This window comes from Paenibacillus sp. 32O-W (genome assembly GCF_007679495.1).
Classification (GTDB): domain Bacteria; phylum Bacillota; class Bacilli; order Paenibacillales; family NBRC-103111; genus Paenibacillus_L; species Paenibacillus_L residui.
This window is the reverse complement of sequence record NZ_VEGP01000009.1, coordinates 57,672-105,768: the sequence shown is the minus strand read 5'-3', so window position 1 is coordinate 105,768 and position 48,097 is coordinate 57,672. Positions and strand designations below refer to the sequence as shown.

At 51.0% G+C, this 48,097-nt stretch carries 41 protein-coding genes and 1 other annotated feature (1 of these 42 running past the window's edge); of the genes, 22 read left to right on the top strand and 19 right to left on the bottom strand.

Going from position 1 to position 48,097, the window contains the following annotated elements; translation table 11 throughout:
* From FS806_RS05980 to leuB, 4 genes are all read right to left on the bottom strand, one after another.
* The coding region (locus tag FS806_RS05980) for an anti-sigma factor domain-containing protein (RefSeq protein WP_144933670.1) at positions 1-1,511 on the bottom strand (1,511 nt) is incomplete at its 3' end.
* Positions 1,508-2,308, bottom strand: coding sequence for an RNA polymerase sigma factor SigI (gene sigI, locus FS806_RS05975; RefSeq protein ID WP_144933669.1), 801 nt, complete (start codon positions 2,306-2,308; stop codon positions 1,508-1,510). The genes FS806_RS05980 and sigI, both read right to left, overlap by 4 nt.
* A 428-nt stretch (positions 2,309-2,736) precedes the next feature.
* Positions 2,737-3,156: a hypothetical protein gene (locus tag FS806_RS05970; protein WP_144933668.1), complete on the bottom strand. Its 420-nt coding sequence runs from the start codon at positions 3,154-3,156 to the stop codon at positions 2,737-2,739.
* Positions 3,157-3,441: 285 nt separating this feature from the next.
* Positions 3,442-4,521: a 3-isopropylmalate dehydrogenase gene (gene leuB, locus FS806_RS05965; protein ID WP_144933667.1), complete on the bottom strand. Its 1,080-nt coding sequence runs from the start codon at positions 4,519-4,521 to the stop codon at positions 3,442-3,444.
* A 251-nt stretch (positions 4,522-4,772) separates the two neighbouring features.
* On the opposite strand from leuB, the gene FS806_RS05960 reads away from it, so the two are divergent.
* Complete coding sequence (locus FS806_RS05960; RefSeq protein WP_144933666.1) at positions 4,773-5,972, top strand: aminotransferase-like domain-containing protein; 1,200 nt, start codon at positions 4,773-4,775, stop codon at positions 5,970-5,972.
* Positions 5,973-6,071: 99 nt separating this feature from the next.
* On the opposite strand, the gene ilvC is transcribed toward FS806_RS05960, so the two are convergent.
* The 10 genes from ilvC to FS806_RS26600 form a co-directional block, all read right to left on the bottom strand.
* Positions 6,072-7,064 carry a ketol-acid reductoisomerase gene (ilvC, locus tag FS806_RS05955; protein ID WP_144933665.1) on the bottom strand — a complete coding sequence of 331 codons (993 nt, stop codon included), beginning with the start codon at positions 7,062-7,064 and terminating at the stop codon, positions 6,072-6,074.
* A gap of 148 nt (positions 7,065-7,212) precedes the next feature.
* Entirely contained in the window at positions 7,213-7,704 is a 492-nt protein-coding gene (gene ilvN / locus FS806_RS05950; protein ID WP_144933664.1) for an acetolactate synthase small subunit, read from the bottom strand.
* Positions 7,701-9,446 (bottom strand): biosynthetic-type acetolactate synthase large subunit, encoded by a 1,746-nt coding sequence (gene ilvB, locus FS806_RS05945; protein WP_144933663.1) that lies wholly within the window; start codon positions 9,444-9,446, stop codon positions 7,701-7,703. Before ilvB ends, ilvN begins: the two co-directional genes overlap by 4 nt.
* A 627-nt stretch (positions 9,447-10,073) precedes the next feature.
* Positions 10,074-10,433 carry a 50S ribosomal protein L20 gene (gene rplT, locus FS806_RS05940; RefSeq protein ID WP_144933662.1) on the bottom strand — a complete coding sequence of 120 codons (360 nt, stop codon included), beginning with the start codon at positions 10,431-10,433 and terminating at the stop codon, positions 10,074-10,076.
* A gap of 37 nt (positions 10,434-10,470) precedes the next feature.
* Positions 10,471-10,671: a 50S ribosomal protein L35 gene (rpmI, locus tag FS806_RS05935; protein ID WP_144933661.1), complete on the bottom strand. Its 201-nt coding sequence runs from the start codon at positions 10,669-10,671 to the stop codon at positions 10,471-10,473.
* Between the two features lie 23 nt (positions 10,672-10,694).
* Entirely contained in the window at positions 10,695-11,201 is a 507-nt protein-coding gene (gene infC / locus FS806_RS05930) for a translation initiation factor IF-3 (RefSeq protein WP_144933684.1), read from the bottom strand.
* A 158-nt stretch (positions 11,202-11,359) separates the two neighbouring features.
* Positions 11,360-11,486: a sequence feature (ribosomal protein L20 leader region), on the bottom strand.
* A gap of 72 nt (positions 11,487-11,558) precedes the next feature.
* Complete coding sequence (locus tag FS806_RS05925; protein ID WP_144933660.1) at positions 11,559-12,788, bottom strand: glycosyltransferase family 2 protein; 1,230 nt, start codon at positions 12,786-12,788, stop codon at positions 11,559-11,561.
* A 774-nt stretch (positions 12,789-13,562) separates the two neighbouring features.
* Positions 13,563-14,273, bottom strand: coding sequence for a tRNA (guanosine(46)-N7)-methyltransferase TrmB (gene trmB / locus FS806_RS05920; protein ID WP_144933659.1), 711 nt, complete (start codon positions 14,271-14,273; stop codon positions 13,563-13,565).
* A 304-nt stretch (positions 14,274-14,577) separates the two neighbouring features.
* Positions 14,578-14,766 (bottom strand): hypothetical protein, encoded by a 189-nt coding sequence (locus FS806_RS05915; protein WP_144933658.1) that lies wholly within the window; start codon positions 14,764-14,766, stop codon positions 14,578-14,580.
* Between the two features lie 221 nt (positions 14,767-14,987).
* A complete protein-coding gene (locus FS806_RS26600) occupies positions 14,988-15,464 on the bottom strand; it encodes a WGxxGxxG family protein (protein ID WP_144933657.1) in 477 nt (158 codons plus the stop codon).
* A gap of 264 nt (positions 15,465-15,728) precedes the next feature.
* On the opposite strand from FS806_RS26600, the gene mnmL reads away from it, so the two are divergent.
* The 4 genes from mnmL (at position 15,729) to katA (ending at position 20,748) form a co-directional block, all read left to right on the top strand.
* A complete protein-coding gene (gene mnmL / locus FS806_RS05905) occupies positions 15,729-16,694 on the top strand; it encodes a tRNA modification radical SAM protein MnmL/YtqA (RefSeq protein WP_144933656.1) in 966 nt (321 codons plus the stop codon).
* A 66-nt stretch (positions 16,695-16,760) separates the two neighbouring features.
* Positions 16,761-17,354 (top strand): tRNA 5-(aminomethyl)-2-thiouridylate-methyltransferase MnmM, encoded by a 594-nt coding sequence (gene mnmM / locus FS806_RS05900; RefSeq protein WP_144933655.1) that lies wholly within the window; start codon positions 16,761-16,763, stop codon positions 17,352-17,354.
* Positions 17,355-17,452: 98 nt separating this feature from the next.
* Positions 17,453-18,421 carry a type I phosphomannose isomerase catalytic subunit gene (locus FS806_RS05895; protein ID WP_144933654.1) on the top strand — a complete coding sequence of 323 codons (969 nt, stop codon included), beginning with the start codon at positions 17,453-17,455 and terminating at the stop codon, positions 18,419-18,421.
* 866 nt (positions 18,422-19,287) lie between these two features.
* A complete protein-coding gene (katA, locus tag FS806_RS05890) occupies positions 19,288-20,748 on the top strand; it encodes a catalase KatA (protein ID WP_144933653.1) in 1,461 nt (486 codons plus the stop codon).
* Between the two features lie 222 nt (positions 20,749-20,970).
* On the opposite strand, the gene FS806_RS05885 is transcribed toward katA, so the two are convergent.
* The 4 genes from FS806_RS05885 to FS806_RS05865 all read right to left on the bottom strand — a co-directional run bounded on the left by FS806_RS05885 (position 20,971) and on the right by FS806_RS05865 (position 28,154).
* The gene (locus FS806_RS05885) at positions 20,971-22,785 is read right to left on the bottom strand and encodes a B12-binding domain-containing radical SAM protein (protein ID WP_144933652.1); all 1,815 of its coding nucleotides are present in this window, start codon (positions 22,783-22,785) and stop codon (positions 20,971-20,973) included.
* A gap of 262 nt (positions 22,786-23,047) precedes the next feature.
* Complete coding sequence (locus FS806_RS05880; protein WP_144933651.1) at positions 23,048-24,148, bottom strand: ABC transporter permease; 1,101 nt, start codon at positions 24,146-24,148, stop codon at positions 23,048-23,050.
* Entirely contained in the window at positions 24,145-25,380 is a 1,236-nt protein-coding gene (locus FS806_RS26595; protein ID WP_260981994.1) for an ABC transporter ATP-binding protein, read from the bottom strand. The genes FS806_RS05880 and FS806_RS26595 overlap by 4 nt, the downstream gene beginning before the upstream one ends.
* A gap of 1,481 nt (positions 25,381-26,861) precedes the next feature.
* Entirely contained in the window at positions 26,862-28,154 is a 1,293-nt protein-coding gene (locus tag FS806_RS05865; RefSeq protein WP_144933650.1) for an IS110 family RNA-guided transposase, read from the bottom strand.
* A 648-nt stretch (positions 28,155-28,802) separates the two neighbouring features.
* On the opposite strand from FS806_RS05865, the gene rlmD reads away from it, so the two are divergent.
* From rlmD to FS806_RS05785, 16 genes are all read left to right on the top strand, one after another.
* Positions 28,803-30,194 carry a 23S rRNA (uracil(1939)-C(5))-methyltransferase RlmD gene (gene rlmD, locus FS806_RS05860; protein WP_260981993.1) on the top strand — a complete coding sequence of 464 codons (1,392 nt, stop codon included), beginning with the start codon at positions 28,803-28,805 and terminating at the stop codon, positions 30,192-30,194.
* Between the two features lie 554 nt (positions 30,195-30,748).
* Complete coding sequence (locus FS806_RS05855) at positions 30,749-32,209, top strand: hypothetical protein (RefSeq protein WP_144878505.1); 1,461 nt, start codon at positions 30,749-30,751, stop codon at positions 32,207-32,209.
* 283 nt (positions 32,210-32,492) lie between these two features.
* Positions 32,493-33,320, top strand: a complete 828-nt coding sequence (locus FS806_RS05850) for a ParA family protein (protein WP_054819663.1) — start codon at positions 32,493-32,495, stop codon at positions 33,318-33,320.
* Positions 33,268-34,212: a ParB/RepB/Spo0J family partition protein gene (locus FS806_RS05845; protein WP_455644289.1), complete on the top strand. Its 945-nt coding sequence runs from the start codon at positions 33,268-33,270 to the stop codon at positions 34,210-34,212. The genes FS806_RS05850 and FS806_RS05845 overlap by 53 nt, the downstream gene beginning before the upstream one ends.
* Positions 34,213-34,286: 74 nt before the next feature.
* Positions 34,287-34,499, top strand: coding sequence for a hypothetical protein (locus FS806_RS05840; RefSeq protein WP_144878504.1), 213 nt, complete (start codon positions 34,287-34,289; stop codon positions 34,497-34,499).
* A gap of 202 nt (positions 34,500-34,701) precedes the next feature.
* Entirely contained in the window at positions 34,702-35,061 is a 360-nt protein-coding gene (locus FS806_RS26065; RefSeq protein ID WP_222126593.1) for a hypothetical protein, read from the top strand.
* 80 nt (positions 35,062-35,141) lie between these two features.
* Entirely contained in the window at positions 35,142-36,263 is a 1,122-nt protein-coding gene (locus FS806_RS05830) for an SAF domain-containing protein (protein WP_144878503.1), read from the top strand.
* A gap of 11 nt (positions 36,264-36,274) precedes the next feature.
* A complete protein-coding gene (locus FS806_RS05825; protein WP_144878502.1) occupies positions 36,275-36,982 on the top strand; it encodes a hypothetical protein in 708 nt (235 codons plus the stop codon).
* 34 nt (positions 36,983-37,016) lie between these two features.
* Positions 37,017-37,862 carry a CpaE/TadZ family protein gene (locus tag FS806_RS05820; protein ID WP_144933648.1) on the top strand — a complete coding sequence of 282 codons (846 nt, stop codon included), beginning with the start codon at positions 37,017-37,019 and terminating at the stop codon, positions 37,860-37,862.
* Positions 37,859-39,730: an ATPase, T2SS/T4P/T4SS family gene (locus tag FS806_RS05815; RefSeq protein WP_144933647.1), complete on the top strand. Its 1,872-nt coding sequence runs from the start codon at positions 37,859-37,861 to the stop codon at positions 39,728-39,730. Before FS806_RS05820 ends, FS806_RS05815 begins: the two co-directional genes overlap by 4 nt.
* The gene (locus FS806_RS05810) at positions 39,720-41,789 is read left to right on the top strand and encodes a hypothetical protein (protein WP_144933646.1); all 2,070 of its coding nucleotides are present in this window, start codon (positions 39,720-39,722) and stop codon (positions 41,787-41,789) included. Before FS806_RS05815 ends, FS806_RS05810 begins: the two co-directional genes overlap by 11 nt.
* Before the next feature lie 76 nt (positions 41,790-41,865).
* Positions 41,866-42,345: a hypothetical protein gene (locus FS806_RS05805; protein WP_054819667.1), complete on the top strand. Its 480-nt coding sequence runs from the start codon at positions 41,866-41,868 to the stop codon at positions 42,343-42,345.
* Between the two features lie 82 nt (positions 42,346-42,427).
* Entirely contained in the window at positions 42,428-42,817 is a 390-nt protein-coding gene (locus tag FS806_RS05800) for a hypothetical protein (RefSeq protein ID WP_054819668.1), read from the top strand.
* A 10-nt stretch (positions 42,818-42,827) separates the two neighbouring features.
* A complete protein-coding gene (locus FS806_RS05795; protein WP_054819669.1) occupies positions 42,828-43,376 on the top strand; it encodes a hypothetical protein in 549 nt (182 codons plus the stop codon).
* A complete protein-coding gene (locus tag FS806_RS05790; RefSeq protein ID WP_054819670.1) occupies positions 43,363-44,346 on the top strand; it encodes a hypothetical protein in 984 nt (327 codons plus the stop codon). Before FS806_RS05795 ends, FS806_RS05790 begins: the two co-directional genes overlap by 14 nt.
* Before the next feature lie 114 nt (positions 44,347-44,460).
* Positions 44,461-45,573, top strand: coding sequence for a copper amine oxidase N-terminal domain-containing protein (locus tag FS806_RS05785; protein WP_260842888.1), 1,113 nt, complete (start codon positions 44,461-44,463; stop codon positions 45,571-45,573).
* Here the strand turns inward: FS806_RS05785 and FS806_RS26060 are convergent.
* A complete protein-coding gene (locus FS806_RS26060; RefSeq protein WP_041052838.1) occupies positions 45,543-45,737 on the bottom strand; it encodes a hypothetical protein in 195 nt (64 codons plus the stop codon). The two genes, FS806_RS05785 and FS806_RS26060, sit on opposite strands and share 31 nt — an antisense overlap.
* Before the next feature lie 13 nt (positions 45,738-45,750).
* Between FS806_RS26060 and FS806_RS05780 the strand changes: the two genes are divergently transcribed.
* A protein-coding gene (locus tag FS806_RS05780) for a DUF5704 domain-containing protein (protein ID WP_260981992.1) crosses the window boundary here: on the top strand, positions 45,751-48,097 show its 5' portion. Its footprint extends 1,301 nt past the window's final position; the window shows 2,347 of its 3,648 coding nt (coding positions 1-2,347); the start codon lies at positions 45,751-45,753; its stop codon lies beyond the right edge, outside the window.

Below are 48,097 nucleotides of genomic sequence, written 5' to 3'. Positions count from 1 at the left end.
TCCTTTTCTTTCTCCTTCTCTTGTTCCTGCCGCTGCTTTTCCTGCTCCTTATTCCGTTTCTCCTGTTCCTTTTCTTTCTCCTTCTCTTGTTCCTGCCGCTGCTTTTCCTGCTCCTTATTCCGTTTCTCCTGTTCCTTTTCTTTCCCCTTCTCTTGTTCCTGCCGCTGCTTTTCCTGTTCCTTATTCCGTTTCTCCTGTTCTTTTTCTTTCTCCTTCCCTTGTTCCTGCCGCTGCTTTTCCTGCTCCTTATTCCGTTTCTCCTGTTCTTTTTCTTTCTCCTTCTCTTTCTCATTCTTTTCTTTCTCTAGCTCTTCATTATATTTTTCGCGATCTCTCCTTTCCTGCTCCTGCTTCTTTTTTTGCTCCTTTTCCAGCTCTTTCTTCTCTTTCTCCTGCTCCTTTTCCCACTTCTCTTGTTCCTTCTTTCGCTGCTGCTGCTCCTTATCCTTTGCCTTCTCCTGTTCCTTCTTTTCTTTCTCCTGTTCTTTCCTGATTTGCTCCTGCTCTTTTCTAATTTGCTCCTGTTCCTTATCCAGCGCCTTGTCGGCGTCCTTCTCTTTATTATCCTGCTTCAGGTCATCATCCTTGTCCTCGGCCTTTCCGTTGGAGTCTTCAGATTCGATAACCGCTTTATCGGCTTGATCGGTGAATTCCTTGCTTTGTCGGATAAGCTGGAGCTTCTTATCCAGGCTTCCGTTCTTCTCTTCCTCCCACAACTCTTTGATTTCTTCTTTGGTTAGCGGCTCGGGCCCGATTAATTCATTCAAGCCCCCTGCTTGCTGAGCCACAACATAAATTGATGTTTGTTTCATCTCGTCGATACTGATGGAGTATCCGTTGTTCTTTGCATTCAAGTAAACGGCATACTTGCCCGTCGAAATACCTTCATTCGCCGCTGCTTCCCTTACCGTCTCCGGTGCGGAGAAAGCCGCGACAACATACTGGTCAGCCTGATCCGGATGCATCTTCCGGACATGTTCAGTAATCAGTTCTTTAACTTCAAGGCTCAGGATATCGTCCTTCAGCTTAGTATTGCTTCCGACCACCGTACTCGCCACGATAATATCTGCTGCTCCCCGGCTCAGTACCTGATTTTCCGCCTGACGGAGAAGATCCTCCGTAACGTCGGTCAACGGTCTGCCTGAGAATTGAACCCCTTTGATCAAGAGTTTCCCATCCTGGTTCAGTCCGACCAAGGAGCGCACTTTATGTCCATTATCGATCCCTATCTCAATGCTCGGATTGATATCGATAGAGACATAAGCAACGACTTCCTTAGCTCCCACCCATGAAAAGATGGAAACAAAAACAATTACAAAAGCGATAACCGCTGCCATGGAAGAGAACATAGCAATAGAAGAACCGGCTAAACGGCGACGGGGAGAAGCAAACCAAATTTCTTCCCCGATGTGGCAATCATTAATTTTACGCTGTACTTCCAGAAAAGTGCCTTCCGGGGTCATCACGATGACCGATCCCTGCTTGATTTCCACAACAATTCCTCTGTTCAATTCTCTTCACCCCTTTCCTGCGTGTGGTTGACAGGAAGCAAATATTGCTTCAAGTGGGGATACGGCCCATGATAAATAAGTGCAATCGCAATGATGTATTTGCGATTTCGCTCCAGCGTTTTTCTGGAGATGCTGACTTTGGTCAACAGCTCCTTAATCGGCAGCATGCGCTTCTGAAGCAGCTGCTCCATCAGTTCGGGATCTTCAGACAGAAGCTTCCCGATATAATGTAAATTCTGTCGGGAATCGACGTGCTTGGGGGAAGCCTCTACCAGATCGGAGAAGGAAATATCAAACTTCCCCAGGCTGCCGTTCAGCTCCTCAATTTCATTCCCCCGCTCCTTGGCGTCCTGCTGCATTCCGTAATAGTCCATCGCCTGGCGAATCTCGACAGGATTAATGATATTGTCCTCGTCATCCTCCACTTCGAAAGAGCTATAGGGAATATGCTGCGAAAAACGTTGTTCCTTACGTATATGATCGATCAGTCTCCGGCGAATCACGGTCTCGGCGAAGCCGAGAAATGATTTGCCTGCCGTTTCCGAATATTGATTAATGGCCTCGTTAAAGGCCGCCAACCCGATACTGAATTCGTCATCCTTGGAGGGATCGATATATTTTTTACAGAAACGGCTTGTCACTTTTGCTACAAACGGCTGGTAATCCGTAATAAACTGATTCCTTAGCCGCAAATCGCCCTTCTGGATCCTTTCCACCATGCGTTCAGGCGGAGAGGTGTCCTTCGAACGGTGAGACTGGCTCCTACCTAAAAACCGTTTCAACAGTACCAGTAACAAATAGTCCACCTCACACTATAACGATTCGATGCTGTCATCAATCCTTTGAGGGGTAAGTAAATCAAGCGGCCTATATTATTAGACATCTATTTCATCGTCAAAACTTATAATTCTATTAATATGATTATATGATTATACCATATCCGCGAAGGAACTATACTCACAGCCTGCTTACCTCCGTGCAGCAAGTCGGTTTCGCGGGGCTTGACTTTTTCTGCACAAGCATCGAATCGGACAGGAATATCCGCCTGGTTACTTAAAAAAAGCTCCTAACGAAGCCTCTTCGAAGATGAATAACCCGGTATTAGAGGTGGCTTTTTATGCCAATTAGAAAGTTTGTTCTTTGTTTAATGCTTTAATGAACTTAAACTTTCTAATGTGGTCAAACAAAAAAACGCCTCCGAAGAGACGTTTTCCTTATGATAAAGTTATGTGGTTGTATTTTTCTGAACCAGCTTTCTTCTTCGATGGCTGAGCACCTGCAGTCTTTTCTTTAACTGCCGGGCCCATTCCTCGTCTTGAATCTGTTTGGCAACCGTTAGCAGATCCAGAGCCATATCAATCTGGTTACGTACAATGTCTATAGGTTCTTCATTTTCCGTATTAACGCAGTTTTCAAAAAGCTCCGGCCCGTCTTTCACGTCCGCATATTCAATGAAGTCGACCTCCGATGCTCCGTCTGAGCAAGCGTATTCGGCTAATATTTCATATTCATTCTCCACCATATGATGAACTTCCACCCGATGACATACCGGACAAAACAATATAGGGACGTTATGAATGTGGGTTCTAACATGCTTCAATGTGCCCTTGGTTCCAATCATACTTGCACCACAGCAGAAACTCATTGTACCCCTCCTCAACGCCGTCTTTTATGAAATCGGTTCATCTGCCATCCATGTTTAAACCCTATTCGGCAACACTAAACAGAATTCCTGCGATTTCTCCGGCTAGGAAAAAAAATAATTACTAAACAGTGTACAATAGCTGCCATCCATTTTCTATGAGGAAAGTATGGATTTATTGGAAATGAATATCAACTCTATGGCGGTGTCCGTGTCGGTGCCGGTTCCAGAAACATGAGTACGAAAAAACAAACCCCCCCGGACAATCTCCGGAAGGGCCGATATGAATTATTGACGGATAGCCGCTACGATCAGGTCACCCATCTGCTGAGTGCCGATGGCTGAGGACTTGTCTACCGCGATATCTCCGGTGCGGTGGCCTGCATCGAGCACTTCCTTAACAGCGCGTTCAATCGCCGCTGCAGCGTCATGGTAGCCGAAAGTCAAGCGGAACATTAATGCAACGGACAGAATAGTCGCAATCGGATTAGCTATGCCTTGTCCGGCGATGTCCGGTGCGGATCCGTGCACAGGCTCGTACAGCCCGAAGCTGCCCTCTCCCAGGGAAGCAGACGAAAGCATACCGATGGAACCGGTAAGCATAGCCGCCTCATCGCTCAGAATATCACCGAACATATTCTCGGTAACGATGACGTCGAAGCTTGAAGGCCTGCGCAGAAGCTGCATAGCACAGTTATCTACCAGCACATGCTCCAGCTCGACATCCGGATAGTCCGGAGCAATGCGGTTAACGGTCTCTCTCCACAAGCGGGAGGTCTCCAGTACATTCGCTTTATCAACGGAAGCCAGCTTCTTCCTGCGGGTTCTGGCAATCTCGAACGCCTGACGGACAATCCGCTCCACTTCCTTGACATTATAGACACAGGTATCGACCGCTTCCTCACCGTTCTCTCCCTCGCGTCTCAGCTTCTCACCGAAGTAAATTCCGCCGGTCAGCTCGCGCACCACGATCAAATCGGTTCCTTCAAGCACCTCCGGCTTAAGGGTGGAGGCATCCTTCAAGCAGTCAAAAATGACTGCCGGACGAATATTCGAAAACAATCCGAGTGCCTTGCGAATGCCAAGAAGTCCGGTTTCCGGGCGCAGCTCCTTCGGGTTGTTGTCCCATTTCGGTCCGCCTACGGCGCCAAGCAGAACGGCATCCGAGCGCCGGCACATCTCGAGGGTATCCTCGGGAAGCGGAGTTCCCTTCTCATCGATGGCGATTCCGCCGAACAATCCATGCTCCGTTTCGAAACGGTATCCGAATACTTCCTCCGTTTTCTTCAACACTTTCTCTGCTTCGGCTACAACCTCGGGACCGATTCCATCTCCGGCGATAACCGCAATCTTCTTCACATCTGCCACATAAACCACTCCTTACATCTCGACCTATAATAATGAATGATGTCTTTAGATAAAGACTCCTTATTAAAAGCTATCTTCTTTGTAACACAATTCACGTCATTTTACAAAGATATAAAAGCTATGAATCCGATAGGTATTGGCTATAACAAATCCGTTCCTTCATCTTCTTCTATTTTTGTGAAAATTGCCATTGTCACCCGGTTTGTTGTGCCGTACAATTATATATTAAAGAATATAGAGGAGTCTTGTCCATGGATTATCAATTTTCCGAATCATTGCAGCACTTCAAGTCTAGCGCAGTCAGAGAAATTCTTAAGCTGACGCAAGGCAAGTCCATTATTTCCTTCGCAGGCGGTTTACCGGCGGAGGAGCTGTTTCCCGTCGAAGCGGTGCGGGATGCATATGTAGCCGCTCTGAACAGAGGAAACAGCAGCTTGCAATACGGGCTAACCGAAGGCTATCTGCCTTTGCGTGAAGCACTCGCCGAGAGAATGCGTCAGAAGAATATTACGGTCACCCCCGATGAAATGATCCTGACGACGGGCTCTCAGCAATCGATAGACTTATTAACACGTATCTATATCGATCCGGGTGATGTGATTCTGGTACAACAGCCGACCTATCTCGCAGCACTGCAGGTGTTCCAGGCTCGCGGGGCACGCGTCGTTGCCGTTAAGGGCGATGAATTCGGAATGGATCTGGAGGATGCCGCCGCCAAAATCAAGCAGCACCAGCCAAAGCTGCTGTATGTAACTCCGACCTTCTCCAATCCTACGGGCTATGTCTGGAATCTGGAAAGAAGGCAGGGCATTCTTCAATTATGCCGCCGGCATAATGTTCTTATTCTTGAAGACGACCCTTACGGGGAACTTCAGTACAGTTCCGATCGCTTGTATCCGTCCATCTTCTCTCTGGATACTCATCCGCACGGCTCGGCCGTCGTATACACCAGCACCTTCTCCAAGACCGTAGCCCCCGCTTTGCGTACAGGCTGGGCCATCGGAGACCCGGCAATTATCCGGAATATGGCCAGAGCGAAACAAGCCGCGGATCTTCATTCCAGCTCTATGGATCAGCAGGCCTTATACGAGCTGCTCTGCCGCTTTGATCTGGATGCCCATATTGCCGGAATCCGCAAGGATTACGAACAGAGAATGCTCCTTATGACCGATCTTCTGGAAGGGCTTAATATTCCTGGACTACGCTGGAATCGGCCCGAAGGAGGAATGTTCATCTGGCTGGAGCTGCCGGAAGGCTACAAAGCGGAAGAACTGCTCGTCAAGGCGGTGGAGGAAGGCGTCGCCTTCGTTCCCGGAGCGCCTTTCTACGCAGGTGAACCGCAAGTCAACACATGCCGTTTCAACTTTACTCATAGCGATAGCAAGGAAATGAAGCTCGGCATGGAAAGATTCGCGCGGGCCATGAACAGCTACGTTCCTTCCCCCGTTTAATGGTTGCAGCTTTCTTATATTGTGAAAAATCCCCTCGTGCCCTGGTAAGGGTCGGGGGGATTCCTCATTTATAATTAATATGCCGTTAATAAAGGGCTATTACTTCTGAATCCACTGCATCATTTCACGCAATTGAGCGCCGACTTTTTCGATTGGATGCTCGTTTTCTCTGCGGCGGGTAGCTGTGAAGAAGGCGCGGTTGGATTGGTTCTCCACGATGAAATTGCGCGCGAAGACTCCGGTTTGAATTTCTTCCAGAACTTTCTTCATCTCCTTCTTCGTCTCCTCGGTAACGATGCGAGGTCCTGTTACATAATCGCCATACTCAGCCGTGTCGCTGATGGAATAACGCATGCGCGCCAATCCGCCCTCATACATCAGGTCAACGATCAGCTTCAGCTCATGGAGACATTCGAAATAAGCGATTTCCGGCTGATAACCGGCTTCGATCAATGTTTCGAAACCTGCTTTGACCAGAGCGGATACGCCGCCGCACAGTACAGCTTGCTCACCGAACAGGTCGGTTTCCGTTTCTTCACGGAATGTCGTTTCGATAACTCCCGCACGAGTGGAGCCAATTCCTTTAGCATAAGCCAGACCGATCTCATGCGCTTGTCCGGTTGCGTTCTGTTCTACGGCGATCAGTGCAGGTACGCCGAAGCCTTCGACATAAGTGCGGCGAACCAGATGTCCGGGAGATTTAGGAGCGATCATCAGAACGTCCGTATGCTCGTCCGGAACGATTTGTCCGAAGTGAATATTGAAGCCGTGGGAGAACATCAGAGCGGCTCCCTTCTTCAGGTTCGGCTGGATTTGCTCCTTGAATACTTTGGCTTGCAGTTCATCATTGATAAGCAATTGTACAACGTCCGCGCGACGGGCAGCCTCATCTACTTCATACACTTCGAAGCCGTCATCCTTGGCTGCATCCCAGGACTTCCCTTTGCGAAGACCGATAATGACATTCAATCCGCTGTCGCGAAGGTTTTGGGCCTGAGCGTGGCCTTGGCTTCCATATCCGATAATTGCGATCGTTTTGTTCTGAAGAGCACCCAGATTAGCATCTTGCTCATAATACATTTTAACTGCCATGGAAATAGTTCCTCCTTTAATTTAAAAACCCTTGAGTGGGTGTTGCAACGGAACCCTCTTGCATACATGGACTGAATTTTTCTGTTCGAAGCGATCCGCTCTAACACCCACTCAAGAGTGTATTATCTGAATTACTTAGGCCGCAAACTTAATGGACCGAACCGCGAACCATTGCGGTTACACCCGTGCGGGTCAATTCGCGAATACCGTATGGCTTCAGCAATTCGACCATTGCATCGATTTTGTCACTGTCGCCGACAACCTGAACGATTAGCGTATGGGGGCCGATGTCAACAACGGCTGCCCTGAACGTATCGACGATCCCCAATATTTCGGGACGCATCCCGGGCTCGGCATTGATTTTGATCAGGGCGAGCTCGCGGGCGACCATCGGATGGCTGCTCAGGTTAACCACTTTAATAACGTCAATCAGTTTATAAAGCTGTTTGGTTACCTGATCCAACGTATGTTCGTCGCCGACCGTTACGATGACCATACGGGAGAGGCCCGGCTCCTCGGATTCCCCTACCGTAATGCTCTCGATATTGAACCCGCGGCGGCCGAATAATCCGGCTACCCGCTGAAGCACTCCCGGCTGATTGTTGACCAGAACGGCGATCGTATGTTTTCTCTCGTTCATTCCGAATCCCCCATTATCATCTCATCTATCGTGCATCCTTGAGTGACCATCGGATAGACATTCTCACCCTTCGGCACTACAAAGTCAATCAGCACCGGTCCAGGAGTATCAAGCGCTTCCTGCCAAGCTTTACGCGCTTCTTCCTTCGTCGTCGCGCGCAGCCCTTTGACACCGTAGGCTTCCGCCAGCTTCACGAAATCAGGGCTTCCCGCAAGATCGATATGGCTGTAGCGGTTATCGTAAATAATTTCCTGCCATTGGCGGACCATACCGAGCACCTGATTGTTGATGACGACAATTTTCACCGGAATGTTGTTGATGGCACAGATCGCCAGCTCCTGGGAACACATCTGCATTCCGCCGTCCCCGTTGATCGATACGACCAGCTTGTCGGGATTGCCCATCTGGGCTCCGATAGCCGAAGGGAAACCGAAGCCCATAGTGCCTAATCCTCCGGAGGTGATCCAGGAGCGGGGCCGGTTGAATTTGTAATATTGAGCCACCCACATCTGATGCTGTCCTACATCGGTAGTAATAATGGCATCGCCCCGGGTCGTTTCGTTGATCATCTCGATAACGTATTGAGGCTTCAGCTCCATATCCGAATCTTTATACTTCAGCGGGTACTTCGCTTTCATCTCCTGTACCCTGGCTACCCAAGCATCCGTATTGGCCCGTACGGCTTTAGTATTCGCGTAGCCGAGCACATCCTTGACATTGCCGATGATCGGAATGTCGGTCTTCACGTTCTTGCCGATCTCGGCCGGATCGACATCGATGTGAACAATCTTGGCCTTCGGCGCGAAGCCATCCAGCTTCATCGTCACCCGATCATCGAATCTGGCGCCGATACAAATCAGCAGGTCGCTCTCCTGAATGGCGTGGTTAGCGGTATAAGTCCCATGCATTCCGGGCATCCCCATCCACAGCTCATGACCGCTCGGGAAGCCGCCCAGGCCCAGCAGCGTCGTCGTGATCGGAATGTTGGTCTTGTTGACAAACTCGATCAGCTCGTCGGACGCATCCGCATAGACAACCCCTCCGCCGGCCAGAATGACCGGCCGTTCAGCCTGCTGAATGGCATTCAGCATAGCATCGGTCTGTACCTTGTTCGGATCGGTAGACGGATTGTATCCGCGAATCGTCACCGGATCCAACTGAGGCTGGAACAACGTCTTGTTCGCCGAAACATCCTTCGGAATGTCGATCAGAACCGGTCCCTTGCGCCCGGTATTGGCGATATGGAAAGCTTCATGAATGATACGTCCCAAATCTTCGACCTTGCGGACAAGGTAGCTGTGCTTCGTGATCGGCATCGTAATTCCGGTAATATCGGCTTCCTGGAAGGCATCCGTTCCGATGAAATTCGTCGCGACGTTTCCGGTAATCACGACAAGCGGTACGGAGTCCATATAAGCCGTTGCAATTCCGGTAACGAGGTTGGTCGCTCCCGGACCGGAAGTGGCGATACAGACGCCTACCTTGCCGGTGGAGCGGGCATAGCCGTCAGCCGCGTGGATGGCTCCTTGTTCATGTCGGGTTAATAGATGGTGGAAGTCCGGATTGCCGTGCATGGCGTCGTAAATAAACAGAACCGCGCCTCCCGGGTAACCGAAAACACATTCAACCCCTTCCAGCAGTAGGCTCCGCAGCAAAATCTCCGAACCGGAAATCACTTCCGGCTTCATCAGCTTGGCTTTTAATTCTTCGTGTAAAACTTTGGTTGGATTCTGAACACTCATCCATAACCCCTCCTTTCAATAATAAGCAGCACCGCTTGCATCACACCTTACGGTTTGCGGCAGCAAACCTCAACTTCCCTAACAGCCTTGCGAGTTCGTTCTATATAAGGATAGACCGAAGGATAAGCCGCTCCCCCCTGAAGATGCGCCAGCACAGGAATAAACTAAAAAAACCTCTTCAATCCCATGCCTGTCAAAAAGACATTAAACGGGACGAAAGAGGTTGATCTTCCGTGGTACCACCCTGCTTTGTAGGCGCCTCGCAGCGCATTACCTTAACGGGTATCCTAACCAGTTTCCGCTAGCTAGAAACCATCAGCACGGTAACGTGTGCCATTCCGATTTTCCCTAATAGGCTCTTCGCTTTTCAGGAAAACAGCTCCGAGGTGAGCTCGTTAATAAGGGATTAAGGCCAAGGTTTCAGCAAATCCTTCGCTCTCTGAACATAAGAGCCCTTATACTTCGTCCTCTTCATAGCTGATAAGAAGATGTTCAACTGTAGAATCTAATTAAAGATTATTATATGCACTAGCCGGAAAATAGTCAATACTTTTTCGACAAGAGCTTTCCGGCGGGGATACAAAAACAAAAAAACCGGTCAAGGCCATGACCCTAACCGGATTTTCATTAGGCGTTGATTTTAGCTTTGGCGGCATTGGCCAGATCGGAGAATGCCTTGGCATCGGAAACAGCCAGCTCTGCCAAAATTTTGCGGTTAACGTCTACACCCGCAAGCTTCAAGCCGTGCATAAATTTGCTGTAGCTGAGACCGTTCATGCGGGCAGCCGCATTGATACGGGTAATCCACAGTTTGCGGAAATCACGCTTCTTGTTGCGGCGGTCGCGGTAAGCGTACAGAAGGGATTTCATCACCTGCGCGTTAGCCGTTTTAAACAGTCTGTGCTTGGAACCGAAGTATCCTTTAGCCAGCTTCAAAATCTTTTTATGTCGACGACGGGTTACGAATCCGCCTTTAACTCTTGCCATAATGTTCTACCTCCTATTGTTATGCGTTGGATTCGGATTATTTTACGTACACGAGCAAACTCTTGATGCGTTTCACATCGCCTGCCGCCATAACGACCGATTTACGCAGATGGCGCTTGCGGGAAGGAGACTTGCTCTCCAGGATATGCCGCTTGTACGCGCGGTTCCTTTTGATCTTTCCGGTTCCGGTTTTCGAGAAACGCTTTGCAGCGCCGCGGTGTGTTTTCATTTTTGGCATGGAATGGTCCTCCTTGTGTCGAATTATTTCGGCGATAAAATCATGATCATGCTGCGGCCTTCCAGCTTTGGCTTGCGCTCTACATTGCTGAGGCTTTCCGCCTCCGCCGCAACGCGCTCCAGCACTTTCTGCCCGATTTGCGCATGGGTAATTTCACGCCCGCGGAAGCGGACGGAACATTTCACCTTATCTCCGTCTTTAAGAAATTTCACTACGTTGCGAAGCTTGGTTTGGAAATCATGCTCCTCAATGGAGGCGCTGAATCTGACTTCCTTAATGTCGACCACCTTTTGATTCTTACGGGCTTCCTTCTCTTTCTTCTGCATCTCGTAGCGGTACTTGCCATAATCCATAATGCGGCATACCGGCGGTTTAGCGTTAGGAGCGACGCTGACAAGATCGAGATTCGCATCGGCGGCAATTTGGAGAGCTTCGCGGGTCGGCTTGATGCCCAACTGCTCCCCGTCGGCACCGATCAAACGGACTTCTCTGACACGAATCTCCTCATTGACTAAATGGTCTTTACTAATAGTATTCCACCTCCGTAAATAATCTGGCGACAGCAACAAAACAGGCCCATATGCCCAAGGGATAAGGGCCGCGCCGTCTCTTCGAAACGGCGGCAGTCCGCTCGTCAGGAAATATCAGTGTACTGATTAAGCTTACACTTTCTGACATTCCAGCAGGGCAAATAAAAAAGATGTGGGCAAACCAAGCCCACATCTGCATTCACAGTCCAGCGATTCTATCGTTTGACCGGGAACCTGCCAACAACCGGTCGGCCAGGTGAGAAGCGGGCGCTTCTGCTTCATTGTACAAACATCACTGTACTACTATACCATTTTCAGTCATTGGCTGTCAATGGCTTGACGCCTAATATTCAGGCGCTAGCCGGCCTGTTTGCTCTGTACTTCATCAAATCTGATTACACGCGTATGCTTCGTATGGCTCCACTTTTTGTTCGTTTGAGTAAAGAAAGCAACCGTTGTGATGGGCCACCAGGACAACATATAAATAGGGTAAAGCAGTAGATATAAATACATCTTCCAGGAAGCCTTCTCCATGGCTAACGATATCGGCAGCAGGAGATAGATGGCTATGGCGATACCGTTGATAATCGGCGCTACCTCGTACAGGTTGGCCACCGAATTATCGAGCAGCACTCCCCCCACCCAGAAAATTACCGCTATAATAAAAGCGAGGAAAAAGTTATAAGCATTCGCCGAGTATATGGCCGCATCGATCTTGGTCCAGCTACGTTCCTTGATTCCCTGCCACAACAGCGGGAAGAAATATTTGCGGCATACGTCAAAGTGGCCTTGCATCCAGCGCAGACGCTGTTTGGCCGAAGCTTTGAAGGTGAGAGGCTTCTCGTCATACACCCTGGCTTCAAAGTTCAGCGTCGGCTTTATCCCCAGCTTGACGCAGCGCATGGAAAATTCCAGGTCCTCCACCAGGCTCGTTGCGCCCCATCCTATTTGCTTGAGCAGGTCGGAATCGAAACACATTCCCGTGCCGCCCAAATAGTTGGCCAAGCCAAGGTTCTTACGAGGCAGTTGCCAGAAACGATTGGCGAAATAATAAGATATCGCGTAAGAAACAGTAACCCAGGAATCAAGCGGATTCTTGGTATCGAGATAAGCCTGGATAACCTTGGAGCCTGAACACAGGTCGTTGTTCATATGAATCAGATAATCGGGATCGACCAGATTATCGGCGTCGAACATAACAACCGCATCGTAGGAGCGCGGAAGCTTCCACAGCTTCTTAAGCATCCATTCGATGGCATAGCCTTTGCCGCGCAAATTGGGGTTGCGCCGTTCGAAGGCATATACTCCGTGCTCCTTCACAATTTCCGCCGTACGATCCGTGCAGTTATCACAGATAACCATGATATCGTACAGCTCTTTCGGATATTTCAAACTCTTTAGATTCTCAATTAACGCTCCGATGACCTGCTCTTCGTTATGAGCAGCTACCAGAATTGCAAATGACTTCTGCGGCTCGTACTGGATTTGTTTCTTCTTCCGGTACCACCCAAAGAAAGTCAAGAACAGTTGGTAACCCCCGATTAACGCCAAGACAATCTGCAATCCAAGGAATACATTGTCCAGCATTTGTGGTAAATCCCCCTTTTGTTTTCCCTTTTTTCTCTTTATTTACGGGAATCTGGTATAACCTTTAGCCGAATTTGATTTTCCTCTCTTTGGCCTGATTTGTCAAAATTATATTTCTGCTTGAAATCACCGGAATAGACATAATTGGCGGGAAAAGCCTGCAAGATGAATCTCAGCCTTGCAATATGCTTCATTCTATCCTGTTTTCATGTATTATCTATAGTTCTTCGACCAACGTCAGAGAGGTGTTTCAGCAGCCGGTTAATGTGTTTTATTATAAAACAATCCTAATTTTCATTACAACCTAACCTTAGCCTGCTACAAAAAGCAAGTAGACATTCAATAGAAATTTTCCGCATCACTCCTTTCAAAACATAATTTCGAATCGTTAATATTAACCAGTATGTCCACTATTGCTATACTTTCAACGCAGGGAAACAGACTAAGCCGAAAATTGCCTCTTACTACTTCTGTTACCCCCAATAAACACGATCTGAAACACCGCACAGCTTTCCATTTTTTTAACCACTACAATATCGGTTTTGAAATCATTGCGCAACCATGACAAAAGCCCCCTTGCGGGAGCAGTTAAATCGGTCTGTCCAATATAAAATCAATGCAACCAAAGAATCAATTAGCCAGGTTATAAAGTTCTATTTCTATTCATTTCTTCATTATTACAGCCTTAATATAACAATCTTCCCTATCCTCTGCACTTGTTGATTGCCGCAACTGTAGGCCCGAAACGGGATTCATGTCGAAAATGTATGCGCTTTAAGCGTTATCTTCCTTCTCAAGGTATTGTTCGTGCTCTTCCAACGCTTGGCTGCCAATCACTACTTCACAGCGATAAATGGGCATCCCTTGGCTTACAAATTTCAGCTCATATTCCGTAGGGATTAAATCTTCCCTCAGTCCGTTCGCATGAAGATCCAGGGAAATATTCCGCATTCTCAAGCCCATATTTGCAAAAGAATTAAGTGAAAACTCGAAGAGGCTTCGGGAGTCCGTCTTGAAATGAATTTCTCCTCTGTTATTCAGGATTGATTTGTATTTATTCACGAAACCGGAATGAGTCAACCGGCGTCTCGCATGCTTCTTCTTCGGCCAAGGATCACTGAAGTTTAAATAAATTCTCTCCAATTCTCCGGGAGCAAATACGTCTTCAATCGTTTGGATATTCATTAGTGCCAGAGCGATATTGCCTAGCCCCGCCCCATGCTCTTCCCGCACGGCCCTCACCTTGTCGCTTGCACGTCTGATCAACTCATCATACATGTCTACGCCTATATAATTAATATCAGGATGAGCAAAGCTCAGGTCGCTGATAAATTTGCCCTTTCCCATTCCTAATTCGACATGAATCGGGTTCGAGTTCCCGAAGTATTCCGACCATCTTCCCTTCCATTGGGACGGCTGAAGAATAACAAGATCCTCCTGTCTCTCCAGACTTTCCCTGATTCCCTTTCTTCCTCTTAAACGCATGAGCTAGACCTCCACACCTTGATATACAAAATAACCTCATAAAAAAATGACGTGTAATCTTCAAAGCCTATTCCGTCCGCACTCCAACGGAGTCGGCGTCTAAACCTTCCTCTAAACGCGGTCGCTCTTCCTGACTTTGCTTCGATAAAGGTTTGTACTGTACTTTGCGGGGAGCCCCTTGAACTATAAATTCTGCACAAAAGATAGCATAGTTCATGGAGACTAAAAAATCAAAAGAAAATGATGTCTCCAACAAAAAAGAGAATGTTAACGCGGATGGCGTCAAGATTCTCTTCCTTGCCGGTTATTCGGTTATCCGGGATATCCATTCCCTCTGCAGATGATCCCGCAGCTTCTTACGCACAGAGGGCAGCAATTGCTGGTCCTGGTGAAAGCGGCTGCCGCTCAGCGCCATCAATTCCTTAACAGTCAATTCTACGGCTATTATTTGCTCCTTATCCGGAATGGTTACCATTGCCTGCTGTGCATTCATATCATTCACCTCGGCATATTATGGATGGGATTGCTGCCTGTATGATGTTGACTGAATATGATTTCATAAATGATCTTAAACTTTTTTCCTACTTATTATATAGTATATCGGATTAAGCCTTCTTTATCAATTTGCAACCGCTTCATAACGGACATAAAAGTTTGCTGTTCATATGAACAAACTCCCAGTTCCATATGGAAAAAGGAGTTTGTTCAGGCGTGCTATTTCTGCGGTTGGTCCCCCCGATTCCTTCCGCCTAGCCCGGCCAAGCCGAGCAATCCAAGCAATCCGAGCCATCCCCAATTCATTGTGTTGTCTGCCCGTGTTGCTGCTCCGGTACGGTAAGTGCTCATGTTATAAGCTCCCGTTCCGTTTCCTCTGCCAGGAATTTGGTTCGTGTAAGTGCTTCTCGTTGTCCCATTCCCGTTCATGTCCCCGCTGACCCGATTAACATCGGTAGTTCCCACATTGGCGCCGTTAAGCCCCGAAGGAGTGTTGATACCCGGCGAATACTTCCCGTAGCTCCCCGGATAATTCGCATTACCGCTCATGTCCTGGGCACCCGTATAAGTTCCGTTGGTATTGACCGTTGTGGTCCCTGGCTGAGGAGCACCCGTGTCGGTAGTCCCTGCGGCATCCGCAGGTACCGCAAACACGAACATCGTAAGGATAACAGCTATTCCCAAACCTTTGTTCAACTGTAAATCCTCCAATCTATGATTGATATGTGATGGCACGTTCTTATTGTCCTCCCGCGAATAAGGTTCTATCCTGCGGGGATATTGGTAATCCTCCCATGTTCTTGGTACCCGGATGCAATTTCTCTTGTGATAAGTTAAAATGAAAAAAAACCTGTCTAAGTATAAGCCGGTGCCATGGCATGAGCGGTGTCCGGGAAGATGGAGTCCGATGGGGCCATAGAGAACAGCGGTTTTATGCAATGGAATAAGGGAGTTATATTAATGAACTTGATTAACGCAGCGCCCCGGACATGGGGCGACAAACGATTTCATACGTGGAATTACGAAATGAGACAGCAGTTCGGCACCAAAGTATTCAAGGTTATGCTGGATGCCGGATTCACCTGTCCCAATCGGGACGGAAGAATAGCAATTGGAGGCTGTACCTTCTGCAGCAAGCGGGGCTCGGGAGATTTTGCCGGAAACCGTCGGGAGGATCTGGTGACACAATTCTACACGATCCGCGACCGCCAGCATCTCAAATGGCCGGATGCGAAATATATAGGGTACTTCCAGGCCTATACGAACACTTATGCGCCGGTCGATGTTCTGCGGGATTACTACGAAGTCATTCTGCAGCAGCCGGGAGTGGTCGGCTTATCCATTGCCACCCGTCCCGACTGTCTTCCGGAAGACGTTGTCGAATATTTGGCGGAGCTGAACGAAAGAACCTATCTATGGGTAGAACTGGGGCTGCAGACCGTACATGAGGAAACTTCCCGGCTGATTAACCGTGCTCATGACACTCAATGCTTTATCGATGGCGTATCCAAGCTGCGGAAGCATAACATCCGGACTTGCGCCCATATTATCTACGGATTGCCGGGAGAAGACGAGGCCATGATGCTGGAAACGGGAAGACAGGTTTCGCATATGGATGTACAAGGCATCAAAATTCACTTGCTGCATCTAATGAAGAAGACACCGATGGTTAAGCAGTACGAGGCCGGATTGCTGAAATTTCTGGAGAAGGACGAATACGTCAAGCTGGTCGTAGACACGCTGGAGATGCTTCCGCCCGAAATGATTGTCCACCGCTTGACGGGAGACGCCCCCCGTGATCTGCTGATCGGGCCCATGTGGAGTCTTAAGAAATGGGAGGTTCTCAACTCGATTGATGCGGAATTAAGACGAAGAAATACTTGGCAAGGAAAAGAACGGGACGCGGTTCAAAGCGGACTTGTTTAAATGAACAACTGGACCGAGTCTGATTACCCTTTATTTGGGTCCAGATAGTGCAATGTAGGAGGAATTATGGGTTTTATATCGATCCTGAGCTATGCTCACCGCCTGGTGTCCGAGCAGCTTCAACCGGGGGATATCGCGATAGACGCAACGGTCGGCAATGGCGTCGACAGCTTGTTCCTGGCCGAAAGAGTCGGTCTGCAGGGAAGTGTATACGGCTTCGATATACAGGCTGAGGCACTCCGCAAGGCATCCGGCCGATTGGAAAAGCATATGGGAGACCGACATCCGGTACGTTGGATTCAGGCCTCTCATTCCTTAATGAAGGAGCATGTTCCAGAGGCTTGTCACGGACGGGTCGGAGCCATCATGTTCAACCTCGGGTATTTGCCCGGCTCCGATCATAGCACGATTACCGTCCCCGAAACGACCCTCCCTGCATTGAACGCGGCAGTGGATCTGCTCCGCCCGGGAGGGTTAACGACCATAGTGCTTTATACCGGCCATGAAGGCGGAGACAGGGAAGCCGCTGCCGTTGAGCAGTGGGCCGCTGAATTGCCCCAGCCGAACTTCCAGGTGCTCAAATACGCCATGATCAACCAACGCAACCACCCGCCTTATCTTATTGCCGTAGCCAAGCGGGAAGTTGCACTTCGCCGTTAATGGGGACATTTTGTTTGCGAATGAGTGCTTCGGCGCTCGTCTTGGGGTCACCCCCTTTAATAATCAGAGGAGAAAAAACAGAAAGTGGGGATTCTTAATTGAAATCATATCCGCTGAAGTTTATACCGGAAATGAAGGAAAGAGTTTGGGGAGGCAATTCTTTAGCCAAATTCGGTCTGCCTGTTAAGGAAAATAGCAAAATCGGAGAAGGCTGGATGATTGGCGATCATCCTAACGGCACTACGAAGGTTGCCAACGGGGAACTGGCCGGATTGGGCCTCGATGAAATCCGCAGCAAGTACGGAGAGCTTATCTTCGGAACCAAGGGCATAAACTCGCCTAACGGCCGTTTTCCTCTTCTGCTCAAACTTCTCGATTGCGAAGACGACCTGTCCGTTCAGGTGCATCCCGGAGACGATTATGCCGGATTGCCCGAAGGAGAGCTTGGCAAGACGGAAATGTGGTACATTCTTGAAGCCAAGCCGGGGGCTAAAATCATCTATGGGCTGAAGCCCGGTACAACAAGGGAAAGCCTTGCGGAAGCGATAGAAGGCAAACGTATATTGGATTATCTGCAGGAGGTTCCGGTTGCGGCCGGAGATTCGTTCTATATTCCTGCGGGAACGGTTCATGCTCTTGGAGCGGGTGTGCTGGTTGCAGAGGTTCAGCAAAATTCGGATACCGTTTACCGCCTGTACGATTATGATCGACCGGGCCTGGACGGCAAGCCCCGAGAGCTTCATATCGAGGATTCGCTGAATGTCATCGCTTACGAAGGAGCCGGGGCAACAAGAATGACTACCGAGGTCCCGGGGCCGAATCAATGGCTCAAGCTGGCCCATTCCCCCTATTTTATTGTAGAAAAGGGAGTTGTGAACGGCCGCTGGGAGCTGCAAACTTCTAAGGAAACGTTCGTCATTCATATCGTCTGCGAAGGAAGCGGACAAATTTCGTGGGATGGGGAAAGCATGCCCATCAAAGCCGGAGAGTGTCTACTGCTGCCCGCCTCACTCGAAAACTATCAATTGGAAGGCAATTTGACCGTCCTCCGCAGCTATTTGCCTTAATACAGAATCTCCGGAGTCCGGGATAGGCTCAATCCCCGGGTTCCGGAGTTTTTTTGACCACATAGGAATCTTTAAGTTCTTTACAGCGTTAATACGACGAAAATATAGATTCCTATTGGCATAAAAAGCTTCCTCTAATACCGGGTTATTCATCTTCGAGATGGCTCCGTTAGGAGCTTTTTTTACCACATAGGAATCTTTAAGTTCTTTATAGCGTTAATACGATGAAAATATAGATTCCTATTGGCATAAAAAGCTTCCTCTAATACCGGGTTATTCATCTTCGAGATGGCTCCGTTAGGAGCTTTTTTTACCACATAGGAATCTTTAAGTTCTTTATAGCGTTAATACGATGAAAATATAGATTCCTATTGGCATAAAAAGCTTCCTCTAATACCGGGTTATTCATCTTCGAGATGGCTCCGTTAGGAGCTTTTTTTATTAGCGATGAATTTACATCGGGCCATCCATCAAATGGATAGAATGCAATGGAAATATCTGTCATAGGATTTGAATAAGAACGGATGACCGCTCTTCCGGCTTCCGTTTGGTCATAAACGATACCTAACCATCCTTAGAACTTTTCCTTAACCCTTCAAACAGCCCGATTCGAAGGCCGCTGCATATACAACATTTAGGAACGAACCGCTCCCAAATCCACCTCCTTCCTTCATTAATTAAGCTCTCCGTACGTTTTTCGTTATTGACCCATCATTTTTCAATATTTCCTTATTTAGAATTATTATAAAAAGATATTGACTATTTGTTTGAAATGAATTAAATTTAATTCATAGTAATTGATATTGATTCTCAATTACAACGGCACAGAACCATTTACTTAAAATAAATAATGAGGTGAAGATCGAATGTCCACAAACAAGAACAACCTGACGACGAGTTGGGGCGCTCCTGTAGGAGACAATCAGAATTCCATGACGGCAGGATCGCGAGGTCCGACATTAATTCAGGATGTGCATCTTCTGGAGAAATTGGCCCATTTCAACCGGGAGCGTGTTCCCGAACGGGTCGTTCATGCCAAAGGTGCAGGTGCCCACGGTTATTTCGAAGTGACGAACGATCTCACTAAGTATACGAAAGCGAATATCCTGTCGGAAGTCGGCAAGCAGACACCGGTATTCGTTCGTTTCTCCACGGTAGCTGGCGAGTTGGGCTCTGCCGATACGGTTCGGGACCCGCGCGGATTCGCCGTGAAGTTCTATACCGAAGAGGGCAACTATGATCTGGTCGGTAATAATACACCGGTATTTTTCATTCGGGACGCTATCAAATTTCCGGACTTTATCCATACTCAGAAACGCCATCCCCAAACCCATCTGAAAAATCCGAACGCCGTATGGGATTTCTGGTCGCTGTCTCCGGAATCCCTGCATCAAGTCACCATACTGATGTCTGACCGCGGTATCCCGGCAACGTACAGACATATGCACGGATTCGGCAGCCATACCTTCAAATGGGTAAATGAGCAAGGCGAAGCCGTCTGGGTCAAGTATCATTTCAAAACCGAACAAGGCATCAAAAATCTGGATGTCGATCTGGCCGCCAAGCTGGCAGGGGAAAATCCGGATTATCATACGGAAGATTTATTCAACGCCATCGCAGAGGGCGACTACCCTTCGTGGAAGCTTTGTGTCCAGATTATGCCGCTGGAGGATGCCAAGACGTACCGCTTCGATCCGTTCGATGTAACGAAGGTCTGGTCCCAGAAAGATTACCCGCTTATCGAAGTCGGCCGCATGGTACTAAACCGCAACCCGGAAAACTATTTCGCGGAAGTCGAACAGGCAACCTTCTCTCCGGGCAATTTCGTACCCGGCATTGAGGCTTCGCCGGACAAAATGCTGCAGGGACGCCTCTTCGCCTATTCGGACGCGCATCGTTACCGTGTCGGGGCGAATCACAATACGCTGCCGATCAACCGTCCGATCGCACCGGTTAACCATTATCAGCGCGATGGGCAAATGAGATTTGACGGCAACGGCGGCAGTTCTCTCTATTATGAGCCTAACAGCTACGGCGGACCAACCGAATCGCCCGAGAACAAACCGGCTCCTTTCGAAGTATCCGGTATGGCCGACAGCGTCCCTTACGATCATAATGATCATTATACCCAAGCCGGCGATCTATACCGTCTGATGAGTGAGGAGGAGCAAAGCCGGCTGATCCGCAATATCGTGGCCGCCATGAAGCCTGTAGATAAGGATGAAATAAAAATCCGTCAAATCGGTCACTGGCTTAAAGCCGATCCGGATTTGGGCAGACGGATTGCGGAAGGACTCGGACTGCCTGTTCCGCATAACGAAGACTAAATAAAGCTTCTGCTCCACATGATCTTTGCAATTATTTTCATCATCCGACGTTGAAGCTTCCATTGAAGCCCTCGGACTTGTTGTCGAATATTTCCTTGGCGGCAGCTTTTCTGCCAATCCGAAAGAAAAAAAACCGGGCGTAATGCCCGGTTTTTCTCATTCGGTGCGCAAGCACCCTTTCATCTTAGGAGAGAGAGTCACAAATTATTTCATAGCCGATCATTATTGAATATCATGAAGCTCCATCTTCTCCAGTTCTTTCTTCCGCTTCTTCTTCAATGCCTCTCTTCCTGTTATGGATGTGACATAGTAAGCCGGCATTTCGGAAGCATCAGGGGGATAGTAGACGACAAGCAGGCTCGGATCGGATTCCCTGACTTCCCCCGTACACAAATAAAGTTCCAGATCGAAAGGCAGAACCTCAATCACAGCATGCTTGTGCAATTCCTTCTCGCTGAGCTTGAGCTCGGCAAATTCCGGGGATACCTTCTCCGGATGCTCCGCCAGCCAGCGTAAATACCGGGATTGCTCGGCCTTATCAATGGTGAAGTTCCACCATATTTTACGCGGCTTATATTTATGGTTCATAAAGTAATCCAGCTTCATCAGCCCTTCAACCACTTCCAGAGAGGCCGTATCCCGGCAGCGTAAGAAGCTGTGAAGACGCGTGAACAAATCCTCGAGCTGATGGCCGATTTTCTGCCATCCCTGCTCTTCCCAGTAATCCCCGAATTGCTGGAAGAAATCGAAGGCGGAAGGAAACTCGTTCTTGATTAAATAGAGAACGGTCCGGTCCAGCCGATGGGCATTCCAATATTTCTCCAACACATCCTCCACCCGTTTAATCCGGACGATATCCGAGAAGGGCAGCACGTCGTTGCCCAGGATTTCATAGGGAGCATGGTCCATATAGACGTAGCCATATTTCTCCGCATCGTTGCGCAGCCCCGTTCCTCTTAGCATTTTCAGGAAGCCCAACTGCAATTCCTCCGGGCCGAGCGCAAATACATCGTTGAACGTTTTGCGGAAGGAATCGTAATTTTCCTCCGGCAGCCCGGCTATCAGATCCAGATGCTGATCGATCTTGTGGCTGTCTCTCACCATGGTCACCGTTCGGGTCAGCTTGGCGAAGTTTTGCCGTCTCTTGACCAGCTCGTTCGTCAGATCGTTAGTCGACTGCACCCCGATTTCAAAGCGGAAGATGCCGGGCGGCGCATGTTCGGAAAGAAACTCAAGCACCTCGGGGCGCATAATGTCCGCCGTAATTTCGAACTGGAACACACATCCGCGATGATTCTTGATCAGGAAATCGAATATTTCCAGAGCATATTCCCGCTTGATGTTAAATGTGCGGTCGACAAATTTGATCAGCTTCGCTCCGGAATCGATCAGGTAAAGCAGATCTGCCTTTGTTCTCTCCATATCGAAATACCGGACCCCAACCTCTATGCTGGATAAGCAGAATTGACAGCTGAAAGGACACCCCCGGCTCGTCTCGAAATAAACTACCCGATTCGCCAAGGTCGGAACATCTTCTTCAAACCGGTGGGGAGACGGAATTTCGTTCAAGTCAAGCTTGGGCCTTCCCGGAGTGATGATGACCTCGTCCCCTTTGCGGTAGGCAATCCCATAGACGAAGTGAAACTTCCGGTCCCCTTCAATTACCTGAAGCAGGTGGTGGAAGGTTTCCTCGCCTTCCCCCATCACGATAAAATCGACCTCCGGCAGCCGCTTCATCCAATAGTCGGTATCGTAGGAAACCTCCGGGCCTCCCAGTACAATGATCAGCTCCGGCATAATTTTCTTGATCATCTTAATGATTGCGATCGTCTCTTCAATATTCCAGATATAACAGGAAAAGCCCAGCACATCCGGGCGTCTCTGATACAGGTCGGAAACGATATTCATGGCGGGGTCTTTAATCGTATATTCCGCAATATCCACCTCGAAATCCTTCTGGCAAAAAGCTTTCAAATAGCGGATCGCCAACGAGGTATGAATATATTTCGCATTTAACGTAGCGATAAGCACCTTCATTATCAAAACCCTCTTCTATTCCCTGAATGATTAATTTTAAGGTCATGCTTCTCCCCTATTCTACATGTAAACCGCCCGGATGACAAAAAAAGAGTTCCTCTTTCTCAAATATAGTTCTGCACCGGGCGCCGGACCAACCCAAGCGCCGGCCAACGCCCAACGCGCGCCGGGAAGGGCGCGCGTTGGGAAATAAGCATCCGAAATAAGTTATGCCCAAATCACTGAACCGACTGAAGTGTCATTAAGCAGCCGGATTCCATGATCATTCCCACTTGAAGGTGAAAGCCGATACGGCGAAAGCCACAGCCATCCAGCCTCCAAGGAGAAGCGCTTCCGACCAAAGATCCAGCCAGCCGGCCCCAACATTCATAACCTGGCGAAGCGCTGTCGTTAAATGCGAGATAGGCAGCAGCTGAATGACCGGCTGCAGCCATTCGGGCAAGTTTTTGACAGGGAAGAACACTCCCCCCATGAACAGCATGGGAAAAGAGATAAAGCCGGCGATCGGTCCGGCGCTTTCCGGTGTCTTGGCCAAGCTGGCGATGATAAAGCCGATCGATATGAAGGCCAGGGTGCCGAAAATGACGAAGCTGAGCAGAAGCAGCCAGGAACCGTTGATTTGTGTTCCGAACAGCCAACTGGCGATAAGGAGCACAATCGAAGCCTGGAGGGTGCTGAGAATAAGCCTCGCTGAAATTTGCGCCGCAATGAAGCTGGAGGCCTTCAGCGGAGTACTCTGCATTCTGCGGAGAACGCCGCGCTCCCGCCAGGAGGCGATCTGGCCGGCTACCCCGTTCAGGTTGTTGGACATAATCATCATCGCCACGATTCCGGGAACAATGAAATCAATATATTTCAAATTTAACGATTGCACGCCTTCTTCGTGAACTGTGACAACCGGTATGTAGTTCGTCATTTGCTTGCTGATGGCGTCCACGACCTGTGTAACGGCCAATTTGCCGATTTCAGAGGCAGCCATGTTCGTATCGTCATAATAGACCTGGATTTCAGCCGCACGGACCTGCCCGGGTGCGGCATGGAGGGCCGCTTCATAGCCTTGCGGAATAATAACCACCAACTGCTCGTCTCCATGCTTCAGCCTGCTCAACGCTTCTTCCTCATCCGAGCTGATGCGCAATTCAAGCACCTGAGTATTTCGCATGGCTTGGACAAAGGCCCGGGAAGCTTCGCTTCCATCTTTATCAATCAGAACAAGATTCATCGAAAGGGAATTTCCGCTATTAAAGAACAGGCCCAGGATAACCATGAAAAAAACCGGAAACGCCACCGACCAAAGCAGCATCTGCCGATTGCGGGCAAACAGTCTGAGCTGGGCAAGCGTTAACTGCCAATAGCCTTTCATTCTTCTCTCAGACTCCTTCCGGTCATATGAATAAATACATCTTCCAGCGTAGCCGTCCTCGTCTGCAAATCGGTAAGCTGAAGTCCGGCCTCCGAAGCAAATGCTATCAAATCCGTCAATGTCGCTTGCATATGATCGGTGTAGAGGACGTATTTACCGTTCCGGAGGTCGGCCTGCTTCACTTCGTTAAGCTTTCTAAGCCGCTCCAAGAGAAGTGTCCCCTCTGCTTCACCTCCGGGGACTTCCAAGCGGGAACAGTTTTGCGCTTCCGGTGCAGCTTTTGCTGCGTAAGCCGCTTCGACGGAAAATGTTCCGGCGGCTGCTTCTCCATCGGCAGAAGCGCCCTCGCAGGCTGAATCCGCTTCGGAATGTCCGGCCATTCCCGTACGCCGGTCTATTCCGGTATGTTCCTCCCGCCCGTACCGGCCGTCCCATCCATGGCAGTCGCCGGACAGGCGAAACTCCACCGCATTGCCGGATTCCAGGCTGCGGATCAGCCTCTCGGGAGTATCCAGGGCGATGACTTCTCCCCGGTCCATCAGGCAAATCCGGTCACACAGCACATGAGCCTCATCCATGTAATGGGTGGACAGCACGATCGTCTTGCCTACTCTCTTCAGTTGGAGGATAATTTCCCAGAGTACTCTTCGTGCCTGAGGGTCCAATCCGGTGGTCGGCTCGTCCAGGAAAACGACCAAGGGATCGTTCACCAATGCAAGGGCAATAGCCAGCCTCTGCTTCTGTCCGCCGGACAAATGCTTGACGCGGGCGTTCTTTTTGTCCTCGAGAATCATATCCTTAAGCAGCGTCCCTACGGGAACGGACCGTTTATAAAAGCTTGCATACATCCGGATAATCTCATGCACCTTCAACAAATCGAACAAGGAGGTCGATTGAAGCTGAACCCCTATCCTTTCCTTGATCTTGTGAATGTCTCTTTGCGTGTCGAAGCCCGCCAGCACGGCCGTCCCTTCATCCGGCAGGCGGAGGCCCTCCATCATTTCCATCGTCGTTGTTTTGCCTGCCCCATTAGGCCCGAGCAATCCGAACACTTCGCCTTCCATCACCTGAAACGTTACTCCGTTGACGGCCGTGAAGCTCCCGTACCTTTTGACCAGCCGGTTCACCTCAATCATCGGCTTCTTCGTCTGTTTTTCTTCCTTACCCGGGTTCTCCGCGTTCAATTCGCTTCTCCTTTCCCTGGCTGACCACACATTTGCAATAACTTCCATGTAACTGCATAGACTTGCTCACATTTATATGTACCGACACGCATTTCAGGGACTCACCCTACTCTTGCAAACGCCGTCACGCATTACCCATTTTTCGCCATTCCAAACTTTCTTCTATAATAAATAAGCGAATGAATAGACCAAGCTGAAAGTACCTATGCTGAACAATATCCGCATCCCGAATGCCTGTACTTGGCACCGCATCTAACGGCGAATCCGGAAAACCCCACTGGCAGACCAAATTGAGAATGAAAAATGGGATACAAATATTTCCGGACATTAATCGAAAGCTGCAGATGAAATTTGCTTGCGAATATTGTAACCTAGTTCTGTATACTAGCAGGACCAGGCTGCCTCGGGTGCAGCTTAATGTTTCACAAAAGGTAGACGGTCAGCGTTACAATCTCAGTATACTATGTCAGTTAACGGGATGCATTCTAATTGTAAGTGAGGTATATTGAGAAAAACGTTGTCATTGAGCCCTTTCGAGTTCTTGTTTTGTCCTGGCTGACATTGTCAAACATTGACGGAACGGAAAATGAAGACTGCCCCTTAAACCTTATCATCTGGTATTGATTTAAAAGGTGCTTGGACGCTCCCCCTTGAAAATCAGGGTAAGCCGGGTGCCGGTGAAGCGGCAGAGGCAAGGCTATCTAAATGGATTTTGTCCAGTTAGCTTGCTCAATGAACCGAAAAAAAGAAAACTACATGGAAAATCCGTCTATTTTCATCATCTGATGGTGTCGCGGTCAGCGGCATGGGGGTCTAAATGGAAAATATCCATCTAGTTTGGGCTAAATGGGTGACATGAAGGAAAATCCGTCTATTTTACCATCTGCAGGCATCGTTGCAAGCGGAGGAGCGGCACGTCTAACTGTATTTTGTACAGGTAGATTCAAGCGAATGGGCGAAAATGATCAAACTAACTGGATAAACTACAGTTAAAATGGGCAACTTTGGGCGAAACGGCTGTTTTGGCGCAAACTAGCTGTAGGTTTTCCAGTTAGATTTCCGTATTTCTTCCGAATATAGAAATCTAACTGTATGAAATCCATCCCTCTGGTTTTTAGGGTTATTCTCACGCAAGATCATTCATTCGCAGGATTTCGACCTCTTTGATGATCATGGAGTGGAGGTCACAGACCTGGAACGGTGGGGGAAACTATCCCCCGCAGAAACATAAGCATGCGGAAATAGAGGAACGTGAACGATTTCCTTCTTCTTCCATTATGCTGCACGTCTGCTCCACCGAATACTTGGAGATTCACCATCCCATATCTCAACGGGTCTGCGCCCTTACCTTCCTTCGTTATACCTGTCCAAGAGGTGGAGGCCGATCAGTTTTTAGTAACGGGTCTGTGCCCTTATGGATTTCCCTGTCGGTACTCTGCGTACTTGCTTTGTGAACTCCTGCGAATGAATCAACTTGCGCGAGAACAGGCCATAGCGTCGAATGCAAAAGGGGACAATGCCCCTGCTGATCAGGCAGCTGTACGAAGCTTCAGCGCTTGTGCTTTGCCGGCGTCAAACGATTCACCGTTGCGAGCAAGAGCAACCAGCATGCGAACGAGTTTGCCGATCAGTTTGAAGATCGAGGTTTGCTTCTTGATGCGACGGGTGTGGACGTTGTGGTCGTGCCACGCCCGGAACGCCTCGTGGTTAGCGACCAGCCCGATCATCGCCACATATAAATATTTTCGGAGCTGTCTGCGCCCGCGCTTGGACAGGACAATCTGGCCTTTGCGCTTGCCCGACATATCTTCGCACAGGTTAAGCCCCGCCAACGCCAGGATCTGTTGACCATGTGCATATTGGCTCAGCGGACCGGTATTGGCTAAGATGACGGCGGTTAACCACGGACTGATCCCGACCTCCTTCAAGGCGGCTAGATCGGCTTCCGGCAATTGGCCCAGCAAGGCCAGTATCTCATTCATGACCTGTTCCTGATCCGCCAGCAGCCTCTCGCGCTGCTCGAGTAAGCGCTGGATGTTCCGCCGGAGCTCGGGGGCGATGTCTGTCACCCCGACGGAAGCCCGGGCAGCAGCGAGCAGACGGGCGGCTATCTCCCGCCCGCGTTTACCGCCGGCACGCGACATGGCGGTAGTACGCCAGCCTTCGATCACCTGCTCGATGGTCCGATGCTTCAGATCCTCGGGCAGCGGAAACGCCTTAAGTGTGGCGATGGCGCGTGGACCGTTCCACTTTTTAAAAACTCGCAGAAACTCGGGAAATCCTTCATCAAGCAATCGTTGGAGCCGATTGCCGATCGCCGTAAGGTCCGTCGACAGGGCCTCATATTCATTGACGACACAACGCAGCTTGCGATACGTCCCCTCATGCCAGGACCAGTCGTGGTAATAGCCTCGAGAAATGGAATCGGCAATCGTGAGAGCGTCTTTGGCATCGTTTTTGGAGGGACGGTTGTCTCGGTTTTCCTTATTGCGCTTGACGGTCGCCGGATTGACCTGAACGACTTCCTGTCCATGGTCCTGAAGCCACCGCGCGAGGGCATTTCCATAGTGTCCGGTCGATTCCATGCCGAGGATGACCCGGGTGAGTCCAAGCCGTTGCTGCTGCTGGGTTACCCAGTGCATCATCTTCTCGAAACCCACTCGGTCGTTGGTGAAGGAGCAGGTATGGTCGACTTCAATTCCGCGGTAGTTCACGGCGCCCGCCACATGCGTTTCCTTGGCGATGTCGATGCCGACGACCAGGTGTTGTGGGGAAATGCGTTCGATACGTTGATTAATTCTGTGCTTTCTATTAAACTTCATAGTAGAGCGTCCTCCTTGGATGATGGGTTTTAAGGGCACTGACCCCGTGATACCCCCATCGTACCAGAGGCGCTCCTTTTCATTCAAAGGCTATTTCTTAGCACCAACAGGAATTTTTAGTTTTCAAATTTCACACTATTGAAGCAATTCAACTCTATTCTACCTTGAAAATCCATCCATTTTCATCATCTGATGGTGTCGCGGTCAGCGGCATGGGGGTCTAAATGGAAAATATCCATCAAGTTTGGGCTAAATGGGCGCCATGAAGGAAAATCCTCCATTTTAAATGTATTTTTTCCAGGTAGTCTTACCGTTGATTGCCATTCGCTTCAAAATACCTACATAAAATACGGTTAGTTCGTCTCCCCTATAAAGATCACGTAGTGGAAAGAACATTCTAGCTGCAAAGATAAGAGGTCGCCAAGGCTTGGGCAATGCCTAAATGAGTTTTGGCGTTGGTTTTTTAATCCTGCGGGTTTATTTGTATCTGGGGTATACCAACCTTTCGTACAATGTAACAAAAATAACATCTATTGGTTTTTATATCGGACTTAGTTGGAGTTGAACAAATCGATGAATCATTCTCATAAAACAATGAGGCAAACTCGCCCTTCCAAAAAGGCGGGTCCCCCAAAGTCAAAACAGGCAATGCCTAAGCAAGGGGCAGCTAAAGAGGCGGAATCCATCCGGACCGGGGACCCGATTATCGTCACCGTCAAAAGGCTGGGCATCAACGGAGAGGGCGTCGGCTATTATAAAAGAAAAGCGGTGTTTATACCGGGCGCCTTGCCGGGAGAAGTGATCAAGGCAACCGTGACGAAGGTTGAGCCTACCTTCCTGACGGCCGCTATTCGGCAAATTGAGAAACGGTCTCCCTACCGCCGGCAACCGGAATGTCCGGTCTATGAGCAGTGCGGGGGCTGCCAGCTTCAGCATTTCAGCTATGAAGGACAGTTGAAAGCGAAGGAAGAGCTGGTCCGGGAGGCCTTCAACCGTTATCTGGGCGAAGAAGTTCCCATACGACCGATTAAAGGAATGGACCATCCCTGGAGCTACCGCAACAAGGCCCAGCTCCAGGTCGGAACCGAAGGCGGGCGCCTTCTGACCGGACTTTATTCCGCAGGAACTCGCAAGCTTGTCGATATATCGGGATGCCCGATCCAGCATCCCGAAATCAACAAGACCATCCGAACGGTCCGCGAAATATTGGAGAGGCTGAACATTCCCGCCTATCATGAACGGACACGTCGAGGAGTGATCCGCACCATCGTGGCCCGGATCTCCTTCGCCACGGACGAGGTGCAGCTGACCCTCGTCACGGCCGGCGACGAGCTGCCGCAGCGGGACCGGCTCGTTACCGCGATCCGCCAAGAGCTGCCGAAGGTGACCAGCGTCGCCCAGAACGTCAACCCGGGCCGCACCCCGCTCGTGTTCGGAGACATCACCCGAACGTTGTGGGGGGCGGAGCGGATGGAGGAGACATTGGGCGATGTCCGGTTCTCGCTGTCTCCGCGCGCATTCTTCCAGTTGAACCCGGCACAGACGGTTCATCTGTACAACTACGTGCGCGAGGCGGCAGCGCTAACCGGCGATGAGCTGGTCATCGACGCGTATTGCGGCACGGGCACGATCGGCCTGTGGCTGGCGCCGTTCGCCCGCGAGGTGCGCGGCATCGAGGCGGTGCCGGAGGCGGTCGAGGACGCCCGCAGCAACGCCCGCCTGAGCGGGCTCGACAACGCCGGCTTCTACGCGGGCGAGGCCGAGCGGCTGCTGCCGGAGTGGGTCCGACAAGGCATCCGTCCGGATGTCGTTGTCGTGGACCCGCCGCGCACCGGCTGCGACCGCAAGCTGCTGCAGGCGATCGCCCAGGCCAAGCCGCGTCGGCTTGTGTACGTGTCCTGCAATCCTTCGACATTGGCAAAGGATTGCAAGGTGCTCGCCGGCGCAGGCTTCCGCATCGAGTGGGTGCAGCCGGTGGATATGTTCCCGCAAACGTCACATGTGGAGTGCGTAATAGGAATGCAACGAATCGATACGTAGAAATCCTTTGTTTTCAACACTTTGCGCGTTTTATGACTTTCACGGCGGACGGCAACGACTTCAAAAATAAGGTGCTCAAAGACAAAATCGAGGTTTCGGTCGTTTTGGACCTAGATTTGGACGTCGGGTGTGTAGATATGTTAAATTCATGGGAATAAGTTCATGAATCAGCTGAAAATGAAAGTTGCTGCAACATATGAATATACAAGGGAACACCCCTAATTGCGGTGTTCTCTTCTTATATATAAATATAATTTAAAAACCGGCCGTTATCTCAAAACCTAACGGTCATGACAAAATGTAAAGAGTCGTGTTACGAGCCGAGCGAGAAGCGGGTTTCCATTCCTATTTTTCACCATCAGAGCCTCGAAGGAAGGGGTTGGGAAGTCTTATGGCTGTATGAATTGGTGAAACGGTGCATGTGAGAGGATGTTAGGTGAACTTTTTGGCTTATAATTGTAGGGTATGCTTCTCCTTGTCGAGAGGCGAAAAATCAGGTATGTTGGCTATGAACAATCTCAGGATGCCGCATTATTACTAAAGGGGTTGGTTGTATGCATCGCCGGTTGGTTTCCGATTATTCCAACCAATTGCATCAATTATTGGTCTCCGTCTCAAGGCATTATTATTTTGGCAATGATGGATATTTGAGATACCAGAAAAAACCGTTGGACGTTGATCTGAAAAACGCACTTAAGTCACGCAAAGAACATCTCATTTACTATATATTGCGCGATCACTATAGCGGGACGTTTGCTTTTCGGATGGCTACGACGAGAAGGCCGCTTCCTCTCGCAGATTTTCTTTATTATGCCTGGAGCGAGGAGAAGAAGGAAGAAAAATTTATATTCGGATTGCCGGACGCATTATTTGTACCGAAGACGGTTACAACCGACGGCTTGTTTGCCGCATTGGAAAGTCTGGATATTATGCCGTTGCACCCACAAAGCGGCTTTGCTTCGGGTGTCAGAATCTTTCGGGATATAGAACAGCTGCTATCCTATTATTTGAGTGAAACAGTGGATCATACACTGGAAGGAGTGGACAAACTTCGTCTGAAAGTATGTCAATATTTGATTGGTTCGAAGTTCAATACATGGAAAGAAAGCTTGCCAAAGGAGCATCATCCTCGGTCTGTTCCGGACTATGATGATTTTACCCAGCATTTTATTACAGTTGATACCGGTCTTTTCAAGATAGAGCAAGGTAAACATAGAAGATACGACAAGACGGTGCTTGAATTGGAGCTTCCTTCGTTTGACAGAGAAAAGCTGGATCAGGCGCAGGAAATGATTTATGATGCATGGGACGAGATGAGTAGAAGCAAGCGTCTCTCGATGGCACGAAAAGCATTGTTTCTGTCGCCATACTGTGCGGATGCCTATAATTTGTTAGCGGAACATAGTGAATCTTCGGAAGAACGAATGGAACTGTACGAGCGGGGGGTGAAGGTGGGGCGTCTAGCTTTGGGGGAATCGTTTTTTGAAGAGAATGTAGGTGAATTTTGGTGGCTTACTGAGACCAGACCATATATGAGGGCACTGGCAGGACTGGCGGAATGCCTCTGGAATAATGGACACCGGCAAGATGCCATTGCGAACTGTCGTGAGTTGCTCCGATTGAATCCTAATGACAGTCTGGGAATTCGCTATATACTGGTAAATTATTTGCTGGCTGAGGAAATGAATAAAGAAGCTGACGAATTTCTGTCAGACCATAAAGAGGCTACATGCTTTATGCTGTATAGCGAAGCTTTGCTTTCTTTCCGTTGCAAGAGTGCTCGCAAAGCGGCCGTATCGTTGAGTAAAGCTCTCGAATCGAATTCTTTTGTTCCCGCTTATTTACTAGGTGAGAAGCATATTCCATATATTAAACCTGATGCTTACTCGCGGGGGAGTGAGGAGGAAGCGATTATTTACGCCTCATTCGCCCTCCATTCATGGAAAACAACACCCAGCGCGTTAGATTGGTTAGCTGACCGAGCGAATCGTGAGAAGATGGGATGCAATTTGTAATGTATTAGTTGATCCAAGACAGGTGCAGTGCAGCAGCAGCCTTTCAATGATTAGTTTGGAGTTTCCGTTTTTTTGATCCTGGATTTGGACGACGCGTATGCGAATTGTTGAAATTATTGGAATAAGCTCACGAGATAACTGAAAATGAGGTGACTTCAACATATGAATGTCCAAGAGAACGCCCTTTTTGCGGTGTTCTCTTTTTAGATAGATACTATTCAAAAAGCCGGTTGCCCTGAACTATCAGCGCAACCGGCTTTTTGCGTGAAAGGAGAAGTGTAAGATGGCCAAGGTGATCGCCCTCGCTAATCAGAAAGGCGGCGTAGGCAAGACCACAACGGCGGTCAATCTGGGGATCGGTTTGGCAGCCGAGGGGAAAAAGGTTTTACTGGTTGATGCGGACGCGCAAGGCAACCTGACGGATTCATTAGGTTTCCACGAACCGGATAATTTATCGGTATCTTTGGCGACATTGCTGGCGAAGACGATGCTGGAAGAATCCTATGAAGCGCGGGAAGGTATTTTGCATCACCATGAAGGCGTTGACCTGATGCCAGGCAATATTGAATTGTCCGCTGTTGAGGTATCGCTCGTCAATACGATGAGCAGAGAAACGATTTTGCGTTCGTACATCGATTCGGTTAAAGCCGATTACGACTACGTGCTGATCGATTGCATGCCGAGTTTGGGCATGTTGACCATCAATGCGCTGGCGGCAGCAGACAGCGTCATTATCCCCGTTCAAGCACACTATTTGCCCGCCAAGGGAATGACGCAGCTCTTGCAGACCATTGCCCGTGTGCGCAGGCAGATCAATCCGAAGCTGGTTTTGGACGGCGTGCTGCTCACGATGGTAGACAGTCGGACGAAATTTGCCAAAGACATTTCCTTTATTCTTCGGCGCGACTACGGCGACAAGCTGCGCGTGTTCAACACCGAAATTCCCCTATCCGTTCGCGCGGCGGAAACAAGCGCCAAGGGGAAAAGCATCTACGTCCATGATCCGGATGGGAAAGCTGCGGAGGCTTATGCCGCCTTTACGAAGGAGGTGCAGAGCATTGGCAGCGAAAGACGACATGCGCGCCAGCATCAAACTGACCACAGTCGCTGATTTATTCTCCACCGAGGAGAGCCGCGCCGACCAGCAGCGGGAAAAGGTGATGGAAATACCATTACCAGATATCAGCGATTTCCCCGGCCATCCGTTCAAGGTAAAGGCTGACGAAGCGATGTTGGAAATGGCAGACAGCGTAAAGCAATACGGCGTTCTTGTTCCCGGCTTGGTACGACCGAAGGCGGACGGCGGTTATGAAATGGTAGCCGGGCATCGTCGTAAAAAAGCGAGTGAACTGGCTGGCAGAGAAACGATGCCCTGCATTGTCCGCGAACTGGACGACGATCAGGCGACGATCATCATGGTGGACAGCAACCTGCAACGCGAAAATATTACGCCAAGCGAGAAAGCATTCGCCTTTAAGATGAAGTTGGAGGCGATGAATCGGCAAGGACAGCGTACAGATTTAACTCGTTCCCAAGTTGGGAACAAGTTAGACGGGAAAAAATCTAGTGAAGTTTTGGCAGAGCAAGTTGGGGAGAGCAGGAACCAAATATTCAGATATATCCGCCTTACCGAACTGACCCCCTCCATTCTCGAGATGGTGGACGACAAACGAATCGCCTTCAATCCCGCCGTAGAGATTTCTTACTTGGCCGAAGAAGAACAGAAAGCCCTATATGAAACGATGCAGTCCGAAGACTGCACGCCTTCGCTGGCGCAGGCGCAGCGCATGAAAAAACTGAGTCAGGACGGGCGGCTTAACGTGGATGTCATCTTCTCGATTCTCACGGAGGAGAAACCGAACCAGAAAGAAAAGATGACCATTCGGCGCGAGCGGATAGACCGTTTCTTCCCGAGGGACTTCACCGAAAAGCAAAAGGAAGACCTGATCGTACAACTACTGGAAAGCTGGTATAAAAAACGGCAACGGGAACAGGAACGTTAACCTGTATCCTGTTCGGCAGGCACTCTCCCCTAGGACGGAGAGCTTTTTTATGCCCATTTTTGGGGAGGCGATTCATGATGTATTTCACGAAAGGGAGGCGTCGTCAATATGAGCGCCTGATGCAAGAAAAGCCGGGTTTCAACCGCTTTGAAGTATTTGAGGATGAGACCGAGCAGCCGCACACGCGAAACAAGAAATCACGTGAAGCCGGTCAATCAAAACGAAACCGGAGAACGAAGAATGACCGCAACTTTCCAGGAAATGAGGACGGACGATGGAAGAAATGAAGCGAATGGTGGACAACTACGAAGTCGTTCAGGCCATCTCCATCGGGAAGGTGGAAGTGCTGCTTGGCATAGACGAAACCAATACCGAACGTCCGTACATGGTTTGTACCTGCACCCGAAACAATTCGTTGGGTGTCGAGCAATTTTACGCGATTGCGGACAGCGCGGATTATCTTGAGGCCTGCATGACTTTATTTCCCGCGTGCAATGGGAACTGGAGGATCTCAAAGAAGAAAGGGCCAGTGTCAAGGTACCCCTATCTCCCCTTACCCAAGCACAATGCCAGCCGATTCGCGAAGACATGCGCATTGACAACCAGGTTGTTGTCATCCGGCCGGAATGGTTGCGACCCGAATATCGCACCGCTGTAAACCAGCTTGTGCTGGCGTTAAGCGGTTTTGGCACCTTTGCCTATTCCCGAGGTCGCGCCGTCTACGTGTTAAATCTGTATACCGGAGAGGAGGCTCGCTGGAATCGGGAAGATTTTATGGGGTCTGATAAAACCGGAGCATATGCCCGCATGGGCGCAAGAAAAACTGGAGCAGCATCAGATTGGAACTAGCAAAAGCCGAAGCAACGTGACGAAGCCCGGTAAAGTCAATCGATAGCACTTCAATTTCGGTTTGAAAGGAGACGTGAGCGATGTCGTGGACGTATCGGCACCGCAAGACGCTTATTATCGCCGCGATTGCCGTAAGCGTTTGTTTACTGGCTGCTGCGGCCATTTATTCTCTGATTAAGCAATCAGAGCAAGAGCAGAAACAGCAGCAAATGAAGGAACATTATGAAAGGCAAATCGAAGAACTGAAAACGATAGAGGAACAATCGCGCAGAAGCGTTTGGACTGTGGCGCGCACCGTTCCGGCCGGCGGCACCGTGAAGGCGGAAGACCTCAAGTCTGTCCCGATGCCTGCGAATCTGGTGCCGCAAGGGATGATTACCGATCAGAACGCGGTCATCGGCAAAAGCGCCAAAATCGAATTGCAGCCAGGCACACCGCTGATGCCGTCCATGCTGTACGAGAGCGCGCCGATCCCGAAGGATTTGCGGGTGCAGGAGTTTCATGTCATTCAGCTTCCCTCCAATCTGCAAAAGGGACAGTACATCGACGTGCGAATCAACTTCCCGACTGGCGAGGATTTTGTCCTGCTGGCGAAGAAGAAGGCGCGGGAGTTGTCCGGCAATGTCATCTGGCTGGAAATGAACGAGATGGATATATTACGGACTTCAAGCGCGATCATCGATGCCTACTTGCAAGGCGCGCGGCTGTATGCCCTGCCCTACATCGAGCCGGGCTTGCAGGAATCGGCGGTAGTCAATTATCCCGCCAATCCGAAGGTGCTCGATTTGATGGAACATGATCCGAACCTGCTCGAAAAAGCGACAACCGAGCTTGCCCGCCAGCTGCGAACGACACTGGACGACAATCTGAAGGCGATGAGCGAGTCGGACAAACTGCGCGTAACGAGCGGCAGCGTAACGGTTCAGCAGCAACTGCAAAACGAACGGATTGTCACGCAGCAAGGCAATGCCATGCATGAGGCGACCCCATCGCCGCCACCGGCAGGCGCAACGGCTACGGTCGACCAGGAACCGCTAGCTGCTCAGCCGCTGACCTCCCCTTCCGTTCCGACAACGACGAATGAGAATCGGCCGGAAACGTCAGCGGAGTCTACACCATCTGTTTCAACAGATCCGGCACCAGCTTCGCCGTCTGGAGAGCCTGCAAAAGTGGATAAATTGGAGCAAATTTTTAATCAGTGAAGGAGGCCGTCATGAAAAAAGTCGTATTTTTCGGCGCGCCGGACAAAAGCCACCTGCTCCTTGTGCTGGGCAAGCTGCTCACGGCGATGGAGCGAAAGGTGCTGATCGTGGATTCCACCCTTGCCCAGTCCATGCAAGGCTATTTGCCGCGAGCGGATTTTGGCTGTTCGCTGCGGGAGTTTGAAGGCATCGATGTGGCGACCGGGCTCATCACGCCAGCGCAATTGGAACGTTCTATGTTTCAAGCCGGTGGCGAAACAGCATACGATGTCATGCTGCTCGACACCGATCACACCGAATTTGTGAAAGGACGAGAGTTGCCGGGCTACGACAAGCGGGTTTGGTGCAGCAATTGGAGCCGACTCAGCATGCATAAAAACGCGGAACTGATACAGCGGCTGTGCCTTCACGAAGCGGAGGGTCAGCCGCTTTCGTTTTACAAACTGATTGCTCCCACTCTGCCGATCGCCATACCCGAGTCGTATATCGATTCGCTGCTGCCGCAGCAGGCGATACGTTGGGAGGACATCGTGTTCCGCTTTCCGCTGGACGAACGGGATATATCGGTCGAACTGGACAACCAGCATCATGGCCGCATCGACATCAGGCGGCTGTCCGGGACGTATCGCCGGAACGTGCTGGACATGCTGCAGCAGTTGTTTGAATGCGATGCCAAAACTGCCCGGCGGGCATGGGCGCGCTCCCGAAGGCGCGCGTAAATTCGGTAATGTTGCACGAAAGGAGATGAAGCAAATGGGTTATACCGTGGTGTTTTGGAGTCCGGTACCGGGACAGGCCGGTACGACGAGCAACCTGATTGCCGCCGCGGCGCTGCTCGGATTGGAATACTCCTCGCGCCTTCTGTTGCTTGGGCATTTGCAAAGCGAATACGCGGCCATCGAACGCGCCTTTTATCCGAGACGTTCCTGGATGAGCGGAGCGGACGCCCCGACTGACGCGGGTATCGACGCGCTGCTCAGGCTTTTGCAAAACCGCAAGCTGGAACCGAACAGGCTGCGGGATTACACGCTGCCGCTGCTCGCCGATCGACTCGACATCCTTCCGGGATCGAACAAGCCGGATGCATCGTTTGTTTCCGCCGCACAGGACTGGCTTACGCCTCTTTTGGAACTGACAAGGCGCGCTTACGATCTGGTATTGCTGGACGGCGGAAGCGGCAAGCTGTCGGCGTGGACAGAGGGGCTGCTGCGTCAGGCGGATTTGCTGGTCGTCTGTCTGCCGCAAAACGCGCTCAAGCTGGAGCAGGTTTTTCCGCTGGTGGAGGCGCAGCTTCAGTCCAACCGGAAGCATTTGCTTGTATTCGGACAATACGATCCTCGCTCCGCTTTGACCGTTCAAAATATCAAGCGCCAGTTCCATCGGCGGGAGCCTGCGCACCCGATTGTCCATAATACGGGCTGGCTGGATGCGACCCAGCAAGGAGAAGCCGTCCGTTTTTTATTTCGCAACCGACAGGTGCCGCGCGGTCATGAAAACGATCCTTTTATGCAACAAGTGCGGGCATTGGTGCAGGCGATCATCCGGCACGCCGGATTAGACAAGCCTCTTTTCGGCGGGAGGGAGGACGATCGACGATGATGTACGTGCTGAACGCTTTGCTTATCGTGGGCATCCTCGTCGCGGTCGGTGTTCTGCTCTATTTGCGCATGAGCCGCCGTTTGCCGGACCAGTCGGACGAAAAGCCGGTCTACACGCTGGAAGCGATGACCGCGTTCGTGAAAGAGGCGCTGCATGAGATGACAAGCAGCAACTTGATTGACTACGGCTTGTCGGAAGAAGAATACCGTCGCCGCAAAAACAAACGTGCGGAGCTGAAAAAAGCGCTGCGGGGTTGCACGTCTGGCGATTTGCGGGATAAGGCATATGTGAAGCAAGTGATCGCCGATTTGCTCGAACAGCGCTACTGCATGGACGACAATAACCTGAACCGGCTTCTGCCGTTTGACGATCCGAAAAAATTGTCGCCGCAAGATCAGTTCGATATTCTGCTCTATCTGTATAAGAAACAACATCGGTTGAGGGCGCTGGACGTACTGATACAAAAATACGAACTGGACCGCCCCAAACGGAGCATGGAAGACGAGGAGACCGAGTCGTACCGGGTTACCGCCGACGAAATCCGCGACATCTACAAGCGGGAAGCGCGCAAGCTGTCTGCCGAGGACAAAACGCAGATCGTTGTGCAACGGATCTACCAGCATTACAAAGGGTTTAGCGTCATCGACGAAATCCGCGACATGAAAATCGACGGCGTATCGGGCGGCGTCTCCGGCATCCCGCCCTCGATGTGGGAAGGCGAATGGAGCCTGGAGGAAGAAGCGAAGCTGCGCGAGGTGCCGAGGTCGCATGACAGCGTGTGGCTGTTTTATAAAGGGAAATCCATTCATTTGAGCTTTCTGTCTTTCGGTTCGGAGCAAGAGCTAAGGCGCGTGTGCCAGAACGTGTACAAACATAATTTCCCCGGTCAGTTGTCCGAGGCGAACGGTTATAAGGTGAACGAAATGGCCGACGGCTCCCGCGTCGTCGTGCTGCGCCCCCGGTTCAGCGAATCGTGGGCTTTTTTTGTGCGCAAATTCGATGTGCAAAACGCCACGCTGGAACAATTGATTCAGGACGACAATGCGGAGTTGCCCATTGGGCTGATCCGATACCTCGTTATGGGAGAACGCATCACGGCCATCACCGGCGCGCAGGGCAGCGGCAAAACGACGCTCTTGATGGCGATGGTGCGCTACATTCCGGCCATCTTGCCGATCCGGGTGCAGGAAATGAGCTTTGAGCTGCAGCTTCGGAAAATATACCGGGAACGCAACATTTTAAGCTTGCGGGAAACGGAAACGATCTCCGGGCAGGACGGTCTGGACATCCAGAAAAAAACGGACGGCTCGGTCAATATTTTGGGAGAAGTGGCGACCGACCCGGTTGCCGCCTGGATGGTGCAGATGGCGCAGGTCGCTTCGCTGTTCACCTTGTTTACGCATCACGCCAAAACGTTCCGCGATCTCGTCTATTCGCTGCGCAACTCGCTGCTGAAGACAGGGGTGTTTACGAACGAAAAAGTGGCCGAGCAGCAGGTCGTCAGCGTCATCAACTTCGACATTCACCTCAGGCGGGACGCGGACGGACATCGCTACATCGAACGAATTACCGAATGCGTCCCGGTGGAGCAGGAAGCGAGCTACCCGGAGACGTTCCGCCACAAAACGACGACCGAGGAGAAAATGACGGCGTTCATGGAGACGATGCTGGAATATTTCCGCCGTTCGACGGACCGACCGCTTTACGTCGCGCGGAACGTCATCGAATTCCGAGATGGACGCTATGTCGCCGTTCATCCGTTGTCAGAGCGAAGCCGCAAGGAAATCGCCGCATGCCTCGCCGGGCCGGACCAGGCGGCGTTCGAAGCGTTTTTGGCGGTTTATTGGGGGGATGGCGATGAAACTTGAATGGCTGTCCCTGTTGCTGGGCGCAGCGACGATGCTGTTCCTCGCGATGGTGGCGGCGTTTCAATGGGTATCCCGCCACGGTTCGGACGTGGAGGCCGTTCGGCGGTATGAAGCGCTGCGCAAACCGGGCAAAGCCCGCAAGAAGCAAGCGCTGCATAGCGTGTTGCAGCAGTTGTATCGCCTATGCGAACGCGTACCGATTCTACGCGCTTATTTGCACCAACTTCGCAAACGAATGACCATTCTCCAGCTTGGCGACGAATGGAAGCTGCGGCTGGAGACGATGAAGTCGGCGCTCCTCATATGGGGCGTGCTGCTCGCGGCGGCTGTTCCGCTGGCGCTCGGCGTGCGCGACCCGGCCACGCTAGGCATGATTGGCATCGGCTTCTGGGTTGGCCACGGAATCCTTTCGGACAACCTGGTCCATCGGCTGGAGACGCGACTGCTCCGGCAACTCCGGCATTTTTTTTCGGATGTGCGTCATCATTATCATCGTCATGGCATGGTGGAAGAAGCCATTTATGAAGCGGCGGACGGCGCGCCGTATGAGATGGCGCTGCATGGACACGAAATATACGAAGTGCTCACGGCAAGCGACGCCGAGCAGCGGCTGGCGCAGTATATCGAGCGCGCGCCGAACCGCTATTTGCAGGGCTTGGCCGGGCTGTCGCATCTGGTGAAGGAATACGGCGACAAACGAACCGCAACCGGTTCCGTGTACTTGAAGGCGATCGGGAAGCTCGCGACCGAGCTGAATCTGGAACTGCTGCGCCGCGAGCGCCTCAGTTTCCTGTTGCAAGGACTGACCGCCATCGCGCTGTTGCCGCTGCTGTTTACCCGGCCGATCGAAGCTTGGGCCAGCCATTACTTTCCGGCCATGGACGCCTTTTATGCGAGTACGACCGGCTGGATCGTGAAAATCGGCCTGATGGTGGTCGTATGGCTGTCCTACGTCCTGCTGCGGAATATTCAGGAACTGGACGCGAGTCCAAAACCAACCGGCCGGAAAAGATGGGAGAAACGGGTTTGCGAATGGCCGTGGATGCGCTGGCTTGTGCATCGTTTCGGTCCCGCCCCCGGTTCCCGGGAAGCTGACCGCATGGTCAAGCTGCTTAAAGACACCGCGTCGCCGCTTCGGCTGGAATGGCTCTATGTGCAGCGCATCGTGGCGGGGGGCATGGCTTTTCTGGCAGTGCTCGGGATGTTTATTACGCTTCATGCCGCAAGCCGGCATCAGATCCTGTATGCGCCGGTAAAGCCGGGCATCCTGTTCGGCCAACTTTCGCCGGAGGAGGAAGCCAAGGCGCGCGAGGCGGCGGCGCTCGATCGCCGCATCATCGATCGCGTAAAGGAGGTGAAGCACCGCACCGAAGAAACGGTGATGGCCCTGCTCCGCAGCGAAACGCCGACGGCGAATCAGGACGATCAGCTTCGCGCCGCGGCTCGGCGCATTATGGTCAAGCTCACGAAGCTGGACAATCAGTATGTGAAGTGGTGGGAAGCGCTCCTCGCCGCTCTCGCGGGATGGGGCGGCTACGCCATGCCGGTCGGCGTTCGGTTGTTCCAGCGGCGCATGCGGCAGATGGAGATGAAGCATGAAGTGGATCAACTGCATGCCGTCATCGCCATGCTGGCAGATATGGACCGGATGTCGGTCGAGCATCTGCTCATCTGGATGGAACAGTTTGCCCGCGTGTTCAAGGAACCGCTGCAAACCTGCTTGCTCCATTTCGAACAGGGCGCGGATCAGGCGCTGGCGCAGCTGAAAGAGGATGCGCCGTTTGTGCCGTTCGTCCGCACGGTCGAAAAGCTGGAACTGGCGGCGCAAAGTTTGCCGATCCGGGAAGCGTTCGACGACCTGGAGTCGGAACAGGCTTACGCGCAGGAGCAGCGCAAACAGGAGTACGAGCAATTGATCGAGCAAAAGGCAGGCTGGGGAAAATGGATCGGGTTTGCGCCGATGATGGCTCTCATTTTCGGCTATCTGGTCATTCCGCTCGTCATCGTCAGCTTGCACCAGATGTCCGTATACTACGAACAGCTTCAGCGCATTCAGTAAGCGGACATGTTGCGGCGCTTTCCTAATGGGAAGCGTCTTTTTTATTTCGAATATCATTTGAAGGAGAGATCGGTTCATGTCGAACGCGCAAAAAGCACTCGTAATGGCGGCAGGCATTTTTCTTGCCATCGCGCTCATTACTCTCGCCGTCGTATTGTTTATTTCCGCGCAAGACTCCACCAAGGCGGCGCAAAGCAATTTCAGCAATATCCAGACGGAGCTGTCGCAAACGGCGTTTACGGTGTACGACAACACGACGTTGTCGGGCAGTCAGGTGGTCAACGCGCTGCGCAAGTTCAGCGATCAAGATCAGTTTGGCATCCAGATTGTCACCGGGAAAAATCCGGCAGGTCAGTGGTACGGCAAAGTCATTAACACGGGTGTTCCGATCGACAGCGTGACCTACGGCTCGGTGATGGGCGAAGCGCCGGGGAAAATGAGCGATACGGTGGATGAATCGGATATCAACTACGTGAATCCGAGCGGGAAATTTCGGGCGCAACTGGTGCATGACAGAAGCAACGTCATTCGCGGCATCGTGTTCCGGCAGCAGTAAGCGTCCGTACTGACATCACAACGCTGATGGGGCGTCCTTTCGGGTATAGACGGACGCCCCGGCGTTTTCAAGGAGGAAGCCGATGGAATATGCCCCCAGAACGATGCTGGAAATGAGTGTGGCCTGTCTTCTCTTTCTGATGGCCGTAACGAGCGGACTCATGCTATTTCAAACCGGGGCCGCGCTGAACGCCACCGCCTATGTGTCGGGAAAGTCGCTGGATCGCAACGTGCAGATGGCGTTTTCGCCGATTGCCGGCGACGGCACCGTAACCGGCGCAGAGGTAGCGCAATCCGTTGCCCGGTTGGAGACGGGAGACGCGGAAATTGTGGTGGACGGCGTTCGATATGCGCCGCCGGTCGATCGGGACCCGTTCGTCCCCGCCGGCATTCGCCTGAATGCCCGGTATACGGCAGTCGCCCAGCGAGATGCGTCCGGACAACTGGTGCGTCTTATTTTCGCTTTACGCTAAGGAGAATGCCATGAACAGTATCTCGAAAGTTTTCGCGGCGCTCATTGCCGTTCTTTTGCTCTACCTCTACCCCATTTCCGCAGCCTTCGACCAGCAGGACGATATTTCGGAACTGGTCGTATTGAAGGCGACGACAACGTTTGTGGATGCGGTGCGGGACAAAGGCTTTGTGTCGCCGACCATGTATACGGACTTTATGGAGACGATTGCGGCAACGGGCAACACCTTCGATGTGCAAATGGAACACGGCAGCAAAAAGTACGTGCCGGTTTATGACGACCCGACAAGGCCGGATACGTTTCGGGGCAGCTACGAAGTGCACTACGACCTATTTTACAACGCGCAGATCCTGCCCGTTCTGTTCCCGAACAGCGCGGCCGCAAAAGACGATCCGGCGAGACGCTACAAACTGCGGGTCGGCGATACATTTGCGGTCACGGTTAAAAATACGAACCGGACTCCCGGCACGATTCTGTTCGATTTTCTGAACCAGGCCATCAGTCCAAATGAAAAAATCTTCATTCCTTACGGCGGGGTGGTGCGCAATGAGGCTGATTGAATGGGCCATTGTCGGGGCGCTCATTTTCCTGCCGTTTGCGACCGTGAACCGGATTGAAGTCGAAACGCAGCGGAAGGCGCTAATGACCGAGCTGCGCTATAACGCCGCGCTGGATGCGGCGGTGGATGATGCGGCGCGGATGTTGACCGTCAATGCGAACCAGCAGCGGGAGACGCAATACGAATCGGCCAAGCGGGTGGCGCTGAACAAGGACGAGGCAATTGCCGCTTTTTATCAGACGCTGTACGCAAGCTTCGGCATTGCCGACGATCCCGTTGCGCAAGGCGTACTCAATCGGTATATCCCGGCTATTGCGGTGATTGGTTACGACGGTTTCTACGTCTATGCCGAGGAGGAGTGGACGGGAGCCGACGGGAGCACGGAACGAAAACCGGTTTGGGGAGCAAAGAGGCCGTATGCCTACGCCGATTCATCGGGTAACAGCCTTTCGTTCACGCTGGACGATTTCGTCCTCGCTTACGATGCGGGCAGCCGGAGCTGGCACGAAGGCTTGCGGGCCGACGTCAGGCAGCAGACGAACATTGCGCTGCTAACGGACGCAGATCGATTTGAGCAGGTGCGCCGAAGCACCATTATCCGCGCAATTGAAGACGAACTCGCCTACCGGATCAACAAACACAACGAATCGGTTTCCCGATACGGCTTTTCGTACACCTTCACGCTGCCGACCATTTCGCAGGAGGAATGGCACAATACCGTGGATGACGTCGGGGTGCTTGCTTTTATCCAGGGCATTCCGATGGGAGGCAAGTTTTACAACCATTATGCGCTCGGCGGAAGCCGCGTGCTCAAGAAGCCGGAGATTGTCGGAGCCAGGAAAGGAAGCATGAAGGTGTATTATCGCAGTACATGCGGCTTTGCTTATCCGGTGGAAGAGACATTTTCCAGCGAACAAGCGGCCGCGCAAAAAGGCTATATGCCGCTGGACTGTCCTATCTCGCCATCTTAACGAGACGGCGATATTTCGGAAAGTGGACACGCCGTCAGATCGGTTTTATGATGAACGTGACAGCCGAAATCTTCCATACTTGTCATGACCCCTATGAAGAGAGGAGCGAATGGCGTGAGAAAATGGGTAATTGCAGGACTTGTCGCCGCGATGATTTGCAGCTTGTTCACCGTAACGGCAAGCGCGGCGAGCCGACTTCCGTCTTTTGTCAGCGTCGTTATGGACGGACAAAAAATCTGGTTTCCCGATGCGCAAGCATTTGTCGATGAGAACAACCGGACGCTCGTGCCGATTCGATTCATCGCGGAAAAGATGGGCGCGAACGTAGGCTGGGAGCCCAAAACCATGACCGTACCGATTGAGCGGGACGACCTGCATATTGTGCTTACGATCGGCGAAAGCAAGGCGCTCGTCAACGGCAAAGAGGTGGCCTTCGATTCGAAGGCGATCACCAGCGGCGGCCGGACGTTTGTCCCGCTGCGTTTTGTCAGCGAAGCGCTGGGGGCGGAAGTGAATTGGGATAGCCCAACATCGACCGTCTTTATTTCCACACAAGAAGAAGCCATCGAGGAATATGATGAATGGGGCCGTCTGATTCGCACAACCAACCTGCCCAAGAATGCGCAAGATTATCCTTATATACTTGCCGATGTACCGAATGAAGCGTATGAGATGGCCTATCCCTACTCGCATCCTACGGACAGCAAGGTTTCATCGGTATTGTATTCAACCCTGCCGGAATTCAATAAGAAAAACGTGGATATATGGATGAACCGGCTGAAAACGTTTGGTGCACTTTGGCTGAACGTGGATTACAAAACGATTGACGATTCTTGGGCGCAGGCGGTATTCGCCACGAAAATGCAAAGCTCCAATGCGGAATTGAAATATATCCGGCGGTATGTGGAGTGGGTCAAAGAAAACAAGATTCAGACCGAAGGATACCTTGATCCCGAGCCTTCCATGATTTATAAAGACGGGTTTGGAAATAATTATGTACGTTCCAAGTTCAGAATCAAATTCAACTCATTCACGGAAAGTAAAAATTTGCTGTACGATGAGCGGTTCCCCAATGATCGCAAATTCGATAAGCAGGTTTGGTACGAAGGTTACGCGGATATTTCCCTTTCCACGAATGTTGGCGGCGATTGGGGCAGTACATTGAAAGTCGATCCGGGAGCCAGTTTATTCCGCAATTATTTCATCAGAAAGGCGGACTCGGAATAGATGAAGAGAAACAAATTCATAAAATCGGCGTTGAGCGTGCTTCTGGCATGCTCTTTTTTATTTTCGGGTTTTCCTTTCACAGCGAAAGCCGAAATCCCAAAAGTAAGAACCGAGGCAGGAAAAATCAGCTTTGAAATCACCAGTACGGCTGCAACGTCATCCATTAAATACAGAACTGTGGGTTGGACGGTGCGTCGTGACCAATTATGTTCGAATACAACGCCCAAGCAGTGCGGCGATCCGAGAAGCGGCCAACACGCCTCTTTTTTGGACCAGCAAGTACGGCAAGTAGGACAGGAACCGAATCCGCCCATCCCCGGCCAGCCTGTCACGACCTACTACGAAGTCAGCGAGGCGCTCGTCACGGAAGGTATGTGGAAAGCGGGCATGGGCGACATCAAAGACAACGACGACTTATATTTGTATGCCATCATGGTGTCTATCGACGGGAACGGCAACGTGCGCAAAGGGCCCTTTTATACGTTGGATGAGATCAAGAGGGCCGAACCTTGGGCGCATCCGGACGATTTGGACGATTATTTCGGCATTCATGTACCCTATCGAAGCGCGGAATTTCCCGTCGATGTCATTGCAAAAACCGTAAACGGCATAGTCATTCAAAGAACGGAAATTACATTTCTAAAGGGCAAGTACAAAGTCGGGGAAACGATCGATCATGAATTTCCAGAAACGATTGAGGACAACGGAAAAACGTATACGATCGTTCGCTCCTATTTATCGCCAAAGCAGGACCCGACGCGGAAAGACTGGCTGCAAGAAAATCCCGAAACGAATCCGAAGGTGCGAACGCGAAGCTTTACGGTGCATCTGGGCGGAACGGACGCGGTTGCCGAATATGCGGAGAACAATCCGGTGAAGGCCATCTATCAAAAAGAAGACGGCACCAAACTCAAAGAAGTGGACAAAGGCGTTTTCGCTACCGGGGATGAGGCGAATCATACGTTCGAAGAGCAAGTCACATATGGCGGTCAGACGTATGAGATCATCCGATCTTACATTACGAACAATAACAAACCGGACGAGAAGCTGTTCATTCAGGAAAAAGGCGACCCCAAGCTCAAAGAGCGCTCCATTCTGGTGGGATCGGGCGGCTCCAACTTTATCGGCATTTACAAAATTCCCTCCTCGGTAACGGTCACGTCCCGGATTGAAGCGCCGGAAACGGTCGATCAAAACGTGACTGAAGTGGACGGGGATTTTGTTTTTGAAGTCGAGTCGCAGAAGAATTTGAAGTCATACGAAATCACGGATATTCGAAATGCCAGGCTCGTTCAAACGGGCGACAAAACCGGAACCCTCTCCGGCACGTCAACGAGTAAAACGATTCCGATCAAAATCCCGTTCACGTCCGGCGACAAAGTGAGCGTGCAAATCACTGTCGTCGTACAGGATGTGGACGGCAATACGGGGGATTCGACATCCGATCATACGGTGCGTAAAGGCGACGGCGGCGGAGAACCTCAACCGGGTGATTCGCAGCAGGCGGAAGCGATGGAGCCGAACGTTTCTGCCGTCATTCAGGCGGATGCGCGCGGCGCAGAAAAATTTGATGTGCTGCAAGGCATTCCGACTTCAGAGAGCCTGTATGTGAACGCCTTAGCCAAATCGTACTTGTATCGCAACACGTTCACGGAATCGAGCGGCACGAAGCAATACCCGATTCAAGTGAGCAAAACGTACACCCTCACCTGGACGGAGACGCGATCCGGCCCGCCTGATGCGGACGGGAATCCGACCACCATTACCGTTCCGCGTTCAGATACACAGACGGTCACCAAAAACTATTCAATTGAACGCGAGTACAGCTTCTGGACGATTCAAAATCTCGAGGTGTACGGCATTCAAAAGGCGACGGTCTCCAATTATGCGCTTCCTTCGGGAACGGTTACGCTGGAGCCGAATGGTTATGCGCCGCCAACCGTTTCCGCCGCGCATGATGCATCGCTCAGCGCGCATATCATCGATCCGGTCTATTCGAATGTGACGCTTCCCGGACAAACGATTTCCGGCGGTTCCAGTCGGCCTTCCGTACCGAACGAGGACTGGAAGTCAACTGCAGAAAGCGCCATCGGCAAGATCAAGGTGAAAAACGACTCGTTCGTTTTTAACGGAAATACGATTATGGACAACCGAATCGTTGAGGAAAAAGCGCCGACGCCGGGGGCGATACCGGCCCCTCCGATGATTGGGCAAGAGGTGCTGTACGGCAAAGGTTATTTCATTGATGCTTCCAAAACAAACAAAGCGAATCAACCGAGCACCGGCACCATCTTTTATACGCTGGTCAAGGGCATTGGCGGCGGGGAAAACAATAGCTTTCCGATCGGCGGCATCAACCCGGTAACCGTGCATACGCCGGTGGTGAACTACGCCTCGGTGTCGGACGATCAGGCCCACAACCAGAAAACGCAGCCGACTACCGGGCGGTCGGCGCTCATTCTGGACCGGCCCTTCAACGTGACGATTCCGACAAGCGGCCAGCACAAGGATATCAAGGGTTACG

What these genes read in the sequence shown, in the direction of transcription:
- FS806_RS05820 (WP_144933648.1), top strand. Translation starts at nt 37,017, where the DNA reads ATGGGTTATACCGTGGTGTTTTGGAGTCCGGTACCGGGACAGGCCGGT.
- ilvC (WP_144933665.1), bottom strand. Translation starts at nt 7,064, where the DNA reads ATGGCAGTTAAAATGTATTATGAGCAAGATGCTAATCTGGGTGCTCTT.
- FS806_RS05840 (WP_144878504.1), top strand. Translation starts at nt 34,287, where the DNA reads ATGATGTATTTCACGAAAGGGAGGCGTCGTCAATATGAGCGCCTGATG.
- FS806_RS05830 (WP_144878503.1), top strand. Translation starts at nt 35,142, where the DNA reads ATGTCGTGGACGTATCGGCACCGCAAGACGCTTATTATCGCCGCGATT.
- FS806_RS05805 (WP_054819667.1), top strand. Translation starts at nt 41,866, where the DNA reads ATGTCGAACGCGCAAAAAGCACTCGTAATGGCGGCAGGCATTTTTCTT.
- rplT (WP_144933662.1), bottom strand. Translation starts at nt 10,433, where the DNA reads ATGGCAAGAGTTAAAGGCGGATTCGTAACCCGTCGTCGACATAAAAAG.
- FS806_RS26060 (WP_041052838.1), bottom strand. Translation starts at nt 45,737, where the DNA reads ATGGATGACGTTGCAGCCGTACTGGTGATTTCAAAGCTGATTTTTCCT.
- FS806_RS05800 (WP_054819668.1), top strand. Translation starts at nt 42,428, where the DNA reads ATGGAATATGCCCCCAGAACGATGCTGGAAATGAGTGTGGCCTGTCTT.
- rlmD (WP_260981993.1), top strand. Translation starts at nt 28,803, where the DNA reads ATGCCTAAGCAAGGGGCAGCTAAAGAGGCGGAATCCATCCGGACCGGG.
- mnmL (WP_144933656.1), top strand. Translation starts at nt 15,729, where the DNA reads ATGAACTTGATTAACGCAGCGCCCCGGACATGGGGCGACAAACGATTT.
- FS806_RS05810 (WP_144933646.1), top strand. Translation starts at nt 39,720, where the DNA reads ATGAAACTTGAATGGCTGTCCCTGTTGCTGGGCGCAGCGACGATGCTG.
- FS806_RS05915 (WP_144933658.1), bottom strand. Translation starts at nt 14,766, where the DNA reads ATGAATGCACAGCAGGCAATGGTAACCATTCCGGATAAGGAGCAAATA.
- mnmM (WP_144933655.1), top strand. Translation starts at nt 16,761, where the DNA reads ATGGGTTTTATATCGATCCTGAGCTATGCTCACCGCCTGGTGTCCGAG.
- ilvN (WP_144933664.1), bottom strand. Translation starts at nt 7,704, where the DNA reads ATGAACGAGAGAAAACATACGATCGCCGTTCTGGTCAACAATCAGCCG.
- FS806_RS05795 (WP_054819669.1), top strand. Translation starts at nt 42,828, where the DNA reads ATGAACAGTATCTCGAAAGTTTTCGCGGCGCTCATTGCCGTTCTTTTG.
- FS806_RS05970 (WP_144933668.1), bottom strand. Translation starts at nt 3,156, where the DNA reads ATGAGTTTCTGCTGTGGTGCAAGTATGATTGGAACCAAGGGCACATTG.
- ilvB (WP_144933663.1), bottom strand. Translation starts at nt 9,446, where the DNA reads ATGAGTGTTCAGAATCCAACCAAAGTTTTACACGAAGAATTAAAAGCC.
- FS806_RS05880 (WP_144933651.1), bottom strand. Translation starts at nt 24,148, where the DNA reads ATGAAAGGCTATTGGCAGTTAACGCTTGCCCAGCTCAGACTGTTTGCC.
- FS806_RS05825 (WP_144878502.1), top strand. Translation starts at nt 36,275, where the DNA reads ATGAAAAAAGTCGTATTTTTCGGCGCGCCGGACAAAAGCCACCTGCTC.
- FS806_RS05790 (WP_054819670.1), top strand. Translation starts at nt 43,363, where the DNA reads ATGAGGCTGATTGAATGGGCCATTGTCGGGGCGCTCATTTTCCTGCCG.
- FS806_RS05850 (WP_054819663.1), top strand. Translation starts at nt 32,493, where the DNA reads ATGGCCAAGGTGATCGCCCTCGCTAATCAGAAAGGCGGCGTAGGCAAG.
- rpmI (WP_144933661.1), bottom strand. Translation starts at nt 10,671, where the DNA reads ATGCCAAAAATGAAAACACACCGCGGCGCTGCAAAGCGTTTCTCGAAA.
- FS806_RS05815 (WP_144933647.1), top strand. Translation starts at nt 37,859, where the DNA reads ATGATGTACGTGCTGAACGCTTTGCTTATCGTGGGCATCCTCGTCGCG.
- FS806_RS05925 (WP_144933660.1), bottom strand. Translation starts at nt 12,788, where the DNA reads ATGCTGGACAATGTATTCCTTGGATTGCAGATTGTCTTGGCGTTAATC.
- trmB (WP_144933659.1), bottom strand. Translation starts at nt 14,273, where the DNA reads ATGCGTTTAAGAGGAAGAAAGGGAATCAGGGAAAGTCTGGAGAGACAG.
- katA (WP_144933653.1), top strand. Translation starts at nt 19,288, where the DNA reads ATGTCCACAAACAAGAACAACCTGACGACGAGTTGGGGCGCTCCTGTA.
- FS806_RS26595 (WP_260981994.1), bottom strand. Translation starts at nt 25,380, where the DNA reads ATGGAAGTTATTGCAAATGTGTGGTCAGCCAGGGAAAGGAGAAGCGAA.
- FS806_RS05960 (WP_144933666.1), top strand. Translation starts at nt 4,773, where the DNA reads ATGGATTATCAATTTTCCGAATCATTGCAGCACTTCAAGTCTAGCGCA.
- FS806_RS05865 (WP_144933650.1), bottom strand. Translation starts at nt 28,154, where the DNA reads ATGAAGTTTAATAGAAAGCACAGAATTAATCAACGTATCGAACGCATT.
- FS806_RS05855 (WP_144878505.1), top strand. Translation starts at nt 30,749, where the DNA reads ATGCATCGCCGGTTGGTTTCCGATTATTCCAACCAATTGCATCAATTA.
- FS806_RS05885 (WP_144933652.1), bottom strand. Translation starts at nt 22,785, where the DNA reads ATGAAGGTGCTTATCGCTACGTTAAATGCGAAATATATTCATACCTCG.